Origin of the sequence: Bradyrhizobium sp. 191, from assembly GCF_023100985.1 — a bacterium.
GTDB lineage: Bacteria > Pseudomonadota > Alphaproteobacteria > Rhizobiales > Xanthobacteraceae > Bradyrhizobium > Bradyrhizobium diversitatis.
In genome coordinates this window covers 6301507-6359177 of sequence record NZ_CP064692.1, presented here as the reverse complement: position 1 = coordinate 6359177, position 57671 = coordinate 6301507, and the positions used below count along the sequence as shown (strand labels likewise).

Here is a 57671-nt window from a genome sequence, read left to right as displayed (position 1 = left end):
CACGGCGAAGCCGACATTCGCCAGCGACTCGTTCAGGCCATCGACCAGCGTCCACATGCCGCCGGAGAGGCCGAGCCGATCGCTGATCAGGCCGAGCGCTTCGATGCCGCCGATGAACAGCGCGACCGCGACGGAAGCGCCGGTGATCGTGAGATTGTACCAGAGCTTGCGCAGGGGATCGACGAAAGCCCAGCGATAGGCGCTGACCATCAGCGCCGAATCGGCGGTGTCGACCAGCGCCATACCGGCGGCGAACAGCGCCGGGAAGACCAGGACATCGGCGAGCGAGGCGCCGCGGGCGGCTTCGCTTGCGGAGATGCTGAGCAGGCCGATCTCGGTGGCGGTGTCGAAGCCGAGGCCGAACAGGAACCCGAGCGGATACATGTGCCACGGCTTCGTCACCAGACGGAACAGCGGCCCGAGCAGTCGCGCCAGCACGCCGCGACGGGCGAGAAGCGCATCGAGGCCCGCGGCATCGTGAACGCCCTGCTCTCGCGCCATGCGAAACGTCCGCCACAGGCCGGCGAAGATGGCGAGATTGATGGCCGCGATCACCAGCAGGAACAGCGCCGACACTGACGTACCGATCAGACCGCCGATCTCCTTGAGCAGGCTGTCACCGCCAAGACTCACGACGCCGAGCGCCAGCAACAGGGTCGCGACCACGACCACGGTGGAATGGCCGAGCGCGAAATAGAGACCGACGCTGCGCGGCGCGCCGCCCGCCTGCATCAGCTTGCGCACGACATTGTCGATGGCGGCGATGTGATCGGCATCGACGGCGTGGCGGAGGCCGAAGACCCAAGCCAGCAGCGCCGTTGCCATCACCGTCGGCCGGTCGCCGAACAGCGAGACGGCCCAGGCCCATGCGGCGACGTTGGCGGCGACGAGCCCGCCGAGCAGCACCACCGTTCCGGGCTCGGCCGCCCGCACCAATTTCGTCACGAAGTTCATTCCGTCCCGCCGCACACCCCGTCGCGCCAACGGTATGATATTTTCACAGATTGGTCACACTGGCTAGTCCCGGAGAGGGCTCGTCATGCCGCGTTGTCCCGCCTGCGGGCGCGTCATCGGACCTGAAGTGCTACGCTGCCTCGGAGCCGCCGAGATAGGCATCGCGCACCCGCGGATCATCCTTCAGCGCCCGCGCCGGGCCTGACAGCACGATCCTGCCGGTCTGCAGCACATAGGCTTCATGTGCGATCTCGAGCGCGAGGCTGGCGTTCTGCTCGACCATGAACACCGAGACGCCCGCCTGGTTGATGCTGCGGATCAGTTCCAGCACGCGGTCGACGTAGAGCGGCGACAGGCCCATGGTCGGCTCGTCCATCACGATCATGCGCGGCCGGCTCATCAGCGCGCGCGCCATCGCCACCATCTGCTGCTCGCCGCCGGACAAGGAGCCGGCGCGCTGCGACAGCCGCTGGCCGAGCTTCGGGAACAGCGTCAGCATCCGGTCGAGATCCAGCGCCACCGCCTCACGGTCGTTGCGCACGAAGGCGCCCATCAGGATGTTCTCGCGCACGCTCATGTCCGCGAACAGCCGCCGCGCCTCCGGCACCGAGGCGATGCCGCGGCGGACGATCTGGGGCGTGGTGAGCCCGATCAGCGAAGCGCCGTCGAACGTCACCTCGCCCGAGCGCGGTTTGACCAGACCGAGAATGATCTTCATCGTCGTCGACTTGCCGCTGGCATTGCCGCCGAGCAGGCACACGATGTGGCCGCGCGCGACCGTGATCGACAGGTCGAAATGCACCTGGGCCTGGCCGTAGAAGGTGTTGACGTTGAAGAGGGACAGCAGCGGTTCGGGCGAAGGATTCGTCATGCCGCACTCTCCCGCTCCGTCGTGCCTGATAGCCCGTGACCGAGATAGGCCTCGATCACCTTGGGATCACCACGCACCTCTTCGCCCGGCCCTTCCGCGATCTTCTTGCCCTCGTCCATGACGATGACGCGATCGGACAGGCGCATCACCATCTCCAGCTTGTGCTCGATCAGCAGGATGGTCAGCCCTTCCGCTTTCAGCTCGGCGACGAGGCCCTGCATCTCCGCGGTCTCGGTCGGGTTCATGCCGGCGGTGGGCTCGTCGAGCAGCAAGAGGCGCGGCCTCAAGGCGAGCGCACGCGCGATCTCGACACGGCGGCGGTTGGCGTAGGACAGGCTATAGGCGGGCTGGTCGATCCGCGGCAGCAGCCGCTCGCCAAAGCGGGCGAGAATGGCCTTCACCTCCTCGCGCAGCCGCTCCTCTTCGGCCCTGACGCTGGCGGGTCGCAGCAGTGCAAGGCCCAACTCCAGCAGCGGGCCGATCACCGGCACCGTCGGCTTCACGGCACGCAGTCGCGTATGCGCGCCGATCAGAACGTTGTCCATGACGCTGAGATTGCCGAACACGCGCCCGAGCTGGAAGGTGCGGGCGATGCCTTCGGCCGCGAGCCGTTCCGGCGAGAGACCGGTGATGTCCTGGCCTTCGAAGCGTACGGCGCCATCGTCGGGCCGGTCGAGCCCGGTCACGAGATTGAACAGTGTCGTCTTGCCGGCGCCGTTCGGGCCGATGATGCTGACGAGCTCGCCCTTACCGAGGTCGAGATCGATCGCATCGACCGCGGTGAGGCCACCGAAGCGGCGCGTCAGGCCGCGCAGGGACAACATGGGCGCGTGCTGCTCCGCCATCAGATCGTCCCCAACAGGCCCTGCGGCCTGAACCGCACCAGCAGCAGCAGCACGATGCCATAGATCAGGATGCGGTACTCGGCCGCGATGCGGAAGAGTTCGGGCAGGCCGACCAGTGCGACCGATCCGACGATCGCGCCGACGACGTTGCCGAGACCGCCGAGGATGACGACCGTCAGCGCCAGGATGGATTGCTGCGTGTTGAAGGTCTCGTGGTTGATGTAGGAATAAAGATGCGCGGCGATGCCGCCGCTGACGCCGGCGGCGAAACCGCCGAAGATGAAGGCCAGCGACTTGTAGCGGTTCAGGCTGAGGCCGTAGGCACGTGCGGCGATGTCATCGTCGCGGATGGCGCGAAAGCTGCGGCCGAGATGCGAACCGAGCAGCCGTCCCTGCAGCAGCGCCAGCACAAGCATCACCGCGAAGCTGAACCAGTAGACCGAGAACGGGCTGATCAGGTCATAGCCGAACAGCGACAACGGCGGGATGCCTGAAATGCCGATCGGACCGCGGGTGACGCTCTCCCAATTCAGGATCACCAGCGAGACGATTTCGCCGATGGCGAGTGTCGCAATCGACACATAGTGCCCGCGCAGGCGGAACGACGGCGAGATCAACAGCGTGCCGAGCGCAGCACTCATCAGGCCGCCGCCGATGACGGCAAGGCCGACCGGAACGGCCAGCGTCAGCGACAGCAGCGCGGAGGTGTAGGCGCCGATCGCGAGCAACGCGGCGTGACCGAGCGAGACCTGGCCCATCGTGCCCGCAACCAGAGTCAGGCTGAGCGCGAGCATGCCGAGCAGCCAGGCGTTGATCAGGGTCTGGAGCACGTAGGAGGACACCGGGAAGAACGGCAGCACTGCGAAGGCGGCAGCCGCGACCAACAGGGCCCAGCGCGGGATGCGGACCGGACGGCTCGGCGCGATGAAGGTGCCAGTGAGCGGCTCGGGCGGAGCCTGCCGCGCGCTTGCGAACAGACCGTTCGGGCGCAGCACGAGCACCACGACCAGCAGCAGGAACGCGAACAGATTGCGATAGCTGGTGCCGAACACGGCGACACCGTAGCTCTCCACCAGTCCGAGCAGCAGGCTGCCGATCACCGCGCCCGGCACGTTGCCGGCGCCGCCGACCACTTCCGCGACGACGCCTTTGAGGGTCGCCTGCAGGCTCATCGCGGTGTCGATCTGGTTGTAGTACATGCCGACCAGCATGCCGGAGACGCCGCCGAGCGCGGCCGCGATGCCGAACACTGCCTGATTGACGCGATTGACGTCGACGCCCATCTGCATGGCGGCGTCGCGATCCTGCGCGGTAGCGCGCACCGCCCAGCCGAGCTTGGTGTAGCGCAGGAACACGAACAGCAGCAGCGCGCTGGTGAGCCCGACGCCGGCGATCAGGAGGTCAAGCGGTCCGATGGTGCCGCCACCGAGCTGGAAGCGAACGTCCGGCAGCTGGCTCGGCAGCGCGCGCGGATTGGGCGAGAAGGTCAGCATCACCAATTGATCGAGCACGAAGCTGATGCCGATGGTCGCGAGCAGCGGCGCGATGCGCACCGAGTTCTGAAGCGGACGCAGGCCGAACCGCTCGATGATCAAGCCGACCATTGCGGCGGCCGCCGCCACCACGATGATGGTCAGCGGCAGCGGCGTGTGCAGCCGCACCACCGCGACCCAGCCGATATAGGCGCCGACCAGATAGATCGATCCTTGCGCGAAGTTGATCAGCCGGCTGACGCCGAAGATCAGCGCGAGCCCGACCGCAACGAGGGCGTAGACATTGCCGACGATCAGCCCGTTGATCGTGTAGTCGAGCCAGGAAGACAAGCGATGATCCCCGCGAAAAGAGTAGCGCGGCCGGAGCGCCCGCTCCGGCCATCAGGTCAGGTCGGCTTGCCGTCCCACAGCATGAACTGGCCCTTGCGCACCACGAGCTCGGCGTTCATGGCGCCCTTGACGCGGCGGCTCTCGACGTCGAACGTCGCCTGGCCGTAGATGACGCTGGAGACGTCCTTCACCTTGGCGAAGGCGTCGCGGATGGCCCGGCGGTCGGTGCCGCCGATCTTCACCACGGCAGCGGCCATGTTCATCGCGTCATAGGAATAAGCGTTGAATGCATCGGGCTCCTGTCCGTTGTACTTGGCCTTGAAGCCCGCGATGAACTTCTTCACCTCGGGCCTCGGATCCTCGGGGAAATAGCGCGTGCCGAGATGCACTTGCTCGACCGCTTCACCGCCGAGCTCCAGGAATTTCGGCGAGTACACCGAGCTTGCCGCGCAGATCGTCTGCTTCAGACCGACCTGGCGGGCCTGGCGGGCGATCAGCGCACCATCGGAATAATAGGAGATCAGGATCAGCCCGTCCGGACTGGCATCGCGCACGCGCACCAGCGTCGAGCGGAAATCGCGCTCCTCCGCGATGTAGCCCTCGGTCACCGCGATCTCGGCGCCGTATTCCTTCGCCGCCTTGACGAAGTGGTCTCGGCTGGTGCGGCCCCAGTCGGTGTTGAGGTGCAGCACCGCGAGCTTTTTCAGGCCGAGGCGCCTGACGGCATAGGACGCCAGCAGCGGCTGCTCGTCGGCCTGGCTGACGGACGTGCTCCACATGAAGTCGCCGCCCTTGGTGAAATCGGGGTGTGAGTTGGTGAAGCCGAACTGCACGAGGCCGCCGCGCTGATAAATCGGCGAGGCCGCCATCGAGGCGGGACTGGAGAAATCGCCGAGCTCCATGACGATGCGGGGATCGGAGACGAATTTCTGGGCGATCGCCACCGACTGGCGCGGATCGCTCTGGCTGTCCTCGAACTGGTAGGCGAGCTTTCGCCCGTTGATGCCGCCGGCGGCGTGAATCTCGTCGAGCGCGAGATCAAAGCCCTGCTTCCACTGGGCGCCATATTGCGCGTTGGGCCCGGTCAAGGGGCCGCTGACGCCGAGCAGGATCGGTTCGGCGGATTGCGCAAGGGCGGCGCGCGAAGACGCCGCTCCCGCCATCATGGCGGCGAGTGAGCCCCTGACCAGGGTACGACGATCGATGTTGCTCATGCACGGCTCCATCCATTCAATGTTGAAACAGCAGCAATTCTCGTGCCGGTGAGATTGCCTATTTCGAGGGCTCGCCGAGCGACAGCATCAGCCGGTTCGCCCAGTTGAAGAACGAGGCGCCGTTGATGACGTCGACGATCTCGGCATCGTCGAGGCCCGCACGGCGCAGCTCCTCAATGTTGTCGGGACCGAACGCGATCGGCGTCGCGGCCAATGCCACGGACGCCTTGACCACGGCATTCCAGCGTTCGCCGAGATCGGCCTTGATGCCTTCGTCGAGCAGGCGCTGCACATCGTCGCGGCGCTTGGAGTAGGTGCTGGCAAAGCGCGCATGCACGGAGGCGCAGTAGATGCAGCCGTTGTAACGCGAAGTTGCAGCCGCCGCGAGTTCGCGCTCGGCGCGCGGCAGGCCGTCGGCCACATTGTAAAAGATGTCCTTATCGGTCCTGGTGCGGGCTTCAAGGACTTCGGGATCGCGCACCAGGAGCCGGAAATATTCCGACTTGGCGCGGGCGCGGTCGACCAGACCGGCGAAGTGCCGTTCGGTCAGCTCGGTCTCGGGCAGCGGGTCGATCCACGAGACCCAGCCGAGTTCGTCCTGAGTGAAGACGACCGGCGGATTGACGGTATTCATGGTGCGACCTCCTGCGCGCTTGCCGCTGCGAGCGTGCGCAAGCCGCTGACGACACGCACCTGGAACGACAGAAACGCAACGAGCTGGGAGACCGTGACGATGCCGGTGGTCGACCAGCCGGCCGTCAGCAGCGCCTTCATGTCGGCGGACGACGCGTCGCGCGGGCGGAACACCAAGAGATGCGCATGCTCCAGCGCCGCTGCGAGCCTCGCACGGAGGACGGGCTTGCGCTCCGCGCTGACGCGATAGATCAGCCCGGCCTTGTTCTCGATCGACAGTGGGCCGGCCGGAAAGGCGCCGTACGGTCCCGACGTCCTGCCGCGCTCGATCTCGGCTGTGATCGGTTCGAGCAAGGCCGCTCCATCGGCATTCGCGGCAAGCTTCTCGCGATAGAAGGCGGCGACGGGGGACTCGCCATGAAGCCCGGTCACGAAGGCCGCGACTGCCGCGCGCTCGGAAAGCGAGACCTCGCTCGAATCGACCGGATCGAACAGGGCGAGATAGCTCTTCTGCGCGTTCTCGCGCGCCTGCGGACGCCGCGCGCGGATGGCGTCGAGAGCCGATCCCGGCTCGATCCCGGCGAGCGTGTCGATGATGTCCAGTGTACCCATCAGTCAGCCTCGTGCAGCGCGAACATGTTTCATTCCGGCTAGCCCGCCAGCGCCACTTCGGGTGCCGTCCGGGTCCAGCCCAGCGCCGGCGCGACCTTGTCGGCGACGAGCTCGATCGATCGCAGCACATAAGGATGCGGCGCATCGACCGAGTGCACCTGGAAGACGAGATCGGTCACCCGCTCGAGCGTGGCATCGGTGCGGAGCGAGGCGATCACCTCATCGGCGGCGCCGACATGGGTGTCGAACGCGGTGATCATTTCCTCCAGCGTCTCGCCCGGCCTGGCGTGACCTCCCTTGAGGAACTGCGGCAGCGCGCGCCGCAGTCCGATGTCTGCGAAGCGCATCGCCTCGCGATGGTCGTCGGCGACGAAGACGCTGCGCGAGGCCATGATGCGGGGCTCGCACCCCGGTGGCAGCGCTGCGAGATAGGCATCGATGATCGGGTTCTGGATCTCGGCGAGCGTGGCTTTCGGCGCCTCCTTGGCCCGCGGCTGGGTGCGCGACAGCAACAGGCCGTCGCCGGCCTTGCCGGCGCGGGCACCGCCCGCGACCGAGAATGTCGCCTGCCAGATGCGCTTGTCCAATTGTGGCCGCAGCGGATAGAGCGTGTCGCCTCCGTCGAGCGGCTTGCCGACCAGGGCCGTGCGAACGATTTCGAGATTGCGCGCAAAGATCTCGTTGCGCTGCGCGCTGTCGAGGCCGAAAGCGGCAAAGGCCGAAGGATTGCCACCGGTGCCGACGCCGAGATCGAAGCGGCCGTTGCAGAGCAGATCGAGCACCGCGGCGTTCTCCGCAACCCTGACCGCATTCTCCAGCGGCAGCGTGACGATGCCGGTGCCGAGGCGGACGCGCGAGGTCTGCGCGGCGACGTAGCCGAGGAACGTGAAGGGCGATGGCAGGCCGCCCTCGCGCTCGTGAAAATGATGCTGCGCGATCCATGCGGAATCGAGCCCGGCCTTCTCGGCGTGCACGATCTGTTCGGCCGCGAAGCGATAGCGGTCCACCGCCGGCGCCTCGTCGAGCAACCGCGTGAAGAAGCCCAGGCGTTTCAGGTTTGCGAAGCGTTTCATACGACCCCTGTCGGGCGAGGATTGCCACGCCCCCGATGATGTCGGTTGCCGCAGTTCCAGACAAGCGGGGCATTGCGCAAGGCTGCCCGCCGGATCAGCCTTACATGGACTTTACGCAGGCAGATTGCCTACCAGCTCGGCAGCACGGCGCCCTTGAACTTGGTCAGCACGAACTCCTTGACCTCCGGACTGTGATAGCTGTCCACGAGGATCTTGACCCAGGGCTTGTCCTTGTCGGCGGTGCGGACGGCGATCAGGTTGACGTAGGGGCCCTTCGGATCCTCGCGCAGGATCGGATCCTTGACCGGATCGAGGCCGGCCTGGGTTGCATAATTGGTGTTGATCGCGGCGGCGTCGACGTCGTCGAGCGCGCGTGGCGCCTGCGCCGCGTCCACCTCGATGAACTTCAGCTTCCTGGGATTCTCGGTGATGTCGAGCACCGTCGGCTTGAAGCCGACACCGTCCTTCAGCTTGATCACGCCCTTGTCGCGCAGCAGCAGCAGCACGCGGCCGCCATTGGTCGGATCGTTCGGGATCGAGACCTTGCCGCCCTCGGGCAGGTCGGCGAAGGCTTTATGCTTCTTCGAATAGACGCCGATCGGGAAATTCACGGTCAGGCCGACGGCCTCGATCTTGTAGCCGCGGTCGACCTTCTGGTTGTCCAGGTAAGGCTGGTTCTGGAACGAATTGGCCTGGATGTCGCCGGAATCGAGCGCGGCATTCGGCACCACGTAGTCGGAGAACTCGAGGAGCTGAATATCGAGTCCCCGCTTGGCGGCGATCGGCTTCACGGCCTCGAGGATCTGCGCATGCGGCCCCGGCGTCACGCCGATCTTGATGGCCTCGGCCCCGGCTGCGGAGGACCATGCGGCGAGCACGGCCGAGAGGATCAGAGGCAGGCGAAACGACATCTTGGTCTCCGTAGGTCTGCGACAAACAAATATGGAACCGTATTCGCTTCCCCGCCGCGCGAAATCAATGAAATGGAAAACCATATTGGCAGGCCCCCGCGGACGCACGTTCTCCATTCGACATCAAACGGAAAAGAAATCACGCCGGGCATCTTTCATGTGTGGCGATTTCCCGGCCGCGGCAATGATTCTTTCGCCAGCGCAACACTCCGAAACTTGATGGATCTGCGCCTGCCGGGTTAGGTTTTCGTGCGGCCTTAGAACTTCCCCAAGTTCACCTAGATCGCACCGGATCGCCGCCTGGGTCTCTCAGGCAGGCGATCCGGGTCCGTGCCCCGCCAGCGGGCGCTCTCCGCATCGTCATTTCGTCGCATCCCCGCCTTGCCGGCATTGCCGCCCCGGCCGGCATGAAACATGATGGGTTGCCGGAAACGGTTTGTGCAGGTGGAGGTCGTCCGATGAGCGAGAATGAGATCCGCGGTTTGATCGCCGAGGTGAAGCAAGGCAGGCTGTCGCGACGCTCATTCATCCGGAAGGTCGCCGCGATCGGGATCGCCGCACCGGTCGCGAGCCAGATCCTGGTGTGGCACGACGTGGCGATGGCGGACGCCACGCTGCCGTACAAGCCGACCAAGGCCGGCGGCGGCGGCACGCTCAAGATCCTGCTCTGGCAGGCGCCCACCCTGCTCAATCCGCATTTCGCGATCGGCACCAAGGACCAGATCGCCACGCGCATCTTCTTCGAGCCGCTCGCCGGCTGGGACAAAGACGGCAATCTCATTCCCTGCCTGGCCGCCGAGGTGCCGACCAAAGCGAACGGCGGCCTTGCCGCGGACGGCATGAGCGTGATCTGGAAGCTGAAGCGTGGCGTCAACTGGCACGACGGCAAGCCCTTCACCGCCGACGACGTCGTCTTCACCTGGCAGTACGCCGCGGACCTCGCGACCGCGGCCTACACCACGGGCTCCTACAAGGACATCAAGGTCGAGAAGATCGACGACTACGCCGTCAAGGTGCTCTTCAAGGCGCCGACGCCGTTCTGGGCCGACCCGTTCGTCGGCGGCTCGGTCGGCCAGATCCTGCCAAAGCATCATTTCGGGGACTATGTCGGCGCCAAGTCGCGCGAAGCTCCGGGCAATCTGAAGCCGGTCGGCACCGGTCCGTACAAATTCGTCGAGTTCAAGCCGGGCGACATGATCCGCGCCGAACGCAATCCCGACTATCACGTCAAGAACCAGCCGCATTTCGATACGCTCGAGGTCAAGGGTGGCGGCGACGCGGTGTCTGCGGCGCGCGCGGTGCTGCAAACCGGCGAATACGACTTTGCCTGGAACATGCAGGTGGAGGAGGAGGTCCTCAAGCGCATGGAGGCGGGCGGCAAAGGCAAGCTCGACATCACGCCTTCGGGCAATGTCGAGTTCATCATCCTCAACACGACGGACCCCTGGACCGAGGTCGACGGCGAGCGTTCGAGCGTCAAGACCAAGCACCCGACACTGTCCGATCCCGCGGTTCGTCGGGCGATCAATCTCCTGATCGACCGCGATTCGATTCAGAAATTCATCTACGGGCGCGGCGCCCTCGCAACCGCGAGCTTCGTCAACGCGCCCAAGCAGTTCAAGTCCCCCAGGCTGAAATACGAGTTCGACATCGACAAGGCCAACAAGATCCTCGACGAGGCCGGCTGGACCCGGGGCGCGGACGGCATCCGCGAGAAGGACGGCAAGAAACTCAAATACGTCTTCCAGACCTCGACCAACGCCCCGCGCCAGAAGACCCAGGCCATCATCAAGCAGGCCTGCCAGAAGGCCGGCATCGAGATCGAGATCAAGGCCGTGACCGCATCGGTGTTCTTCTCCTCCGACGTCGGCAACCCCGACACCTACTCGAAATTCTATGCCGACATGGAGATGTACAACACGACGCAGCCGCAGCCCGATCCGGAGCGCTTGCTGAACCAGTGCGTCTCCTGGGAGATCGCCACCAAGGACAATAAATGGCTGGGCCGCAACAACTCGCGCTATTCCGATCCCGAAGCCGACAAGGCCTACAAGGCCGCCCAGAACGAGCTCGATCCGGTTAAGCGCGCCGCGCTGCTGATGAAGGTCGACGAGATCTTCTGCGGGGCCAACGTGTTCCTGCCGCTGCTCTCGCGCCACATCGTCAACGCGAGCGTCAACAGCCTCATGATCGACATCTCCGGGTGGGACACCATCACGTGGAACCTGGCGGCGTGGTATCGGAGCTGAGGGGCGTTCGCCGAATCTCTCGGGTCCCGGACAAGCTGTAACGCAGATCGCGTGTCGAAGACGCGCGTGAATGCGCTTATCGCGGTGCAGCGCCGGGATCCGGAAGGCGACATGGACCGAATCCCTTCCATTGTGTGCTCCAGATCACAGCAGAAGCACGCGCCTTCCCCTACAAAGACCGGGCATGGCCGCAAACAAGGTAACGGCGGTACGCACGAGCTGCGGAGACGATCGACAGCTACGGACTTTCGAAAGCCGCCGGGGCGAGGAACCCGGCGGCTTTTCTCCTTCTTGCGAGAGATACGGGCAATCAAGCTCTCAGGAACGGCAGGGCAAGCGAGGCCCATCAACGCCCCAAAGCGCGATGACGATTCATCGCAATCGCATCGCGCCTTAGTGCCACGTCGTGTCCGCTTCGACGATTACCACCCTGGCTTCGGGAACTTCGGCCGTGTTGCAGGTGCAGGGCATGCCCTCGCCTCAGCGGCAGCCGGCCAGCTTCTCACTCCAGACCCGGAGCGGATGGTTTTCGCAGACCCATCCCAGTCCGTGGCAGGAGGGGCAGGTCTTGTCGGTCACAGCGTATCCGGCGTCCGCAACGTGTTCGACTTGTCCTCGTTGCGCAGCTCCTGCTCGGCGGCCTGCCAGAACTCTTCCTCGCGGCCTTCAGGCCTGCCGGCTTGCTCCCACAAGCGATGCGCACGTTCTCTGATCTCTTGCTCGGTCGGCTCGGACAATTGCACCTCCTGCTTTGGAAGCACGGCCCCACTCTTGGGGGGTTCCCGTGGGGGTCCTGGGGGGCTTGGAGGCGAGGCCGTGCAGGCCAGCCATCGGCGGCGACGCTGGCCCGCAGAGTCAAGCTTCGACCATGTGCAAGAGTTCCTGCGCGCCCGTCCACGCCGGGCGGAATCCATTCTCACCAGCGAAATTGCGGCTGACGCGGGTTATCAAATAGCGGCTTCGCGCTCTCGCGGCGCAATCCGCCCAAGGTTTGCTTGATCGCTCCACCCTCTAAAGCCATGAGGCGCAGGAAAGCCAGGAGCTGACCTCGCACCCGCGGTCTGCTGCGCGAAAATAGCGAAAAGGGAGACCGCACAGCAGCATACAGGTCGTGCCAATCACTCGGCCTTCCCTGCGCGATGGTTGCACGGCCTATGCCGTACTCGCGGGGCCAGAAACTTGCTGGCGGCGCACGGTCCGGCCGCTAGCTGTAGAAGATGCCTCCATCCACGTTGAGGGCCTGGCCGGTCACGAACGCGGAATCATCCGACGCAAAGAACGCTACTGGACCGACGACGTCCTCCGGTTGCCCGAGCCGGTGCAGGTCGGTGACCTTCTCGAAATAGGCAACTCGTTCGGGATCACGGAGATTGTTGAGCCCCATCTCCGTCACGATGATGCCCGGACATACGGCATTCACGGTGATGCCATGGCCTCCGAACTCCATGGACGAGACGCGCGTGAAGCCGACCACGGCCGACTTCGATGCAGCGTAGTGGGACTGTCCCGGACCGCCCGTTCGGGCGGCGAGCGAGGCGATGTTGACGATCCGTCCGTATTTGCGCTCCTTCATATGGGCCACCACGGCCTGGGTCATCTGGAAGACGCCGCGCGTGTTGACGGCGAACGTCTGGTCCCACGTATCGGTCGTCAACTCGTCGATGGTCGCCAGCCTGAGGATTCCCGCATTGTTGACGAGGACATCGATGTGCCCAAGTCCCTGGATGGCTTCAGCCACCGCCCGCCTGCAATCGCCGATATCGCTCACATCGCCCAGCACCGGGATGCATCGGCCGCCAAGCTTCTTGACCTCTGCGACGGTCTCGAGAAGGGCCTTCTCCTGGGCAGCGATGTCGGTCAGCGCGAGATCGTAGCCACGCCTTGCAAGACCGATGGCTATCGCGCGGCCAATTCCGCGGCTTGCTCCCGTCACGATCGCATGTCGGGCCATGTTGCGTTCTCCCTGTTGTTCGTATGAATAGTTTCTGCCGGTGTGAATGGATCAGGCGTGAGCAGGCTTGCGGACCGGGAGGGTGTTCATGGCCTTCACGGTCTCCTCGAACGAGACGAGATTGGCGCCCGAACCCAGCCCCGTCGCGACGATCGCGGCCGTCGCGGTCGCGAGCCTGGCGCAGTCGAGCAGGTCCCAGTCGCGAACCAGACCGGCGATGAAGCCGCCGGTGTAGGAATCGCCGCATCCCGAGGTATCGCGGACCGCGACCTCGAACGCCGGCACCGTGAACTGACGTCCGTCGCGCGTCATCACGAACGAGCCATCGGCACCGAGAGAAATGGCGCAGGCTCCCGCGCCCTTGTCGATGAAGAACCGCGCACACGCGGCGGGATCGTCGGTTCCGACCATGGCATGGGTCTCATCGATGCTCGGCATGAAGAAGTCGACATAGGGCAGCAGCGGCTCGACCAGCGCCAGCGTTTCGCGCCGCGCCTGGATGAGATCGAGCGTCGTCGTGCAACCGGCCGCCTTGGCATCGCGCAGCAATGCGACGGAAGGCGCTCCATCCATCGCGAGCAAGGAACCAACCCCGCCGAGATGCAGAATCTTGCTCCGGCAAGCGGCCTTTTGCGTGTCGGGCGCGATACGCCAGCGGGCGGAGGCGCCCCTTGCGTGCATGACCGGACGCGAGCCGTCGGGCCGGATCGGCAGGATCGTGGCCGAGGTCGGACTGCCGGCCATCCGCTCCATGAGAGAGATGTCGATACCTTCACGCTCCAGCGCGTTCAGCATCCAGTCGGCCTTCTCATCGGAGCCGACGGCGCCGACCGCGAGCGCCTTCAGACCGAGACGCGCGCAAGGGACGACCGTTCCGCCGGCGGTACCCGCGACCGCGAGCCGAATTTCTTCGATCAACAAGCGGCCGCCACCGGGCGGAATCTCGGTCACCGGGACCCCCAGAATATCCAGAATATAAGTACCGCAGACGCTGACGTCGTGAGTGTAGGCCATGAGTTCTCGCAGGACAGTGGTTGGATCGTGATCTAGCTCGACAGCTGAGGGACCTTGGGCGTGCCCTCGCTATCGCGCAGGCCGTATTGCCCCCATCGCTTCAGGATGCTGTCGATTTCCTCGTCCGGCAGCAGCGGAGGAGAGCCAAGTTGAAGACAGCCGTGATACTGCTTGGCGAGCACTTCGACCTCCACCGCGAGCCACATGGCCTTGCGCAGGTTGGGACCGACGGCGATCAGCCCGTGATGCGCGAGCAGGCAGGCGCGGCGATAGCGAAGCGCGTCCAGCGCAGCCTGCGACAGCTCCGCCGTGCCGTATTGGGCATAGGGCGCGCAGGGAATGTCGTTTCCGCCGGCAGCGGCGATCATGTAGTGAATCGCGGGGATCGAGCGATTCATGATCGCGATGATCGTGCAGAAGATCGGATGGGCGTGAACCACGGCGCCAACCTCCGGCTTCGACCTCAGGATGTCGAGGTGAAAACGCCATTCCGTCGAAGGGACGTTGCCGGCCGACGCGGTCCACGAGCCGTCCCACTTCATGGCCACGATGTCCTCGGGCCTCATGCGGTCGTAGGGAAGACCGGACGGCGTGAGCAGGATGCCGTCTTCGGTTCGGACGCTGATGTTTCCGGACGTTCCCTGGTTGATGCCCTGCGCCGCCATCTCGCGACACGCGTCGATGATGGATTGACGAAGTTCGAGCTCCGTATCGCAACCGCTCATGCCCTGCTTCCCATTCGCGTTCATGCACTTGCTCCGAGCTGGACCTGCCGGTCGACCAACAGCCAGGTGGCGCGCGCGGTTGCCAGCACCTCCTGCTCCGCATCAAGCAGGGCGCTTTCGGCAAAGAGCTTGCGGCCTTCCCGCCCCGTCGGCCACGCCACCACCACGCATCGATCTCCGGGACGCGGCCGGCGATCGATCCGAGCGGCCATGCGTCCGAGCAGAACCGTCTCGTCACCGTTCAATCCGAGGTGACGGGCGCCCACGCTGCAATAGCCGGTCGGGCAATCGAGAGCGGCCCAGACGAATTCGGGCGCGACATGACCGTCCTCGCCGGACAGACTGCCATGAGGCATCCAGGAGGCCGCGAACACGACGGGCTTGCCCGGGACTGCCCCCGCCTGCAGCGGACCTGCGAAGATCCGGAGACCGTCGCCATGGCCACGTGCGGGGCCGCAGACGAAGCATCCCGGAAGATTGTGGGTCTGCTCGTCGTAGGGTGTTCTACCGACCGCCTCTTCGGCCGCCGCGTAGCTCACCCTGGGAACGTCCGACACATCGATGCCTGCTGCACGCGCCGTCGCGAGCAGTTCGTCTTTTTCGCGCAACTCGATCGCGCCGTCGGCCTTCGTCAGCACGTCGAGCGGCCGCTCCAGCGGCGGCGGGGCACGCAACGTCACTTCGGCGTCTCCGGCGACGTGCCTTGCGAGACATCCGCAAACGTAGCCTCCGTTGCCGGAATTGGGCGGGCCCCGGAAGCGTCTGTCGATGACCAACAATACCATTTCAGCTTTCGTCCGCGGCGTTCAGCGTCCCATCGCGAAGAACTCGTCGTTCGGACGCATGCTGGTGACGTTGGCGAGGCGGTTCGACATACCGAAGAATGCCGCGATGGCGGCAATGTCCCAGACGTCCTCCTCGGTGAATCCGTGTCCCTTGAGATCGACGATGTCGGAGTCGTCCACCTCATAGGCGCGCGCTGAGACCTTCATCGCGAAATCGAGCATCGCCCTTTGTCGCGCGGTGATATCGGCCTTGCGGTAATTGACGGCGACCTGGTCCGCGATCAGCGGATTCTTCGCTCGCACCCGCAGGATGGCGCCGTGCGCCACGACGCAATACTGGCACTGATTGGCGCTGCTGGTCGCGACGACGATCATCTCGCGCTCGGCCTTGGTGATCGGCCCCGGCTTGTCCATCAGCGCGTCGTGATAGGCGAAGAACGCCCGGAACTCGTCAGGACGATGCGCGAGTGTCAGAAAGACGTTGGGGACGAAGCCGGACTTCTCCTGAACCGCCTCGATCCGCGAGCGGATATCCGTAGGGAGCGTCGCGATATCGGGGACGGGAAAGCGGCTGATGGCGGGCGCAGACATGTTCCAAGCTCCTGTTAGACTGCCGCGAGCGCGATGAGCGATTCCTGATAGGCCTCGAACGCATCGCGCCGATCGGCGGCGTACGGCTCGACTCGCACGAGGCAGGTGTGAGCCGAGCAGCCCTGGCCGAATTGAGAGGTGCCGATATCGAGCGTGAGCACGTTCGGATTGCCCGCGACCTCCAGGCCGCTATTGCCCGTCGGCGTGAACCAGGCACCGGTCGGAAGCACCAGTACGCCCTGACGGACCTTGTCGGTGACCTCCGCCGTCGCGAGGCACTCCCCGCGGCCGTTCCAAATGCGGATCGTCTTGCCGTCGGCGATGCCGAGAGCAGCCGCGTCGTCAGGATGAAGGCGAGCCTGTTCGCGGCCGTTGCGTTTCATCGCCCGGCTCGATGCGCCGGTTTCGAGCTGGCTGTGAAGTCGGCCGGCCGGCTGGTGCGAGATGAGGTGCATCTGGCCGGCGTCGGAGGCATTGCCGAGCCATTCAGCCGGCTCGATCCACGCGGGATGCGGGCGACAGTCGGCATAGTCCAGCCTGGCCAGAGTCTCGCTGCCGAGCACGATCTTTCCGCTTTCGGTCCTGAGCGGATGCGCCTCCGGCTCGTTGCGGAAGTCCGCCAAGAAGGTGTGTTCTGCCTTGACCGGGCAGCGGGCATAGCCGGCTTCCCAGAACGCATCGAAATCCGGCATCGCGAAGCCGAAGCGCTGCGAGGCGTCGCTGCGGCAGGCTTCGTAGAGATGCCGGACCCAGCCCATTTCGTCCCGGCCCTCGTTGAACCGATCGGCCACCCCGAGCTTGCCTGCGATCGCGTTGAAGATCTCGAAGTCGGAGCGGGATTCGCCCAGCGGCTCGATCGCCTTCTTCATCGCCAGGATGAAGTCGGAGCGCCTGTTGCCGGCAAGATCGTTGCGCTCGATCGACGTGGTTGCCGGCAGCACGATGTCGGCCCGCTGGGCTGTCGCCGTGAACATCGGGTCCTGCACGACGATCGTTTCGGGCCTCGTCCAGGCTTCCGACAGGCGATTGAGGTCCTGGTGATGATGGTAGGGATTGCCGCCCGCCCAATAGACCAGCCTCGTATCCGGATAGGTGCGGATCTCGCCTTCGTAGCTGAACGGCCTGCCGGGATTGAGCAGCATGTCGCTGATCCGCGCCACCGGAATGAAGCTGTCGATCGGCCTGGTCAGTTGCGAAATGGCAGGAGAGCGGCCCATATTGAGCGGTGCCCCTACGCCCCCCAGTGAGGCGTAGCCGTAACCAACGCCGCCGCCCGGCAATCCGATCTGGCCGACAACCGATGCAAGTCCGAGCGCCGCCCAGAACGGCTGTTCGCCGTGATGGGCCCGCTGCAGGCTCCAGCTCACCGTCAGCATGCTCCGCGTGTCGACAAGGCGCCTCGCCAGCGTCGCGATCCGGTCCGCATCGAGGCCGCAGATGTTCGCGGCCCACACGGCGTCCTTGCGCACGCCATCCGTCTGGCCTTCGAGATAACCAAGCAGGCGATCCGCGCCGCTGGTGCAGCGCGCGAGGAAATCCGCATCGTGCCGGCCCGCCTTCACGATCTCGCCGGCAAGCCCGAGCATCAGCGCAGCGTCCGTGTTCGGTCGAACCGGCCACCATTCGGCGTCGACCCAGTCGGGCAGATCGTCCTTCAGTGGCGATACGTGAATGACCTTGACGCGGCGCTCGACGATCTTCCTGAGATAAGTCTCGAGGCGATGGCTGCCAATTCCTCCGGCCTCGTTTTGCGCGGTTCGCGGCGACAGAGCGCCGAACACCACCAGCGTCTCGGTGTGCTGCGCGATGGTGTCGAGCGTATTGGCGCGGCCGCCGCAGGCGTCGTCGCTGCCCAGCGTGTGCCGCAAGATCACAGGACCTGCCGCGATGGAATAGGTGTCGACGTGCCTGGTGAAGCCGCCAACCAGGTTGAGCATGCGCTTCAGAAGTGATGAGGCATGGTGCAGGCGGCCCGAGTTTGTCCAGCCATACGAGCCCGCGAATATCGACGCGTTGCCGAACGTGCCGGCGACGCGGCGCACTTCGTCGGCGACCAGCGTCGTCGCCTCGTCCCAGCTGACCGGCACGAATTTCTCACGGCCGCGGCCCCGGCGATCGCTTTTCTCGCGCTTGTCGAGCCAGCCCGAGCGGACCATCGGTCGCAGCACGCGCCGCTCGGGGTTGGCCCATTCGGCAATGGAATGGATGATCGGGGAAGGCGCCGGATCGTGCTCGAATGGCTCGACGCCGACGATGCGATCGTCCTCGACGAGGATCGTGTACGCACCCCAATGGCTGCAATGCGGGACCCGCTTGATCCTGCTCATGCGTCGACCGCCACAAGATCGCGCCGCATCTGCGCGGCGAATTCGGGATAGGTCTCGGCGAGCTCGTCGAAGACACGGCCGCGAAGCAGGTCGAGCGTCGATCGATCGGGCAGCGGGGTCTGCCGCGGCTCGGCATCATGGCCAAACCGGAAACCGGTCGCCTGCTTGATTTCCGCAAGATCGTGCCCGGGATGGACGCTCTCCAGATCGAACCCCGGCCGCGTCTTGTCGAATCGGAAGAGTCCCTTGCCGGTCAAGAGAGCAATGGGGCCGCCGCTCCGGAAGACTCCCTCAGGACTGACGCCCGGCGCACTGATGAAGTCCACGTGCTCGACGAAGACTCGGGGCGTATGCTCCTCGCGGAAGAGGATGACCCGCGGCACGACGAAGTAGAGATAGGCCGACCCGAACGAGCCGGGCCAGCGCACGCTCGAGCGCGGATAATCACCGGTCCCGACGAGGTTCACATTGCCGAAGCCGTCGATCTGGCCCCCGCCGAGGAAGAACGCGTCGATCCGGCCCTGACCGGCACAATCGAACAGCTCCGCCGAGCCGTTGGTGAAGAAATTGTGCTCGACAGAACCGAGAATGGAGATGCGTGGGCCGACGGTGCCGCCCGCTTCCTTCATGGCACGCAGCAGCATCGCGCCGGCGGCAGGAATCGGAGAGGAGGCGCCTACGGCGACGTGCCTGACCCCGTCGAGCAACCGCGCGATCGTGCAAATCAGCACTTCGCGAGGGAGAACTTCAGCCATCACGCGGGCTCCATCTGCGCCTGCGTCATATAGGCAGAGAAGCCGTCGGCCGTTCGCGCGGCCTTCGCATAGCGTGCGATCTCTGCGCTATCGGCCGGATATTCGCCCCACAGACCGTAGGGCCACGCGCCCCTTGGCGCGCACGCGACCGCCGTGACGTAGAGTGCCGGCAGCACACCGGCCGCGCTCATCTCGTCGGCGAGCAGATTCTCCTCGACGATTCGCTCCACCGTGACGAGAACCGTCTGCGAGGCGTAAGCCATGGCGGCAAGCTCTCGGCGCCGCCCGATCCAGACATTGCCGAAGCGATCGGCCATGGGCACATGGAAGATCGTGACGTCGGGCTTGATGGCGGGAATCATCACGATCGGATCGCCGCCGTCCGCCAGCGGATTGTCTACGACGCGCCAATCGTCGCGATGGCGGAGCAGATCCGTTCCAATCAGCCCTCGGAGCGGCATGAAGGGACTGCCCTTCTGCGCCGCGATCAGGCCCGCATGGATCGCAGGACACGTCGCGTCCTTCAGTCGAACCGCGCCTTCCTTGACGGCGGCGTTGAAGCGGGGCGCTCCACCCGCTTCGCCGAGCGAGACGGCGCTTGTCTCAACGGTCCGGACCAGACCCGCGCCGACAAGCTGGTCGACCTGCAATCCACCGGTTGGCACGCAGACGAGATCGAGATTGCCCGCGCCATGCTCGATGATGGGCCGCGTCATGGCCATGGAGACGCCGGCGTAGTCGACCGGCAGCGCCACGCGCATGCCCGGCTCGATGTGCTTCGCCATTGCGCGAGGCTCGCTCAACACCATCATCCTCCCTGCCGTATGTTCTATATTGTAGAACGCTATTCCAAGTTTATGTTAGGCGGATCGGGACGATCCTGTCAATCTGGCTTCACTGATGGAGCCTTTGTTTGCAGGGGATCCCGCCTCCGCATGGATCGCAGCGGCGCGCCATTGCGCCGCGATCGGGTGTCTCGACTTGACAAGACGGCGCGCTGCGCCAACAATAATTGGAATAGTGTTCTACAATATAGAACGATTTGGGAGGAGAGAATGGCTGAGCCCGCGGCTCTGCGCGCAATGCGCTCCGGCGATGCGAACGTTGGGACGTCGCCGACCGGCCGCCTCCGGGAACGCGACGCCATCGGATCGAGCATCGCGGTCCGCGACGCGGTGAAAAGATACGGCAGCTTCCACGCGGTCGACCAGATCAGCATCGACATCGAGCCGGGCGAATTCATCACGCTTCTTGGCCCTTCCGGCAGCGGAAAGACGACGCTGCTCAATCTCGTGGCCGGATTCCAGAGCCTCGACAGCGGCGAAATCCTCGTCGACGGCAAGCCTGTCCACAACGTTCCGACGCACAAGCGCGGTTTCGGCATGGTGTTCCAGAGCTACGCGCTGTTTCCGAACATGACGGTCAGCCAGAACGTCGCGTTTCCACTTCGCATGGCCGGCGTCGACCGGGCGACCGCGGAGCGGCGCGTCGCCGAAACGCTGGAGATTATGCGGCTGACGGAGCATGCAATGAAGTCTCCTTCGCAAATGTCGGGCGGGCAGCAGCAGCGCGTCGCGATCGCCCGCGCGATCGTCAGGAGGCCCAAGGTCGTGCTGATGGACGAACCCCTCAGCGCCCTGGACCGGCGGTTGCGCGAGCAGATCCAGATCGAGATCCGCGACCTTCACCGGACCATCGGCAGCACAATCCTGTTCGTGACCCATGACCAGGGCGAAGCCCTGACGATGAGCGACCGCATCGCGGTACTCAACGCCGGCAAGATCGTTCAGATCGGCCGCCCGCTGGACATCTATCGGCATCCGATCGATCGCTTCGTCGCTTCGTTCGTCGGCGAGAGCAATCTGATCGAGGCTGAGATTCTGCAGAAGCGCGGATCGACGCTGACGATGAAAAGCCGCACAGGATACGTGTTCAACGCCGAAAGCCGGGACACGATCGACGTCGGGCGAGCAACGGTGCTCGTGCGTCCGGAACGCATCGCCGTGTCGAACGAACCGACTGCGAATTCCGCGCCCGTCAGCGTCACGTCTGCGATCTTCCTTGGCGAGATCCTGCGGATCGAGGCCCAGATGGAGGGCGGAGAGCCGCTCCTGATCAGGTGTACCGACATGGCCGACCGGCCCCTGCCGACCGTCGGGGATCGTCTCCACGTGAGCTGGGGCGCCGCGGACTGCTGGGTGCTTGCATGACCTCGGCATCGATCGGCGTCCAGGCGGACCGTCCTGCGGATCTCGATCTCGTCAGGAGGTTGAGGGATCCTGCGCTGCTGCTCGTGCCCGCGCTTGCGTTTCTGGCCTTCATCTACCTGCTGCCGCTGATCGATCTCATCCGCATCAGCGTGAGCGGGCCGTCGTGGTCGTCCTACTTTGAGCGGGTGTTCGCGATACCGCTCTATTGGGATTCGCTCGTCCGCACGATGCAGATCTCGGTCACCGTCGCGGGCCTGTGCCTGCTGTTCGGATATCCGACTGCGCTGCTCATTCACCGCAGCCGCGGCCTTGCACAGGCCCTGATCGCGACCGCGATCGTGCTGCCCTATTTCATCGCCATCCTGATCCGGACCTACGCCTGGATGGTCCTGCTCGGCCGCAACGGGCCGGTCAACAAGATGCTGGTTTCGATCGGCATATTGAGCGAGCCCGTGCAGCTGCTCTTCAATCGCGGCACGGTGCTTCTCGGCATGACCGCGGTGCTTCTGCCGTTGATGGTGCTGACGATCTATTCCAGCGTGGCGCGGCTTGATCAAAGCCTGACGCGCGCGGCGCTGGCCAGCGGTGCCGGGCCCATTGCGGCGTTCTGGCGCGTGATGCTGCCACTGACCTTGCCCGGCATGGGCGCCGGCTTCCTGCTCGTCTTCGTCGCCGCGATCGGCTTCTTCATTACGCCGACCCTGCTCGGCGGACCCGGGGACCAGATGTTTGCCATGCATATCACCCAGCAGGCAGACTCGGTCACATCGGAGGGATTCCTGCAGGCGTTGGGCGTGGTGCTGCTGACGATCACCTTGGCAGTGGTCGCGGTGGCCGGACGCTTCCTCGGATTCGAGTTCATCTGGGGCGGCCGCAAGTTGACGGAGGCTACACCAGGGAAGACAGACCTCCGCGCCGCCGATGGCAGCCGCCGCAGTCTCGGCGCCTCAGCTGCCGACTTGATCGGCTGGCCGCTGCTGAGGCTGTTCGGGCGGCTGCCGGCAAGCTGCGGGACCTGGACCGTTCGCATCATGGGCGGCCTGGTCATTGCCATACTGATCCTGCCGATCATCGTGGTGATGATCATTTCGTTCAGCAGCGCAAGCTATCTGACGTTCCCGCCGCCGGGCTTCTCGCTGCGCTGGTATGAGCAGTTCTTCTCCGATTCGAACTGGATGCGAGCGTTCTGGACCTCCCTGGTCGTCGCGGCGATGTCTGCCGGAATCGCGATCGTGCTGGGCGCGTCGGCCGCCCTCGGCATCGTCAGGAGCAGCATTCGCGGCAAATCCGCCATTATGCTGCTTCTCGTAAGCCCGATCATCGTCCCTCCGGTCGTGCTCGGCCTGTCGCTCTACAGCCTGTTCCTGCGTTTCGATCTCGTCGGCTCCGTCTTCGGCCTTGCCGCGGCGCATGCGATTGGCGGCCTTCCCATCGTCGTCGTGATCCTGTCCGCTTCGCTTCAAGGCGTCGATGCCAGGCTCGAACAGGCGGCTGCCGTCCATGGCGCATCATCCCTGACGGTGTTCCGCCTGGTGACGCTGCCTGCCATCATGCCGGGCCTGGCTGCCGCGACATTCTTTGCCTTCCTGCACTCGTTCGACGAGCTGGTGCTGACGCTGTTCCTGTCGAGCGCGGAGCTGAAGACGCTCCCGCTCATGCTGTGGGGCGACATCAACTATCGGCTCAATCCGGTGCTGGCCGTGGTCTCGACGCTGGAGGTGCTTCTGGTGGTCGCAGGGCTCGTCCTCGCACGACCCGTTCTCGCCACGTCACGGAAGGCGACGTGACGCAAAATCAATTTCAACTGGAGGAAAGAGAAATGCTGGGAATGAAACGCTTGCGACTATCGGCTTCCGTATTGGCCTCGGCCCTGTTCGTCGCGATGGGGACGGGCCTGGCTCAAGCGCAGAGCAACGTCGTGATCATGCAGGATCCGGGCGGCGGCTATGGCGATGCATTGCGCAAGGTCATGTACGACCCCTTCGAGAAGGAGACCGGGATCAAGGTGGTCACCGTCCAGGAGGCCCGTAGCGGCCCGCGCATCAAGGCTCAGGCCGAAGCCGGCAAAGCGCAATGGGATCTGACGTTCATCTTCGACCAGGAGACGAAGCTGCTCGGCGACTGCTGCCTGGCCGATATCGACTATTCCAAGCTGTCGGACGGGGCGAAGCAGACGCTGGCGGCGATGCCGGACAAGCTGAAGCGCAAGAAGGGCGTGGCCTTGCAGGTGATCGGCGTCGGCCTCGTCTACAACAAGGACAAGTACAAGGGTGAGAATGTACCGACCACCTGGGCCGACTTCTGGGACGTGAAGAAATTTCCCGGCCGGCGCTGCATGCCCGCCTGGCCGCGTTTCGTGTTCGAAGCGGCGCTGATGGCCGACGGCGTCGAGAAGAGCAAGCTCTACCCGATCGACATGGAGCGGGCGCTGAAGAAGGTCAGGGAGATCAAGCCGCACATCGCCAAATGGTGGACGACATCCGCACAGCCGCCGCAGCTCCTGCTCGATGGCGAGGCCGACATGTGCATGGCCTACACCGGTTCGATGAGCAAGCTCGCCCTGGAGGGCGCTCCGATCGAACTGACCTTCAATCAGGGCTTCGTCTACTACGACTTCTTCTCGATCCCCAAGGGAGCGCCGAACTACGACAACGCGCTGAAACTGCTGTCCTGGCGGCTCGAGCCCAAGCGCGCGGCGCAACTCACCTCGACCTTCCCGGTCGCCCTTCCCTCCCCGATCGTGTTCGAGGCCGCGACCGACAAGAAGCTCGCGCGCTACTGGGCCAACAACCCGGACAACGTCTCGAAAGCGATCGAATGGAGCCCGGATTATTGGGGCGCGACTTCGCCGGCCGGAAATTCCACCAATGAAGAGTACGGACAGGAGAAGCTCAACGCCTTGCTGGCCCAGTAGGCAGGCTGATCAGCCCCGATCCGAAAGGATCGGGGCTGATTCCACACCCGGGCTATTGCCGTTCGCGCGGCCATGCTAGATCGAGTGAAAGATCATTCTATTTTGGCTGGTGGATGGATAAGGCTTTTACCAAGGGACTGCGTCTCCTGGAAGCACTTGCTCTGAGCGAGCAGCCCCGCGGGGTCACGGACCTCGCGAGCGAGCTGAAGCTCACCAAGAGCAACGTGCATCGGCTGCTGATGACTTTGCAGTCCCAAGGCTATGTGCGCCAGATCCCCCCGCATAGCACCTACGAGCTCACGACCAAGATCTGGGCGCTCGGCAGCCATGTCATCCACCGGATGGATCTCATCAACGTCGCGCGACCGGCAATGACCAAGCTTGCCGAGATCACCGGCGAAACCATTCATCTGTCAGTTCTCGAAGACACCGATGTCGTCTACGTCGACAAGATCGAAAGCGCTCACCATATCCGCGCCCATACGAGCGTGGGCATGCGCGCACCCGCTTTCACCATGGCGACGGGGAAGGCGATGCTCGCGCATATGCCTGATGACTACCTGGAACGATTCCGGCCGCATCTGAGGCGCTACACCGAAGCGACGCGAACGACGATCGAGGAACTGCGGGAGGACATCGAGCTGGCACGCGCGCAAGGCTACTCCTCCGTGCTGCATGGCGAATGGCGCGAGGGCATCGCGGCCTGCGCTTGCGCGATCCTCGGCCGCTCCGGCGAACTGGTGGGAGCGATCGGCATGTCCGGCCCCGACACCCGCGTCAAGCGCAAGCAGATCAAGGAGTATTCGGTTCACGTCATGGAGGCGGCCCGGACCATCGGCGCCGCCCTCGGCTATTCCAGCAGGCCGGCGGCGTACCCTGCAGTGAGAGGCGATTCTACACCGCCACATCAATTGCGACGTGCCCGTTGATCTTGTTTCCTTTTGGAGGGCATCCTAGCTCGTACCCTTGCGCGCCGAAAAGCGTCAGGTGACAGGAAAGTCCGCAAGTCCCTCCGTCTCGCCAATTGCTCCGCATCACGATAGCGCCGGAAGTGTCGCTGACGCCTCCGATATCAGTCGCCTCGAGACCTCGCGCCTGCCGACGCGGGAGATCTGCGACAGGACAACCGCAATCTCCTCGGCAACAATGGGCCATCGCACGACGTCAGAAATGCCGGCCCCCAATAGCGCATCGGCACCGATCTCGAATGCCGTCCTCGTCGCAAGGACGATCGGAACCAACGGAAGCTCACGATGCAGCACGGTGGCCAGTTCAAGGGATTGCCCGAGCGAGCCGACCGGACCCACGACCACGAAATCGAACCGGTCGCGAGCTGCTTTGGACGCGGAACGTGCGGCCTCAGCCGTGGCGAAGCCCACGGCTTCGAAGCCGAGCGCAGCAATCATTTCCTCGTCACCGCGAAGGCGGTGAATGTCGCCGGCTACGAGCATCACGACCTTGCCCGGTCCTGTCGTATGCTCAGGCAGACGCTGCTCCGGGAAGGCCGCCGCCGTGGCCCGCGGCAACCAGACGTCGAAATGGCTGCCCTCGCCCGGACAACTGCGCACATTGATCCCCCCGCCGTGGTCGAGAACGATCTCCTTCACCGTTGCGAGTCCCAATCCGTTTCCGCTGGACCTCGTCGTGAAGAACGGCTCGAATATCCGGTCCAATGTCGGTCCGTCCATGCCCGCCCCCGTGTCCGAAACCGAAATTCGCACGTACTGGCCAGGCTCGATCTTGTCGTGGCTGAGGCAGATCGGGTCGAGCACCTCATGCAGCTCGATCTCGATCTCAATTCGTCCTGACTCCGGCATCGCGTTCGCCGCGTTGTTGCACAGGTTCATGATGACCTGTTGCAGCTGCACGCTCTCGCCAATGACGATCAATCCGGCCGGATGCTGTCTGACCACCATTTCAATCCGGGGCGGCAGCGCAACGCGCAATAGCGAGACCGTTTCGGCGACGAGCGCACCTATGCTGACGGAGTCGCGACGAATGTCGGAGCGACGGCCGAACATGAGGATTTGACTGACGAGATCGCGGGCCCGGTCTGCGCTTCGCCGTATCCCGGCGAGATGGCGCACCAGTGCCGGGCTGGAGCGGGCGTGCTCCTCCATCACTTCGGCATATCCGAGGATTCCTCCCAGGATGTTATTGAAATTGTGAGCGATGCCGCTGGTGAAAGTGCCGATCCTCTCCATGCGGCGCGCCTGCTGCAAGCGCTTTTGCAGGCGATTTCGCTCCTCGTCGACACTTTGCCGCTCGACGGCATGGATGAAAGTGTCCAAGGCCATACGCAGGAGAACGAGTTCGCCAGCGTGAGAAACGCGACACTTGCAGCCGACGGCATCGAAGCCGAACGCGACCATGCGGCCTTGACGATCGCTATTGATCGCACATGCCCATCCCCCGAGACCCATGCCCTCCAGGAAGAGCTTGTTATCGCCCACGGGCATACGGCGCACGTCGGGCACGTGGACGACTCCTTCCCCGTCGACCATCCGGCAGGCCAGATCAACCGCGGCTTCAGGCCAGCCGGGCGGGAACTCCCTGCCCGGCTGATGCCAGACATACGACCGTGTGGTCGCGCCGGACACGACGACATAGACGCGATCAGATCCTGCAAAAGTTCCGAACGACGCGATGGCTCGCTGGATTTCCGCTTCGACGCCTTGCGGTGTCGCATTGATGAAATTCATCGATATGTCCGCAATAATGTGTTCCAGCGCCGCGCGTCGATGCAGCGCGTTGGCACGTGATCTCAATCGGAGACCGAGATAGATCAGGAATGCTATCAGCGCGATCGAGGAGCCGTAGAGCATTGCGCGATAGAAGCGGGCCGAATTTCGCGAGGTGACCTGCAGGTCCAGGATAGTCGCGCGCAAGGCCGCCTGATCCTGCTCGTGTCGCAGCGACAACATCTTCTTCAGGATGCTGTCGACCGAAGGCAGCAGCCGATGCAGCAAACGGCCATGGGCGAGGAAGGGCTCGACCAGGACCACCTGCCCGGATTCGGCCGCCTGCCCGTCCAGTTCGTCCAGGCGATCCTCGGCTTCCTTGACCGCAGTCGACGACGTGTCCAGCGTCAAGTGGAGGATGGCCGTCCCCGCCGACCTGATGGCGAGGTCCAGATCGCGGCGGTCCGAATTCGCCGCGAAACGCGCGAAGAAGGACAGCGAGTTGTGCATGACCGCATTCTGGCTCTTGAAATACTCGACCAGTTGCTCCTGGCGGTCCACCGAGGCGGCGAGCCGGTTGACCATGTCGGCGGTCCGACCGTCGACCTCGACGGTTGCGCGCAAGCGGGCGATGGCCTTGTGCAGCCCATCGATCTCGCTGACCAATGGATCATAATTGAGTAACAGGCCCGCGCGGGCGGTGAAGAGGTCACGGTACAGCGCGTCCTCGATCATGCCGAAACGATCGATCTCGATCAGTGCACGATCATAATGCTCCGCCTCCGGATTCACCGCGCGCCATGAGAACCAGGTCAGCAGAACCGACAGCCCGATCACGACCGCCGCCCATCGCGCGGCCCTCATGGCGCCGCTCCGGTCAAGGGTTTGCCACGGTAGTTGCCCGTCAAGGTTCCGAGGAAGGCAACCAGCGAGGCTACCTGATCATCGTTCAACGTCCGATCGAGCTGCGCAGCCGCCATCCGGCGCACAGCGTCTTCGAGAGTGGCGGCGCTTCCGTCGTGGAAATAGGGTGCGGTAACGGCGACATTGCGCAGGCTCGGCACACGAACCCGGAAAGGCCCGCGTGCAACCAGGGGACGGAAGATGCCCTGACGGGCGATCAGATTGCCCCCGACGTTGACGCCTTGATGGCACGCGCTGCAACCGAAAGCCTTGAAGGTCTTGTAGCCCTCGAGTTCGGCGGGAGAGAGCGCGGATGCATCGCCTGCGAGCCACCGATCGAAGCGGCTGTCCGGCGTGAGCAGGGATCGCTCGAATGTCGAGATGGCATCGAGCAGGCTGTCGCGATCGACGTCGCGGCCGTAGGCAGCACGAAACTGCTTGTTCAGGGCCGCATCGGCCTTCAACTTCAGCACGACGTCGGCAACAGTGCTGCGCATGCTGGTGGGGCTTCTGATCGACTCCTCCGTCTGATCGGAAAAACTGCGAAAACGGCCTTCCCACGTCAGACGAAAGCTCAGAGCTGCATTGAACACGGTGAGCGTGTCGAGCTGCCCTGAGGCCGGATTCCGGCTCCTGCCTCCACCCGCTCCATTGGTGCGGAGGTCGTGGCAGGATGAGCAGGCAAACCTCCCATCGGCGGACAGCCGCGTATCGCCAAACAGGCGCTCGCCCAGAGCGAGTTTTCGGGGATCCGCCGGCGGCGGCGGCGGGATCGGCGTGATCGGCTCGCCATCGGCTTCGATCGGGGCCGTCGAAGAAGATACCGTCGACGGCCCGAGGCCGGCAAACGTTCCTGCAAGTAACACTGTTGCGCAGACGGCTGCCACAATCGATTTCATCTCAGATCGATTTCACCTTTGACTGCGTTTTCGATATCGAGACGACAAAGCCCCATGTCTCGCAGGAGACGATCATCGAGCTGACGCAGTTCGGCCACGGAGCGCCGCACGGCCCTGCGTTCGGCGATCGATCTGCCCAGCGCCAGCGCCGCCGCGCCGATCGATGCGTACCAGGCTGGGGACGATTGCGCCGGCTGACTGACGAGGGGAACGTTGGACATGAACGGCTGCGCATCCGGTAGCGGCAGTGGCCGATGCGATTCCACGTCCTCGACCGGAAGGCTCACCTGACGCGCGATCAAGCGCAGGTTTCCCCGACCCGTGTGCGCCCGATCGCTCTTCGCCCGATCGGAAACGGGCTCGAGCTCGACTTCCGCTTCGCGTTCTTCCGGCACAGCATAGTATGGATACATCGCACAAGCGTAGGCGGCACAACCAGCAAGAAACTCGGCAGTCAGAACGGAGCCAACGGTCACCGTGAAATCGACGAGCGCCTTGGCCGGGACCATCGCCGATCGTGCGAGGACATTCGTGAAGCGCCTCGTCGCCTTCGGCTGAAGCGCACCTTCTTCGATTCGCGCGGGCCAGGATGAGGGCCTTATTCCAGGCAGAGATCGTTTGTGGCGAGCAGGTTCGTCGGATCGTTCCGGTATCGCGCTTCGTGGACTATCGCATGTTGCCTTCTTGACCATCAGCATGATCGTCTCCATGTCGTTTGCATGGGAGACTCTGCTGCCGTCACGTTTCCATGACATTCCAACGCGGGCCAAAACGACTACATCCGTAATACGAATCCGGCACATTCGAAGCGGCGCGCCGCCGCCGAATGGGTGACTCCTCACCGCTCCGACCGTCAAAGCCGCTCCACCGATAGCGTGAAGACATAGCCAATGCCGCGTTCGGTCCGGATGACGGACGGCACACTCGGATCTGTTTCCAGCTTGCGGCGCAGCCGGAGTACCTGCACGTCGATGCTCCGGTCGTATACATCCTCGTGCAGACGCGTCGCCTGCAGGAGATGCTCACGGGACAGCGGTTTCTGCGGCGCATCGAGGAAGGCCATCAGCATCGCATATTCGCCTTTCGTAAGGCCGACTGGTTCGCCGTGCGAATTTGTCAGCCGACGCAGGCGCCGATCGACCTCCCAGCTGCCAAAGCGCCAGCGGCCTTTATCGGCATCACGCTGCTGGGCCAGGGACGGGACGGCCTCTCGTCGTCTGAGAACGGCTTTGATGCGGGCGACGAGTTCCCTCAGGCCGAAGGGCTTCGTCAAATAGTCGTCCGCGCCCAACTCAAGGCCGATCACGCGATCGATCTCGTCGCGCCGATGCCCCGTCGTGATGATGACCGGCACGTCCGATTGAGCGCGTATCTCGCGTAGCAGATCCAGACCGTCCTCTTGACCAAGGCGAAGATCGAGCACCACGAGGTCCGGTGAATTGCGGAGAAGAAGAGCCGGGACCTCCTCTCGTCGCGAGGCAGAGAGGGTCCGAATGTCATGGTCTTCGAGATAGTTGGTCACCAGATGCCGCATAGTCATGTCGTCCTCGACGACAAGACAGAGTGGCACCCGGCGCTTTGAGGTGTCGCTTGGGGGCAATGGAAGATCCGACCGCATCAATTCCGAGGATGGGTGGCAAGCGCGGTCGGTCTTGCAGTCTTTTGGGTGTTCCATATCGCGGCTCCCCCGAAGATATAGGAAGGCCCCCCGAACCGCAGCACACGTTTTTGAGAGTTGCTGTCAGAAAGCATCTGGTGTCCGGCCTCTGGCAAGCAGCGAAGCGCCCCAACTCGCGATGATTACAATGGTAACAAAGCGGCTCGCACATGAGCATTGGGATCACAACCGATCACGCCGATATCAAGGCGGCATTGAGCACGGCTCAACGAACGTAACCTTCTTTCGATTGTTAGCAGAACGATATCACTCGCGAAGGAGGAGACCCGTGCCTGACAAAACGAACAGCCGTCGTGATTTTCTGACAATCGCCGGAGCCGCCGCAGCTGGGACCATCCTGGCGCCGTCGCCGGCAACTGCCGCGCAGCAGCCCCCTCACGGAGACAGAACCATGACCAATCGCGCAAAACAGATCTTCACATCGGGGCACCGCTTGGGGCTCGGCGGTGTGCCACTGGGCAACGAGTTCGAGGTCGTCACCGACGAAGACGCCATGAAAACGCTGGAAGCGTCCTGGAAAGCCGGCATCCGCTACTTCGACGTTTCACCGTGGTACGGGTTGGGCGCTGCCGAGCGGCGCTTCGGCATGTTCTTGCACAATCAGCCTCGCGACAGTTATCTGATCTCCACCAAAGTTGGAAAGTTGCTCAAGGCATCTCCAAAGAACGATGCCAGATCGAATTTTCCTTACGGAAATTCGCCGAACAACGTCGTTTTCGACTATTCGGCTGACGGCGTGAAGCGTTCGATCGAAGACAGTCTCCAGCGGCTCGGTATCGATCGCATCGACGTCGTGTTCGTGCACGATATATCCTCGGACAACAAACTGCTGCCACGCCCGTGGCGGGAGGAGTTCGCGATCGCGATGAAGGGTGCCTTCCCCACGCTGTCCAGGATGCGGGAGGAGGGCATCATCAAGGCGTGGGGGATCGGGGTAAACACGCCGGAACCGATCCTGCGCGTCATGCAGGAGGCGGACCCTGACGTGTGCCTGCTCGCCTCGCAGTACTCCCTGATCGATCACGCCAATGCGCTGAACAATCTCTTCCCAGTCGCACGGCAAAAGAACGTGAGCTTCGTCGTGGGATCATCCCTCAATGCCGGCTTCATCACTGGTAGTTCGCGATACAATTACGGCCAGAACAGCTGGAAGATCCCGGCGGAGCACATCGTCAAGCGAGACAAGCTGCGCGCCATCGCCAACCAGTTCGGCGTTGATCTTCGCACGGCCGCGCTGCAGTTCTCGTCAGCACCGGATGTCGCCGTATCGCTCGTCGTCGGCGCCCACACGGAAGCTCAGGCCCTGGCCAATGCCAGCTCGATGATGGCAACCGTTCCTCCGGGCTTTTGGGAAGAGCTGAAGCGCCAGCGGTTGATCGACGACAACGCGCCGCTGCCCCAGTTCCCCGCCTAGCGCCCGCCAACTCGCCGCTCTGCAACAGCGCCCCCGATGCCCTCTGCTGTTGCTGGGCGCCCTCGGAACCGAGCCGCTGCCGCTGCCGAGGCGTCGCTGGTGCCTCCGAGGGGCCCCACTGACGATCTACTACCCGGGCCGGCGCCAGACGCCGCCGGGGCTCCGGCAGTTGATCGACACGATCAGGGACATGGAGCGCCTGCCCAAGCTGGCCTGATCGTCCCCATCCGCGTCGCGAAAACAATCATCGCGCGGCGAGCTCCATTCCATCGCTTCCGCCGCGGCCTTCGCCGCCGATCGAACCCGGCGTTTGACCGAACCGGCAGCGGAACCTGCGATGAAAGTTGGTATAGTCGCTGTAGCCGGAGGCGTAGGCGATATCACTGATGGACTGGCTGGTTCTCAAGGCCGACCTGCGCTTCAAGAGGGCAAGGGCATGATCGAGACGCACTGCGTTGATGAACTGAGTGCACGTCGAATTTCTCTGCGTGAAGAGTTTCTGGAGGTAACGCAAGGAAATTCCGGCCTGGTCCGCGACATCGCCGGGGCCGAACGCCGGATCGGCAAAGCCGCCCCTGACGATTGCACAAATTCGCGCGAACAGCTTGTCGGTATGGCGGAGAACGTCCTCACCTTCAGATGGCGCAAAAAGTGCGCCGATCAAATCGTAGATGGCCAGACGCATATAGGCATCCGCCGAAGTTGATGGACAGGCCCCGTTTTCGACGTCCTCATGAAGCAGCTGGCGGAGCAAACGCGCGGCAGGCGCGCCCCTGCCCTCGCAAGGGCATTGCGGCTCCGAGCCGAGATGAGACGTCACCGATCGACGCGACAGTTGCAGCGAAGCCCAATGGCCGCCCGCCTCGGCCAGATATGTGGTGGGCAGCGCCGCATCGACGAGCGCAACGCCACCGACGTCAAGCTCCGTCGTCCGATCGTTCTGCACGACCATCGATCGGCCGGTCATCTGAAACAGGACGTAGTAGTGGTCGACTGCGTCGGCACGGACGTCGCGATGCGTGCGCTCGAGTCTTCGGGCATTGAAACTCACGTCCACGGCCTTGAAACCGCAGATATTTCGCGCGCGCGCCCGGCCCGAAAAGGCCTCCGGATCGATTCCGCCGGGACTGTAGCGCCCGCAAATCGTACGGACCGCATCTCGCCACGCATCGTAATCCAGACTTGGCGCGCCGAAAAAGTCGTTACTCACACTGCCCGAACGCATGGCCATCCTCCTGGGACGGCCAAAGTCTAGTCAGCAGAGCACCCGGACCAAAGTGGACATCGCATCACGATCGTTCACGACACAGGCACTCCGCGCATCAAGCCGGTCGTCTCCGCCCAAGCAGAAAGGGCGCGGCAGTCCAGTGACGTGAGTCTGGCGCCGTCCCTATTCTGGTCACTCGCCAAGGTCGCCGTGCCAGCTTCGACGGCGACATATCGGTCATCCTCGGGGAGTCACGTCATGTCATCGAGCATCCTGGAACGCCTGGAAGCGGCCGTTGTCGAGGACGCCGCCAATGGGCTGTTTCGTTGCGACCGCGAGATCTTCACCTCCGCCGAATTCTTCGAGCTGGAGATGAAGCACATATTCGAGGGGAACTGGGTTTATCTCGCGCACGAAAGCCAGATCGCCAACAACAACGACTATTTCACCACGTGGATGGGGCGCCAGCCCGTCTTCGTCGCACGCAGCAAGGACGGCGCGATCAACGCATTCATCAATGCGTGCAGCCATCGCGGCGCAATGCTCTGCCGCTACAAGCGTGGCCGCAAGATCACATTTACCTGTCCGTTTCACGGCTGGACCTTCAGCAATTCGGGCAAGCTACTGAAGGTCAAGGATGCGGACGATGCCGGATATCCGGAGCAGTTCAACAAGGCGGCCTCGCATGATCTGAAGGCGATTGCCAGGCTCGACAATTATCGCGGCTTCCTCTTCGGCAGCCTCAACCCCGCGGTGAAGCCGCTGACGGAATATCTCGGCGAGGCCAGAAAGATCATCGACCTGATGGTCGATCAGTCTCCCGATGGCCTCAAGGTCCTGCGCGGTTCATCGACCTACGTCTACGACGGAAACTGGAAGATGCAGGCCGAGAATGGTGCCGACGGTTATCATGTGTCCTCGGTCCATTGGAACTACGTGGCGACGACGAGCCGTCGCAACGCGGCGACGGACAGCATCAAGGCAGTCGACGTCGGCAAGTTCAGCAAGCAGGAGGGCGGCTACTACTCATTTGCAAACGGCCATCTGGTGCTCTGGTCCAGATGGGCCGACCCTACATCACGTCCGCTTTACGCGCATCTCGACGATCTCACGGCGAGACATGGACGGGCCAAAGCGCAATGGATGGTCGAAAACCTGCGCAATCTCTGCGTCTATCCAAACCTTTACCTGATGGACCAGATGAGCTCCCAGATACGCGTGGCCCGGCCGCTGGCAGCGGACAAAACCGAGGTGACGATCTACTGCATCGCGCCGAAGAACGAGCCGCCGGCAGAGCGGGCACGACGCATTCGTCAGTATGAGGACTTCTTCAACGCCAGCGGCATGGCAACGCCTGACGACCTCGAGGAATTCCGGGCATGCCAGCAGGCCTACATGGCAAGAACCATGCGTTGGAACGACCTGTCGCGCGGCTCGTCGCAATGGATCGAGGGAGCGGACGAAGAAGCCAAGGCCATTGACCTTCATCCACTGAGGAGCGGCACCAAGACCGATAGCGAAGGTCTTTTCCTCGTCCAGCACAGCTACTGGCTGGACACGCTGCGACAAGCGGTACTGCACGGAGACGGAACTTGAGCACGCCACGGCGGCACCAGCCGTCTTCGTGACTATCAAGGCAACAGGAGCACGACATGTCAAAGAACATCGAAGGAAAGATCGTCGCAATCACCGGCGCTTCGAGCGGGATCGGCGCGGAGACGGCCAAGCTGCTGGCGTCCAAGGGGGCGATCGTGGCGATAGGCGCCCGCCGCCGCCAACGGCTCGACGCGATCGTCGCAGAGATCGATAGAGCGGGCGGGAGAGGCAAGGCCTATACCGTCGACGTGGTGAAACGGGTCGACGTCGCCAACTTCATCGAGGGCACAGTGAAGGATTTCGGCCGCATCGACGTTCTCGTGAACAATGCCGGCGTCATGCCCATCGCTGCGCTGTCCGAGTGCCGCATCGACGAGTGGGACCGCATGATCGACGTCAACATACGTGGCGTCCTCCACGGCATTGCGGCGGCCCTGCCCGTCTTCCAGAGGCAGAAGTCAGGACAATTCGTCAACCTGAGTTCCGTGCTGGGCTTCAAGGTCTTCGCGCCGGGCGGGACCGTCTACTCGGCAACGAAATTTGCGATCCGGGCGATCTCCGATGGCCTGCGCGTCGAAGCTGGGGATGGGATCCGGGTCGCATCGATCGAGCCCGGCATCGTCGATAGCGAGCTCAAGCACAACACCACCGGCGCCGCAAAGGACATGGTGATGGGCTTCTATCAACAAGCAATTCCGGCGGAGTCCGTGGCAAGGGCGATCGCATATGCGATCGAGCAGCCGGCCGACGTGGATATCAGCGAGATCGTGGTCCGCTCCACCGGTCAGCCGCTGTAGATGGCGGACAATCGGCGCACGGCTGCCCGCTACGTCAGGAGCAAGGGTGGCCGCATCGGCGGCCAAGAGAGCTTCAACCTCGTCGCCGGTCGCTCGTTGGCGGCCGGCGACACCCCACACAACTGTGCGCAGCGCTGCTGGAAAGCCGCCAGGCTTGCGACAGCGCTCGGCGCGACTTCATGGCGATGAAGCATGACCACCATCACCCGACCCGATCTCGAAGCATTTCTCTATGCCGAGGCCCGCGCCCTCGACGATCGCGACTGGGACACCTGGCTGACCTTCTATGCTCCGGATGTGCGGTTCTGGATGCCAGCCTGGGATGACGACGACTGCCTGGTCGAGAATCCTCAGACCGACGTTTCCCTGATCTACTACCCCGGCCGCAGCGGCCTCGAGGATCGGGTTTTCCGCATCAAGACCGAACGGTCGAGCGCCAGCACCCCGGAGCCGCGCACGCTCCACAATATCTCCAATATCGAGATCACCGCTCAAGTCGACGGAATCGTGGATCTCCGGTTCAACTGGCTGACGTTGAGCTATCGGTACAAGACGATTGACAACTATTTCGGCGTGTCGTTCTACACGATCGACGCGACGGGCGATCGTCCGCTGATCAAGGCGAAGAAGGTCGTGCTGAAGAACGACTACATTCATCACGTGATCGACATCTATCACATCTGACGTCGCCGGGCAGGTCGACGGCGCATGCTTCGACGTGAAGGGAGATGCCGTCCGGCTTAGCCCTGGCGGCACCCGAGTTCAGGATTTCCTCCGCAGATCCCCGATCGTGCCAAAGCTTGGTTCGGCTTGGCCATCCGACAGCCATCTCGTCAACGCGGCAGCCGAAAGCGCGCGGCCCAGGCGGGCTGACTGACCGCACCACAGCGGGGTGAAATCCGTGCGCCCTTGACGTTCGGATGCAGCACGCAACGGCGCCAGCGGAGCCGCCGGAACGGGGAACTCGGGCATGTCGATCCCGATCGGGCCAAGCTCTCGAACGACCCGCGTGTCGCATACGCGCGCCGGCCGTCCGGTGAAGATGTTGGTGATCACCGTTTGCTCGGGCGGCGTCGAGCGTGCCGCCTCTCGATACAGAGGGGAGACGTTCGCTTCCTCGCAAAACAGAAAGGCGGTACCGACCTGGACGCCCGAAGCCCCGAGGGCGAATGCTGCAGCAACTCCCCTGGGATCGGCGATGCCCCCGGCTGCTATGACAGGTACCCGTACTGCATCGACGATTTGCGGAACGAGGGCCATGAGACCGACCTGCCGGGTGGGATCCCGGTGCAGAAACGTGCCTCGATGCCCACCGGCTTCAAATCCCTGGGCAATGATCGCATCACAACCGGAATCCTCGAGCCACAACGCCTCTTCGACGATGGTTGCCGACGACACGATCTTCGCACCCGTCCTGCGCACTCGTTCGAGCAGGTGCTTCGGCGGAAGACCGAAGTGAAAGCTGACAACCTCCGGCGAGATCTCCTCCAGCAGATCGCAATGTACGCTCCCGAAGACCGGAATGGGAGAGCCGGAGCCGGAGGCGGACTGCTCGGAGGTCAGCCCGAGTTCGCGATAGTACCGCGTCAGACGCTGCAACCAGGCCTCCTCACGCCGCCGGTCCCGTGTGGGCGCCTCATGACAAAGAAAATTCATGTTGAGCGGCTTCGGCGTGCGCCGCCGTATTTCACCGACGATGCTACGGGTTTGTTCCGCACTGAGACCGGACGCGGGAAGCGAGCCGAGACCACCTGCTTCGGCAACTCCGATGACCATGTCGGTTGTCACTATGCCGAGCATCGGAGCCTGGATGATCGGCAGATCAATTCCGAACAAGTCGAGTATGGGTCGAGGATAAACGCTCAACACTCTCTCCCGTATCCTGACACCCGGAGATCCCTCCGGTGGTCACCAACGTCCGGCGTTGGCGCCGCCATCGACGTGCAATATCTCCCCGGTCACGAAGGATGCATTGTCGAGGTAGAGGACCGCGTCGACGATATCCTGAATTTCCCCAATGCGCCCGATCGGGTGCATCGTCGCGAGAAACCCATGGCTCTCGGGGGCATGCATCGGCGTGCGAACCACGCCGGGAGCTACCGCATTCACACGGATGCCCTTATCCGCGTATTCGATCGCAAGCGACCGTGTCGCCGCGTTGACGCCACCCTTGGTGATTGCCGTCAAAGCCGCGGGCAATCCTTTCACCGGCTGCTCGGCCAGGAGACTGGACGTAATGTTGATGATGTGGCCGCTCGCCTGACGAAGCATCTGGGCAATGGCCAGCTGCGAGATGTGAAAGAAACCTCCGAGATTGACCTGGACGAGGTTCGCAAACTCGCCTTCCGTGTACTCGGTGAAGGGCTTCGACAGGAAGGCACCGGCATTGTTGATCAGGGTATCGAGGCGGCCGAAGCGCTCTCTTGCCGCCTGGATCACGAGCCTGGCGGTTTCGGGCCGTGAGACGTCGCCGGCCACCTCGACAAGATCTGGCCGGCCGCTGCTGGTGATGTTTCGCGAGCAGGCGACGACGCGGTAGCCGTTGTCGAGGAATTTCTCGACTATTCCGGCGCCGATGCCCCGGGATGCCCCGGTCACCACAGCCACTTTCTCCGAATTGCTCATCGTTCCTCTCGCATCGAGACAATCGCACTCGGGCCAGCGTGACAAGATCGGCGATATCCGTCTTGGCAGTTTCGGACGGCTGCGTCAGGTTTACGTGACAGACATAAATCGCTCATGTCTCGGCGCGCTTCCGTGGTGCCTGCGGGACGCTGCGACCGAACAAAGCCCACGCTCCGCCGGTTAGAATGCCTCAACCGGGGGAGTGAACAGATAGCCGATAGCGCGTTGGGTCTTGATGATCTCCGGCGCACGCGGATCAATCTCGAGCTTGCGTCTGAGACGCCAGACCCGCACATCGATGCTCCGATCGAACACATCCTCGTGGATTCGGGTCGCATGGAGCAATTGCTCGCGCGAGAGCGTCTGCTGCGGTGCTTCGAGGAAAGCGACGAGCAGGACGTATTCGGCTTTCGTCAGCACCAGGGGACTGCCGTCGGGCCTAACCAGCCGCCGGGCGCGGCGTTCGAGCGTCCAGCCGCAGAACCTGAACCCGCCGCGCTGCGAGCCGTTCGTCCGAGCCGTCCGACCGCAGTTCTGTCGCCGAAGCACGGCGCGAGCGCGCGCGAGCAACTCCCTCAGGCCGAGGAGCTTGGCGATATAGTCGTCGGCCCCGAGCTCGAGGGTAATTACGCAACTGATCTCGTCGCAGCGGTCGCCGATCGCGATAATGGGAACGTCGAAGCGGGATCGAAGCTCCCTCAAAAGGTTCAAATCGCTGTCCTGGCCCAGTTGCAAGTCGAGAATGAGCAAGTCTGGATGATTGCAGGCGAAGTATCGACTGATCTCATGCCGGCGCCAGATTGAGTGAACGGCAAATTGATGATCTTCGAAAAGATTAACGACCGACGAGCGCGTTTCCGGGTCGTCCTCGACAAGGAGGATATTGTGCGCGGCGCTGGCGGTTGCACCCGCACTGTCGCGAATCCGAGGTAAGCTGGAGTGGACGGAGGGCTTCTCCGCCACATTCTCAACCGGTCCGGGGTCTCTCAGGGGAGCCAACATGTTTCACCTTCGCTCGAAACAACCAATGCGTTTCAGCTAGGTGAACGTTCAAGACCGATCTTGGCCGTTTCGGAAGTCCGCATCAACTAATTGCGATCGACCGTTCTGGCCGTTCGCTGGATGATGAGGTTGGCTTCGTCCATTCCGTCGGCGCCGATGCGTAGCTCGCGCGTGAAGAATTGCGTCGGTGCCTCGCCCACGAGATCATGGAACTCGCCGATGAGATGGGCCTGATCGGAAAGACCACAGGCATGGGCGACCTGCGCCCAGGAGCGGTCGAGGCGCCGCTCGGCGAGAATTCTCTGAAACCGCGCAAGGCGCGCAAACCGCTTCGGGCTGAGGCCGAAGGCTCTCTTGAAGCCGCGTGACAGGTTGCGCTCGCTGGTGCCGAGCAGCGCGGCCAGCGTGCTGACGGGCATGGCCGGATTTTTTCTGAGATAGGCAGCCGCGCGGTTGGCGAGACTGTCTATTTGGGGACTCAGCTGCCGAAGCAGGAAGGCCTGGACACCGGCGATCCGCTCGTGGCTCGTCCTCGCCCCGGCGAGCAGGTCGTCACACATCTCGACTTCCCAATTGCCGAACAGATCCCCGAGATAGAGACTGGCGTTCGCGAACTCCCTGAACGGAGCCTTGACGATGCGGCTGGCTGCGTCCGGCCTGAGGCAGACGATGACGGCTCCGAACGCTCCCGTGGGGAACAGAGTGAGAGCATGCGACTGAACATGGGTAGCGCATTTTGACGGAAGGACCGTCTTGCTCTGTGCAATTCTGGCCGGCTTCCGGTACTGGCCGATCAGCTGCAAGGATGTGCCGGGCGGGCACTTGATCGTAACCGACTTGGCGAAATCGCCATCGGGAATGTCACAGTCCCAGATTGCTTCGATGATGTCGGATAGTGGGAACGATCGAAAACACCTCAGAACACCAGGCTGCTCCTGCACCGAAATGGTCGCACCGCCGCCGATCGGATATTCCACAACGTTCATTCAGTATGACACACTGTTGTCGCAGAAGGCGAGGGCTGAGGAACTGGTGAGACTATCGACGCTTCACGTAGTTACGGCGGCGACCGCGATCAACTCACGTCTCTGTCAGGCAGGGAGAGATACGAGGCCGCTCCCGGACAGAGGCAGGGCAGTCGGATCGCGGCCGGGACGGTGGAGCCGCCAAAGACGCGATCGAGGTGGTCTCACCGCAACAGTTCGGCAACGGCAGCACGCGTCGCCGCGTTCTCGTGCGGCAGACCGATCGTGATACGGACCCAGCGCTCAAGCGGCGGAAAGGCGCGGCCAATGTCGATACCTTTGCTCCGCAGGGCCGCAGCTATCTCGGTCTGAGGACGGTCGGCCTCGAAGAAGATGAAGTTTGCCTGCGAGTCGGAGTGGCGAAGCTTCAGACTGGCGAGCAACTGGTACCATTTGTCTCGCTCGGCGGCGACCTTTGTGCGCGTCGTCGCCACATAATCGATATCTCGTATGCTTGCTGCCGCCGCCACGAGGGCGAGCCGATCAAGTGCGTCGACCCGGCCGAACCCGGCCCGCTTAAGCGACGTTGCGAGCGCCGGAGGCGCCGCCGCATAGCCAAGCCCGAGACCGGCCAATCCGAACATCTTGTCGAAGGTCCGGAACACGACCACGTTCTCGCCCGCCCGAACGAGATCCATGACCGTTCGCTTCTCGAAATCAGGATCGAACTCCAGATAGGCCTCGTCGACAATGACGGCCGTTTGCTTCGACATCGCGCGAACGTGAGCGCGAAAAGCAGCCGGATCGCTGACAGTGCCCGACGGATTATGAGGATTGACGAGGTAGATCGCCCGCGTCCGTTCGCTGACTTTGGCAGCAATGGCGTCAAGATCGTTCTCAAGCCTCGAATTGAGAGGAACGCCGACCACGACCCCGCCACTTGGACGCGCCGCATCCACCAAAGCCGCATAACCCGGCTCGGAATAGATGAACTCGGCTCCGAGCGGCGCGCCCTGGGCGAGATGTGATCCGAGAGGCTTGAGGATATCGCCGATCACGATCTGGTCGTCCGGCACGCGTTCGCGCAAGGCCAGCAACTCCGTGAGTGCAGCTCCGAGATCCCCTCCATAGCGGCACAGTTCGCCAAGTTGATCGCGGACCGCCGCGAGCGCGCGGGGCGATGGGCCGAACGGGTTCTCGTTCAGTGAAAGCCGGATGAGATCCGATTGTGCAACGCTGGCAGCTGCGGGTTTTGCGAGCCCGCTCAGTGCAAGGCAGCTGGTGATCAGACAGTCGCGACGGTTCAAGGATGCGGCTCCCATTTTCAGTTCGCCAAGCCGCCACCCGGCAGGTGACGTTTGAGGCCAGGGAGCCTGAGGCACCGCGATGTCCGCATCATTGCGGATCGGCAAAATCATGCTACGGCTGCAACATTCGCAGCCTCTTTCGCAACATCGTCGCCTGTCGACTGGGGCGGCTGGCATTATGCCGTACGTGGCGGAGCGTTCCGAACGGCACCGCTGCGAGCCTGCCGCTGCGAGCCGCAGCTTCCCGCCGTTGAGCTGGTAGCCGCCGCGCACTGGGACGCGCAGCCAAGCTGGGCTGCATCCCGAATTGGCCTTGCTGCGTTGCCGCCGTAACCAATTGGAGGCGCGCCGAAGCTTGGCCGTAACAGGCAGCCTAGCACCCTCCCTCTGCTCGTCGACCAGCCACGGTCGAGGTTCGACAATCAGAGGCCAACCATGAAGATTCTCATCGCTTCGACGCCTGCGGCGGGCCACATCAGTCCGATGCTCGCGATCACGCGGATACTTCTCGACGACGACCACGAGATCGCCTTCCTGACCGGGACCGCATTTCGCGAGCGCATCGAAGCCAGCGGCGCGCAATTCCTTCCTCTTCCGGCCGACGCCGATTTCGACGGGCGGGATCTGCCCTCGCCGATTCCCGAACTGAAGGATGTCCCACCGGGATCCCAGTGGCTTCGCATCGTCTGCGAACGCCTCTTCGTCGATGCCATCCCTGCCCAGGACCAAGGCCTTCGCGAGGCGCTGAAGCACTTTCAAGCCGACGTCATCGTCGGCGATGACCTGCTGTTCGGCGTCCTGCCGATGCTGCTCGGACCGCGCGAGACGAGGCCACCGATCGTGCTATGCGGCACATCGTTCTTGCACTGGAAGCGCGATGACGGCGCACCGGATTTCGTTGGCCTGCCGCCTGCGACGACGAAGGAGCAGCGCGAGCAATACGCCGTCCTGGCGGGAGAGCACGACGCCAACGTCGACCAGCCCGTCCTGCGCAAACTGAACGAGGTGCTGAAGACCTGCGGCGTGGGACCGGTGTCGGTGCCGCTCTTCCATTCCGTCGTCGGCCTGGCCGATGCCTACTTGCAGCTGTCAGTGCCGAGCTTCGAATTCCCGCGCGAGCTTCCACCCACGGTGCATTTCGTCGGAACGCCGCCTATCATCCGAAATCAGGCCCCGTTGCCGCCTTGGGCGCACGAGCTGGATGGTTCACGCAAGGTCGTCCTGGTCACGCAGGGTACCGTGGCCAACCTCGATTTCGGGCTCCTGCTCGCGCCAACATTTGCGGCTCTCGCCAACGAGCCCGACCTGCTGGTTGTCGCCACCGCCGGCGGCCGACCGATTGAAACGATCCCCGGACCCATACCCTCCAATGCGCGGCTTGCCAGCTACCTGCCGTTCGAATGGCTGCTCCCCCGCGTGGATGCACTCGTCACCAACGGAGGCTATGGCACCGTCAACCAGGCACTAAGCTTCGGAATCCCTCTGGTTACGGCGGGCCTGATCGAGGACAAGGCCGACGTCAACGCACGCGTAGCGTGGTCGGGCGTCGGGATCAACCTGGCGACCAACGCACCGACATCTGAAGCACTGCGAGAGGCAACGCGAACAGCGCTTGATCGTCCTTCCTACCGCATGCGCGCAACCCAAATGGCCGACGAATTCGCCAGCATCGACACACGTTTGGAGGTTCTCCGCATCATCCACCGTCTGGAAAGACAACGACGCGCGCAGCCGCGCGCCGCCACCATGAAGCCCGCCCGCTCCCGCCGAGCAGCAAGGTGACATAGCCCTGGGTTGGGAAACGATCCCCTCCCTTGTCCGGGCTATCGCATAGGAGAGAAACCCGATCGAATGGCTCTTGGTGAGCCATTCCCTCAGGGCGCCCGCTTCCGGCGGGCGCCTGGTCTTGTTCTGCGCCAAGGTAAATCCTTCGGCTCGGAATGGACACGAGTACCACGCGAACGGGCGCTGTCACCCCCCACGCAGTCAAGCGTGAGGCATCAAGTTCGACAGCGTCAACTCTTGGCGCAGTTGACGCATTGCCCATTGAGGCGCTCGAGCGCCGTGTCCGTCCTGGATGGCTTGGGCTTCAACAGCCGCGGCAGATGATCAGTCTGCGATCGACCTCCTCATCGATCCGTCGCAGCTCCAGTTCAAGCGGCGACAGACGCATCCCCTCCGGAATGTCGCCTGGCCGCGGCTGCCGGTGACCTATGGGAGCCTGGCGGAACGCGCCGGCATGCTCCGAGGCTTGATTCTGGCCAAGCGAGCCGGCTGCGATCCCGTGAACCGCACTGGTCGTGCTTGCATCGGCCGCAAGGGCGGGCATCCAGTTGAACAGCAACGAAGCGGCGACTGCCGTCCACCGCCCAAATCGTTTGTACATCGGCATTCCCCTATCTCGATCACGTCGATCGTCCCGGTTGCGAACGACCGCCTGTCATGGATAGGACGTGCGCGCTACATCAGGACTTCGCGTGCGCGACATCGCGCTACCGCTGAAACCGCCTGATCGTTCGGACCGGCCATAGTCGCTCCTGCGCGGGCGCGACACGAAGTACGCGGCTCGCCGATGGTGTGGAGAAGTCTCTCCCCTCGAGCGTGGGCTCATTGCCGGGGAGATTGATGCCGAGCCGCACCATGCGCGAGCCGCAATGACGCAATTGGATTACGATTGTAACGCGGGCTGCCGGGCCTGAAATGGGACGGTAATTCTGCGCTCGTAGTCGGAAGAGCGCCGTTCGGCGCGCCGCAGAGATACGGCGGCGACTTTGGTCGGAAGCGGCAATTGATGACCGAGACATCACGCCGCTCTGATCGTGCGGGTTTAGGAAGGGCGAGACCGCTACGCGATGGCAAGTGCCTCTTATTCCATGAGGATGGCCGTGAATGTCACGGCCAGGATCTCGCTGGCGGCTTTCCGGGAGAATTGCGCTCGTTTGGATTCGACCCTGGTATCCTCAGGGATCAGGATGCGATAGCGGATTTTTGAGTGAAGTATGCATGCAGTTGGCCACGTCGTAGTTGTCGATGACGATCCCACCTTGCGACAGATGGTGATCAAATATCTGGAGGAGCACAATGTCCCGACCAAGGCGGCGTGCAACAGGTCCGAACTCAAACATCATTTCGAGGCCGGCCGGCCCAGCCTGATCATTCTCGACCTTCGCCTTGGTCAGGATGACGGTCTGGATGTGCTGCGGGAGATCCGTTCTCATTCCGATGTGCCTGTCATCATCACGACGGGCCACCGCCCAGACGAAATCGATCGCATCGTCGGGCTCGAGCTCGGCGCCGATGACTACATCGTCAAGCCGTTCTCGCTGCGCGAACTGCTGGCACGCGTTCGGGCGGTGTTGCGACGGCAGGAGATAGGCCGAGCCGCGCGCGCCCGCGATCCCGAGCGCGGAGGCTATCGCTTCAATGGGTGGAAGCTGGAACGGCGTGGCCGAAAGCTCATCGATCCCAGTCAAGCGCAGGTCCCGCTCAGCAAGGGAGAATATGCCTTGTTGCTAGCGTTCCTCGAGGCGCCGCAGCGTCCCCTGACCCGCGAGCATCTGCTTCAGGCGACCCGCATTCATGAAGACATTTTCGACCGCAGCATCGACGTTCAGGTGCTGCGGCTGCGGCGCAAGCTGGAGGTCGATCCAAGTGCGCCGCGCGTCATTCAGACCGAACGCGGCGTCGGCTATATCTTCGCGGTTCCCGTAGATCCGTTCTGAAGCGCGATGCGCATCTGTGCCGGGAACGGGGTTTCCCGACCGTATGCGCGGCCCTTTCAGCCGACGCCAATTCACGCATCGGCTCGGCTTCCTACCGCCTGCGGACGAGATCGCATGAAATCGTAGTTTAGGGGCAAAATCGAACGATTGGTAGCGGGGGAGGGACTCGAACCCCCGACCCCAGGATTATGATTCCCGTGCTCTAACCAGCTGAGCTACCCCGCCACAGGGATCGCGGCGGCGACTTGAGGCCGATCTCGCGAACGCGCGGCATATAAGGAAGGGGGCGGCGGGAAGTCAAGCAAACTGGGCCCCCTTTTTCCGGCCTCGCCGAGGCTACGTCGGGACAAGCCGCCTTGCGAATACGGCCCCCTTTTTCAATGCGTTCGTCATGGCCTGGCTTGTCCCGGCCATCCACCCTTCATTCGCAGCCCCGGGAACGTGGATGCCCGGGACAAGCCCGGGCACGACGAGATTCTGGGGGGACGAAAGGCCTATTTCGGCCTCACGTTCGGATCCCCGCCGGGGCTGCCGGGTGGCGGGATCACCGGGGTGTTGCTGCCGGTGTCGGGGGCCGGCGCGTGCATCTCGGGGTCGATGCCGGAAGGCGGGCAGAGCACGCCGTCGGATTTGGCCAGCTTGTCGCCGAGCGGTTCCCGGGACTGGCCGGTGGTGGTGCCGTCGGCCTGACGATTCGGACGGTCCTGCGGCGTGCAATTGACCGCGTGCTGCGGGGACGGCGGCGCGGTCTGTTGTGGCGGCGTCGCCGGGGCGGGCGGGGCCTGCGCGATCGCGCTGCCTGAAGCGGCGATCAGGAGGCCGGCCAGAATGATGTGTGATGTCGTGCGCATGGAAAGGAAACGCCCGCGCGGCGTCCCCTGTTCCCATGTCACGCATCACGATTTGCGGTAACGGATCAGCGAGAAATGGCCCATCGGCGGCATGGGTCGGCGCTCGGTGAGGGTGATGCCGCCGTGCCTGGCGGCCCAGCCCTCGAGGCGGGCCCACGGGAATTCCGGGCGCCAGCCGAGGCGGCGGGCGATGGGGGCGAAGGCGAGCTCGAACAGCTTTCGGGGGCCGCTCTCGGCGCCGATGTGGTTGACGAGGATCAGCTCGCCGCCGGGCTTGAGCACGCGGACGAACTCGTCGAGCGTGCCTTCAGGATCGGGCACGGCAGTGATGACGTATTGCGCGACCACCGCGTCGAAGAATTTGTCGGGGAAGGCAAGGTTCTTCGCATCCATCACGGAGAGCACTTCGACGTTGCTCAAGCGAAGCGCGCGCACGCGCGCCTGCGCCTTGCGCAACATCGGCTCGGAAATGTCGACGCCGCAGATCTTCGTGGTGCGCGAATAGTCGGAGAGCGAAAGCCCGGTGCCGACGCCGACGTCGAGAATGCGGCCGCCGATGCGGTCGGCCTCCGCGATGGTCGACTGCCTTCCGGCGTCGAACACCTTGCCGAACACGAGATCATAGACCGGCGCCCAGCGGCCATAGGCCTTCTCGACCCCGGCCCGCGAGATGTCTGCTGCCATGCCCCTGCCCTTGCGCGAAGATTCTCTAAGGTGTGTTGGTTGGTGAGAACGGATCCTGCCCCGCGCGCGGTCTGGAGCGCTCTCGCGCTCTTGTCCGACGAAGCCTTGGCGAAGGCGGATGCGGAAGAGGTCGGCGCGCTCGCAAGAGCGTGGCGGGTGAGGGTTCTTTCCGCTCGCGATATATCGCTGGTGGAGCGAGCCCTCTCCCGTAGCCGATGCTTCGCATCGGCGTCCAACTTCAGAACGGCCGCCAAGGGCGGCCTGTGCCTCTCCCGCAGGCGGGAGAGGGGGCACACCGCTGTTGCGGCTAGAGTCGGGCCCAATCTCATCGCTCTCAGCCGCGGACCGCTTCCGCCAGCGGGCGCGAGATGGCCGCGCCAACCTTCGCCGCGGCGCTCTGGATGAAGCCGCCGCCCAGCACGCGGGCCTGGCCGCTGGCTGCGTCGTAGAACACGCAGGCCTGGCCGGGCGAGACTCCCTCCTCGCCGGCGACGAGCTCGACCTCGTATTGGCCATTGCCGCCGCGCAGCCACGCCGGCTGGGGGCTGCGGGTCGAGCGCACGCGCACGAACATCTCGAGGCCGCCGCCGATCGCGCTGTCGATGTCGCCATCGCCGATCCAGTTGACGTCGCGCAAGCTGATGCGGTGCATCTTCAGCGCATCGCGCGGACCGACGACGACGCGGCGGTGCGCTGCATCCAGCCGCACCACGAACAGCGGCGAACCGGATGCGATGCCGAGGCCGCGGCGCTGGCCGACAGTGAAATTGGCGATGCCGTTGTGCCGGCCAAGCACGCGCCCCGAGAGATCGACGATGTCGCCGGGGTCCATCGCGTTCGGACGCAGGCGCGTGATGATGTCGGTGTAGCGGCCCGTCGGCACGAAGCAGATGTCCTGGCTGTCGTGCTTGTCGGCGACCGCGAGCCCAAAGCGGCGCGCCAGCTCGCGGGTCTGCGGCTTGGTCATGTCGCCGAGCGGAAAGCGCAGGAAGTCGAGCTGCTCGCGCGTGGTCGCGAACAGGAAATAGCTCTGGTCGCGGTCGGCATCGGCGGCGCAGACCAGCGCCCGCGAGCCATCGGGCAGGCGGCGGGAGGCAACATAATGACCTGTCGCGAGCGCCTGCGCGCCGAGCTCACGCGCGGTCTTCAGGAGATCGCGGAACTTGACCGAGCGGTTGCACTCGACGCACGGCACCGGCGTCTCGCCGAGCGCGTAAGAGTCGGCAAAGTTGTCGATGACGGACTCGCGAAAGCGGTCCTCGTAGTCGAGCACGTAATGGGGAATGCCGAGCTTGGCCGCGACGTCGCGGGCATCGTGAATGTCCTGGCCCGCGCAGCAGGCGCCCTTGCGGTGGGTCGCCGCGCCATGGTCGTAGAGCTGCAGCGTGATGCCGACGACGTCGTAGCCTTCCGCCTTGAGCAGCGCAGCCGTGGTCGAGGAATCGACGCCGCCCGACATGGCGACGACGACCCTGGTGTCCTCGGGACGGCCTTCGAGATCCAGACTGTTCAGCATGGGCCTTAAAGCGTTGTGACGGCGGCGTAGCGCGATCCGCGATTGCTGTGCCTTCTCGCGGGACATCGGCGATCCCCCGGAACTTTAGTTCCCGAAGGTCACGACTGCCCAAGTCGAAAGCGGCTGTGAGTGACCTCTTTAATATAGGCGGCATTCCGGTGAAGCAATCACGCGGGCGGCCAGCTTAGGGCAATTCTTGCCGGGGCGGCAGAAATGGCGGGGGGCGCGGCGCGCTGCCGGGCGGCGGCATAAACAATCAACACTTTGATTTTGTTGTATAAATCTACATGAAGGGACGCTGGCCCGCTCCTTGCTACCCCTTGTCCGAAGTTGCTCCCAAGGGGTCGCCTGTGGTTGGTCGTACGTCAGATGTCGTGGCAAGCGTGCAAGTCCAGAGCGCACAGCAAAAGCCTGCCCGGTCGCAAGCCTCGAAAGACACGCCCGCCAGCGACGCTTTCGGCTCGCTGGTCGACAGCAATACCCAGGCAATCAGCAACAAGGCGCAGGCGCAGGATACGGCGCCGCGCCGGAGCGATTCCAAGTCATCTTCCACCGCATCCGACCGGAGTCCGCGCGACACCTCTTCCACGGACCAGCCTTCGCAGAGCAGGGCAAGCGACGATACCGACACGTCTGCGCCGGCGAAGAACGACAAGAGCGACGCGGCCAGCGATCCCGCCAAGAACGCGGGCAAGATCAAGGACAAGTCCGAGACATCGGACGCCAAATCGGCGGACGAATCCGACGAGACCAAGGGCGACAAGACCGACGGCACCGACGCCCTCACCGCCACTGTCGACGCGCCCGCCGCGCCGACCGATGCGACGCAGCCCGCCCTGCCCGATCCGAACGCGATTGTCGTTGCCGCGCCCGTCGTGCCGGCCGATCCGAATGCGGCTGCGAGCCAGGCCGGCGATGCCGCCGCCTCGCCGCTGACGATCGCCGCAGCAGGTCTTGCCGCCAGTGCCTCCACTGCGGCGCAGATCGCCGGCAACAAGACCGATACCGCCGGCGACAAGAGCGCCAAGGCCGCGGGCGCCGAGATCGATGCCGAGACCACGACGACGCTCGGCGAAGCCGCGACCGGCGCGAGCGAGGCGACCGCGACCGATGCAAAGGCCAATGGCGGACTGATCGCCGCCGTCAGCCAGGGCACGCCGAAGACCTCGTTCAAGGACGCCGCAACCGCGCAGGCCCAGACCGACGTCTCGAATATCGGCCAGGACACCGGCAAGACGAACGCAGCGCAGGCTCCGACCACCGCGACGGTCGCGCATCCGCAAGCCGCAAAGCCGCAGGCAGATGGCGGAGCGACCGAGGCCAAGGCAGCTCTCGCCGACCGCGCCGCCGACCCGGCGCAAGGCGCGCCAGCCACGCACGCGCATGCGGGCACGCAAGCCACCATCGCCCCGACGGATACCGGCGCGCAGGCCGCTTCCGCCGTGCAGGCGCCGCTGACCAATACGACCTCGGCCGCCACAGCATCGACCGCGACGCTCACCGCGACCGCGGCAAGCCATGCGACCGTGCCGATCAGCGGCGTGCCGATCGAGATCGCGGCTGCCATTCGCGCCGGCAAGTCCCGGTTCGACATCAGCCTCGACCCGGCCGAGCTCGGCCGCATCGACGTCCGCATCAATGTCGACCGCAACGGCCAGGTCACCTCGCATCTCACGGTGGAGAAGCCGGAGACGCTCTCGATGCTCAAGCAGGACGCACCGCAATTGCAGCGCGCGCTCGACGATGCAGGGTTCAAGACCGGCAGCAACGGGCTCTCCTTCAGCCTGCGCGACCAGAATTCATCGGGCCAGCAGTCCGGACAGAACAACGACAATGGTGGCAATGCCCGCCGGCTGATCATCAGCGAGGACGAAACCGTTGCTGCCGCGCCGGTCGGGCGCGGCTACGGCCGCATGCTCGGATCGAGCAGCGGCGTCGACATCAGAGTGTGAGGAGTATTCGATTATGACCACCACGAATGCCGCCACCGCCCCTTCCGTCGTCTCCGGGACGACCGACATCCCGAAATCCTCCTCGTCGAACTCGATGAGCTCGACCACGGGGTCGACGCTCGCAGGCAACTTTCAGACGTTCCTGACGCTGCTGACGACGCAGCTCCAGAACCAGAACCCGCTGGATCCGCTCGACACCAACCAGTTCACCCAGCAGCTGGTGCAGTTCGCCGGCGTCGAGCAGCAGCTCAAGACCAACGATTCGCTGGCCCAGCTCGTCACCCTCCAGCAGACCACGCAGGCGACCCAGGCGCTGGGCTTCGTCGGCAAGACCGCGCTGGTCGACGGCTCGACGACGAGCATGACGAACTCGGCGGCGATCTGGCATCTCAACGTGCCGACGGACTCCACCGTCGAGATCTCCATCGCCAACTCCAGCGGCCAGACCGTGTTCACCGGCAAATACAGCTCCTCCGCCGGCACCGACATTCCCTTCACCTGGAACGGCATGGGCAATGACGGCACGCAATGGCCCGACGGCAAGTACACGATCTCGGCCACGGGCAAGGACGTCGCGAACAACAATGTCGGCATCGCCGCGCAGGTGCAGGGCGTGGTGTCGTCGGTCGACCTCACCCAGTCGCCGCCGCTGCTCACCATCGACGGTGCCAGCTACACGCTGAGCCAAGTCAAGAGCATCATCGCGACAAGCGCCTATTGAGGGAAAACGCTGCAACGACAAATTCAGTGTCATCCTCGCCTAGTGCGCAATTGCGCACGGGGGGCCGGGGATCCATAACCCCAGGAAGTCGTTTTCGCGTGAGGCAGTAACCCCGAGTCTTCGTAAGAACTACTCCCTGGGGTTATGGGTCCGGGCTCGCGCGGAGCCTGTCATCGGGCTGCGCTTCGCGCGGACCCGTTGGCGCGACCCGGGACAGACGGTTGGGGCCTGCGCGACACCGCGCTCGGGTCCGGTTCGTTAGTAAAGTATTTACCTTCTGCCCCGCTTGGCCCGCCGGAATCGTATCACCCGCCGGCCGAGACGGCCGTGTTCCCGCAAGTTTCAACGAGAATTGTATTGAAGCCTTAGGCTTAGCGGATTTTTAAGCCGCGGGGCGTAGGGTTACGGGCGTGAGTTCAGTGGTTGAGAGTTTGTGAGTACGCCATGACAGAACCCCATCGCCCGAGGGTAAAATACGTCATCGGGCCGGACGGCAGTCCGTTGACGATCGCGGATCTGCCTGCTCCGGGCACCAAACGCTGGGTCATCCGCCGCAAGGCCGAAGTCGTCGCCGCTGTCCGTGGTGGACTTCTCTCGCTCGAGGAGGCCTGCAGCCGTTATACCCTGACGGTCGACGAATTCCTCTCCTGGCAGTTTTCCATCGACCAGCACGGTCTGGCGGGTCTTCGCACCACCCGCATCCAGCAATATCGCCAGTAGGCGATCCGGAAATCTGCGGCTTTTGAAGAAAATCGGCCTCGCTCTGCGAGGCCGATTTTTTTGATGATGCAGTTTTGTCTGACCTCTTAACTCTCGTTAACCATATCGAAACCATCACCTAGGCAATAATTGCCCACTCGGCCTTTCCGGTGAAAGCGGCCGAATCTGTTGGGGCGGTTGCTTGCAAGGGCTTGCGGACTTTCTGAAGAGCATCGGTGCCGCCAGGTTCGGGGCGATGATCGCGGTCACTGCCGCGCTTATCGGCTTCTTCGCCTTCGTCATCATGCGCGTCACCACGCCGCAGATGACGACGCTGTTCACGGACCTCAGCGTCGAGGATTCCTCGAGCATCATCAAGGACCTGGAACGCCAGGGCATCCAGTTCGAGATCCGCAATGAGGGCTCCATCATCATGGTGCCCAAGGACAAGGTCACGCGGCTGCGGATGAAGCTCGCCGAGGGCGGCCTGCCCAAGGGTGGCGGCGTCGGCTACGAGGTGTTCGACAAGTCGGACGCACTCGGCACCACCTCCTTCGTCCAGAACATCAATCATCTCCGCGCGCTGGAGGGCGAGCTCGCCCGCACCATCCGCGCCATCGACCGCATCCAGGCCGCGCGCGTCCATCTGGTGCTGCCCGAGCGCCCGCTGTTTGCGCGCGAGGCGCCGGAGCCATCGGCCTCGATCGTGGTCCGCGTCCGCGGCTCGCTGGAAGCCCAGCAGATCCGCGCCATCCGCCATCTCGTCGCCTCCGCTGTCAACGGGCTGAAGCCGCAGCGGGTCTCGATCGTCGACGAGGCCGGCCAGCTGCTCGCCGACGGCGCGGCGACCGATCCGGAGCAGACGGTCGGAGACGAGCGCCGCATCGCCTTCGAAAAGCGCTTGCGCAAGCAGGTCGAGGACATCGTGTCCTCCGTGGTCGGCTCGGGCCGCGCCCGCGTGCAGCTCTCCGCTGATTTCGACTTCAACAAGATCACCCAAACCTCGGACAAGTTCGACCCCGAAGGCCGCGTGCTGCGCTCGAGCCAGACCCGCGAAGAGCAGAGCATGACCGCCGACAACAACGGCCAGGTCACCGTCAACAACGAGTTGCCCGGCAACCAGCAGAACAACGCCGCCGCCGTCGCCAAGGACCAGAGCAAGAAGTCCGAAGAGACCAACAATTACGAGATCTCCCGCACCACCAAGACCGAAGTGACCGAAGCCGGCCGAGTCAACCGCATCTCGGTCGCGGTGCTGGTCGACGGCATCTACAGCAAGAACGACAAGGGCGAGCTGGCCTACCAGGACCGCACCAAGGAGCAGCTCGACAGCATCGCCACCCTGGTTCGCTCGGCGATCGGCTTCGACCAGAAGCGCGGCGACCAGGTCGAGGTCGTGAATCTGCGCTTTGCCGACGCGCCCTCAACCGCGCCGATCGGCGAGTCCTCGGGCTTCCTCGGCATGCTCCAGTTCACCAAGGACGACGTCATGTACTTCGTCGAGCTCGGCGTGATGATGCTGCTCGGCCTGGTCGTGCTGTTCCTGGTGATCCGCCCGCTGGTCAAGCGCATCCTCGCCTCCGACGAGGTCGCCGCCGCCATCTCCGGCGTGCTGACGGGCCCCGCCGCGTCGGAAGAGGCCGCGCCGGCCTCCGGCCAGCCGCTGCTGCCGAGCGGCGCCGCCAGCGCCATCGACGTCGCCACCATCCAGGGCCAGGTCCACGCCCAGTCCGTTCATCGCGTCGGCGAACTCGCCGAGCGCAACCCCAACGAAACCGTCGCCATCATCCGCCAATGGCTCACCGAACCCGCGAAATAACCCAAGCCACGCAACTCTGCCAAGTGAATCAAGAAGTGATCTGACATGGCCGCCTCTCTGCAAAACGCCAATTCGAACGACATCACCAGCGTGATCTCCACGCTGGGCCAGCGCGCCGGCAGCCGCGGGGGCAGCAAGACCGAGGCGCTGGCCGGGCCGAAGCGTGCCGCGATCCTGATGCTGGCGCTGGGCGAGCAATATGGCGGCAAGATCTGGAGCCTGCTCGACGACGACGAGGTCCGCCAGCTCTCGCTGGAGATGTCGACGCTTGGCACCGTCGAGGTCGAAACCGTCGAGGACATGCTGCTGGAATTCGTCTCGCGCATGTCGGCTTCCGGCGCGTTGATGGGCAATTTCGACGCCACCGAGCGCCTGCTCCAGCAATACCTGCCGCCGGAGCGCGTCAACGGCATCATGGATGAGATCCGCGGCCCCGCGGGACGCAACATGTGGGAGAAGCTCTCCAACGTGCAGGAAGAGGTCCTCGCCAACTACCTCAAGAACGAATATCCGCAGACCATCGCCGTGGTGCTGTCGAAGCTGAAGTCCGAGCACGCCGCCCGCGTGCTCGGCATCCTGCCCGAGGAGCTCGCGCTCGACGTCGTCAACCGCATGCTGAAGATGGAGGCGGTGCAGAAGGAGGTGATCGAGAGCGTGGAGAAGACGCTGCGCACCGAATTCATGTCCAACCTGTCGCAGACCCGCCGTCGCGACGCCCACGAGGTGATGGCGGAAATCTTCAACAATTTCGACCGCCAGACCGAAACCCGCTTCATCACCTCGCTGGAAGAGGACAACCGCGAATCGGCCGAGCGCATCAAGGCGCTGATGTTCACCTTCGACGACCTCGTGAAGCTCGATTCCGGCTCCGCCCAGACCCTGATGCGCAACGTCGACAAGGACAAGCTCGGCGTCGCGCTGAAGAGCGCCAACGAGGACGTCCGCAACTTCTTCTTCGGCAACATGTCCTCGCGCGCGGCCAAGATGCTCCAGGACGACATGGCGGCGATGGGCCCGGTGCGCCTGCGCGACGTCGACGAGGCGCAGGCGCTTCTGGTCAATCTCGCCAAGGACCTCGCCGCCAAGGGCGAGATCATGCTGACCAAGAACCGCGCCGACGACGAGCTGGTGTACTGATGGCCGCTCCGGCAAAATTCCTGTTCGATACCGACTTCGCGGCGCCCGAGCGGACGACCCGCGAGAAGGCCGCGACGGCAGCCGAGATCGCCCATAAGATCGCGGAAGCCGAGGCGCGCGCCTACCAGCAGGGCTTTGCCGCCGGCCAGCACGAGGCCAAGGCCGAGAGCGACCGGCGCGTCGCACTCGCCATGGAGGAGATCAACATCGCAATTCGGGGCGTCGCCTCCGGCATCGGCAACATCGAGACCAGGATGGAGACCGAGGCGGTCGAGGTCGCGGTCGCGGTGGCGCGCAAGCTGTGCGCCGATCTAGTCGCCGCCGAGCCGCTCGGCGAGGTCATAGCGCTGGTCAAGGACTGCTTCTCGCATCTGGTCGCGACGCCGCATCTCGTCGTCCGCATCAACGATGCGCTTTACGACGCCGCGCGCGAGAAGATCGAGCGGCTCGCCAAGCAGAGCGGCTTCGAGGGCCGGCTGGTGATCCTGGCCGAGCCGGAAATCGCCACCGGCGACTGCCGGATCGAATGGGCCGATGGCGGCGTCGTGCTGGAGCGCGGCGCCATCACGGCCAAGATCGACGAAATGGTCGGACGCTATATCGCGTCCCGCAGGGGGAATTAAGCCATGAGCGAAACAGACGGACAGGTCCCGCTGCCCGATCTCAACGGCCCGATGCCGCCGACCGGCACCGACGTCGGCTACAACGAGGACGAATATGCGGCGCGTGCCGCCGCCGACCTCGAAGCGGTGTTCGACGTGCCGGTGCAGGTCTCGGCCGTGCTCGGCCGCTCCAAGATGGATGTCGGCGAGCTCCTGAAGCTCGGACCAGGCACGGTGCTCGAACTCGACCGGCGCGTCGGCGAAGCCATCGACATCTACGTCAACAACAAGCTGGTCGCCCGCGGCGAGGTCGTCCTGGTCGAGGACAAGCTCGGCGTCACCATGACGGAAATCATCAAGGCCGAACGCGGCTAGCACAAGGACATGACGCGCGGCAGCGCGAACAGACGGACAGGAGACTGACATGCGGCTTCTCATCGTTGGCACATTGAAGGGCCAGCTCACCACCGCCACCAAGATCGCGATGGAGAACGGCGCCACCGTGACCCATGCCGAGGATCACGAGCAGGCGATGCGCGTGCTGCGCGGCGGCAAGGGCGCCGACCTCCTGCTGGTCGACGTCGCCCTCGACATCCGCGACCTCGTGCTGCGGCTGGAGGCCGAGCACATCCACGCCCCGATCGTCGCCTGCGGCATCACCAACGACGCCCGCGCCGCGGTTGCCGCGATCCATGCGGGCGCCAAGGAATACATCCCGCTGCCGCCGGATCCGGAGCTGATCGCCGCGGTGCTCGCCGCCGTTGCCAACGATTCCCGCGAGCTGGTCTATCGCGACGAGGCGATGGCGAAGGTGATCAAGCTCGCCCAGCAGATCGCCGGCTCCGACGCATCGGTGATGATCACGGGGGAATCCGGCACGGGCAAGGAGGTGCTGGCCCGCTACGTCCATACCCGCTCGGCGCGCGCCAAGCGCCCGTTCATCTCGATCAACTGCGCCGCAATCCCCGAACACCTCCTGGAGTCCGAGCTGTTCGGCCACGAGAAGGGCGCCTTCACCGGCGCCGTCGCGCGCCGCATCGGCAAGTTCGAGGAGGCGACCGGCGGCACGCTGCTGCTCGACGAAATCTCGGAGATGGACGTCCGCCTGCAATCGAAACTGCTGCGCGCCATCCAGGAGCGCGTGATCGATCGCGTCGGCGGCACCAAGCCGGTGCCGGTGGACATCCGCATCATCGCCACCTCGAACCGGAACCTCGCCGAAGCCGTGCGCGAGGGCACGTTCCGCGAGGACCTCCTGTTCCGCCTCAACGTCGTCAATCTGAAGATCCCGCCGCTGCGCGAGCGCCCTGCCGACATCCTGGAGCTCGCCCAGCATTTCGTGAAGAAGTATGCGGAGGCCAACGGCGTGCCGCTGCGCCCGATCTCGGCGGAAGCCCGCCGCGTGCTCTCCGGCAACCGCTGGCAGGGCAACGTCCGCGAGCTCGAAAACACCATGCACCGCGCGGTGCTGATGGCGCACGGCGACGAGATCGGACCCGACGCCATCATCACCCCGGACGGCGACCGCCTCGATCTCGCCAAGACCGCGCCGGCCGTGGCGCATGCCACCATGGCCGCCGAGCAGGTGACGCGCGCACTGGTGGGGCGCACCGTGGCCGATGTCGAGCGCGACCTCATCCTGGAGACGCTGAAGCACTGCCTCGGCAACCGGACCCATGCCGCCAACATCCTCGGCATCTCGATCCGCACGCTGCGCAACAAGCTCAACGAATATGCCGACGGCGGCATCCCGATCCCGCCCGCGGGAACGCCGGGCGAATATCCGCGGATGCCGATGATGGGGGCGTAAGGGCCTCTTGCAAGTATCGACGATGCAAGTGCCTGGGCCTGTCCCGGGCATTTTCGTTTGGCGCGCACCGATACTCACCCCGTCATCCGGAGGTGCGAAGCGCGCGATGCGAACGCATCGCGTGCGGAGCCTCGAAGGATGAACGGCCACAGCCGGGCCGTCGCCCTTCGAGGGCCGCTGAAGAAGCGGCCACCTCAGGGTGACGGCGAGAGAACTTCGGCTGCTTCGAATGCAAAGGGGAGCCGCATTCGGCGACTAGGTTAAGCCCGCACAACGCCCTATAACCACGCCCGAAAACCACACGAGGGACCACATGTCTGAAGCTCAAATCACGGATTGGCTGACGTCGCAGCGGCAGGCGATGATCGATCTGCTCCGCGACGTCGTGAACATCGATTCCGGATCCTACGACAAGGAGGGCGTCGATGCGGTCGGTGCGCGGTTCGAGCGGCACTTTGCCGAGCACGGCATTCCGTTCCGGCGCGAGGCCAACGCCACTTTCGGCGATGCGATTCATGCCGAGGTGGCAAAGCCCGGCAGCAACGAGAAGCCCGTGCTGTTGATGGGGCATCGCGACACCGTGTTCGGCAAGGGCGAGGCCCGGAGGCGTCCGTTCACGATCAGAGA

At 64.1% G+C, this 57671-nt stretch carries 52 protein-coding genes and 1 tRNA gene (2 of these 53 only partly in view); 20 read left to right on the top strand and 33 right to left on the bottom strand.

Annotated elements, in window-relative coordinates; translation table 11 throughout:
- The 9 genes from IVB23_RS29770 to IVB23_RS29730 all read right to left on the bottom strand — a co-directional run.
- Positions 1-954, bottom strand: the 5' portion of a protein-coding gene (locus IVB23_RS29770) for a HoxN/HupN/NixA family nickel/cobalt transporter (protein ID WP_247800994.1). It extends 135 nt beyond the left edge of the window; the window shows 954 of its 1089 coding nt (coding positions 1-954); the start codon lies at positions 952-954; the stop codon falls past the left edge of the window.
- A gap of 130 nt (positions 955-1084) precedes the next feature.
- Positions 1085-1825, bottom strand: a complete 741-nt coding sequence (locus IVB23_RS29765; protein ID WP_061877157.1) for an ABC transporter ATP-binding protein — start codon at positions 1823-1825, stop codon at positions 1085-1087.
- Entirely contained in the window at positions 1822-2670 is an 849-nt protein-coding gene (locus IVB23_RS29760; RefSeq protein ID WP_061877158.1) for an ABC transporter ATP-binding protein, read from the bottom strand. Before IVB23_RS29760 ends, IVB23_RS29765 begins: the two co-directional genes overlap by 4 nt.
- On the bottom strand, positions 2670-4493 hold the full coding sequence (locus IVB23_RS29755) for an ABC transporter permease (RefSeq protein ID WP_247800993.1): 1824 nt from the start codon (positions 4491-4493) through the stop codon (positions 2670-2672). Before IVB23_RS29755 ends, IVB23_RS29760 begins: the two co-directional genes overlap by 1 nt.
- 56 nt (positions 4494-4549) lie before the next feature.
- Positions 4550-5707, bottom strand: coding sequence for an ABC transporter substrate-binding protein (locus IVB23_RS29750; RefSeq protein WP_247800992.1), 1158 nt, complete (start codon positions 5705-5707; stop codon positions 4550-4552).
- Between the two features lie 58 nt (positions 5708-5765).
- A complete protein-coding gene (locus IVB23_RS29745) occupies positions 5766-6341 on the bottom strand; it encodes an alkylhydroperoxidase domain protein (RefSeq protein WP_197968859.1) in 576 nt (191 codons plus the stop codon).
- Positions 6338-6952 (bottom strand): CMD domain protein, encoded by a 615-nt coding sequence (locus tag IVB23_RS29740; protein ID WP_247800991.1) that lies wholly within the window; start codon positions 6950-6952, stop codon positions 6338-6340. The genes IVB23_RS29745 and IVB23_RS29740 overlap by 4 nt, the downstream gene beginning before the upstream one ends.
- Positions 6953-6990: 38 nt before the next feature.
- Positions 6991-8025 (bottom strand): putative FMN-dependent luciferase-like monooxygenase, encoded by a 1035-nt coding sequence (locus IVB23_RS29735; RefSeq protein ID WP_247800990.1) that lies wholly within the window; start codon positions 8023-8025, stop codon positions 6991-6993.
- Positions 8026-8153: 128 nt separating this feature from the next.
- Positions 8154-8936, bottom strand: coding sequence for a MetQ/NlpA family ABC transporter substrate-binding protein (locus IVB23_RS29730; RefSeq protein ID WP_247800989.1), 783 nt, complete (start codon positions 8934-8936; stop codon positions 8154-8156).
- A gap of 458 nt (positions 8937-9394) precedes the next feature.
- Here IVB23_RS29730 and IVB23_RS29725 point away from each other — a divergent pair, with 458 nt between their 5' ends.
- Positions 9395-11185 carry a peptide ABC transporter substrate-binding protein gene (locus IVB23_RS29725; RefSeq protein WP_247800988.1) on the top strand — a complete coding sequence of 597 codons (1791 nt, stop codon included), beginning with the start codon at positions 9395-9397 and terminating at the stop codon, positions 11183-11185.
- Between the two features lie 575 nt (positions 11186-11760).
- Here the strand turns inward: IVB23_RS29725 and IVB23_RS29720 are convergent.
- From IVB23_RS29720 to IVB23_RS29680, 9 genes are all read right to left on the bottom strand, one after another.
- Positions 11761-11922: a DUF2934 domain-containing protein gene (locus IVB23_RS29720; protein WP_082821920.1), complete on the bottom strand. Its 162-nt coding sequence runs from the start codon at positions 11920-11922 to the stop codon at positions 11761-11763.
- A 467-nt stretch (positions 11923-12389) separates the two neighbouring features.
- Positions 12390-13136, bottom strand: coding sequence for an SDR family NAD(P)-dependent oxidoreductase (locus IVB23_RS29715; RefSeq protein WP_247800987.1), 747 nt, complete (start codon positions 13134-13136; stop codon positions 12390-12392).
- A 51-nt stretch (positions 13137-13187) separates the two neighbouring features.
- Complete coding sequence (locus IVB23_RS29710; RefSeq protein WP_247800986.1) at positions 13188-14150, bottom strand: sugar kinase; 963 nt, start codon at positions 14148-14150, stop codon at positions 13188-13190.
- Between the two features lie 32 nt (positions 14151-14182).
- A complete protein-coding gene (locus tag IVB23_RS29705; RefSeq protein ID WP_197968924.1) occupies positions 14183-14875 on the bottom strand; it encodes an L-fuculose-phosphate aldolase in 693 nt (230 codons plus the stop codon).
- Between the two features lie 20 nt (positions 14876-14895).
- On the bottom strand, positions 14896-15555 hold the full coding sequence (locus IVB23_RS29700) for a hypothetical protein (protein ID WP_311977342.1): 660 nt from the start codon (positions 15553-15555) through the stop codon (positions 14896-14898).
- 126 nt (positions 15556-15681) lie between these two features.
- Entirely contained in the window at positions 15682-16251 is a 570-nt protein-coding gene (locus tag IVB23_RS29695; RefSeq protein ID WP_247800984.1) for a peroxidase-related enzyme, read from the bottom strand.
- Positions 16252-16265: 14 nt separating this feature from the next.
- The gene (locus IVB23_RS29690; RefSeq protein WP_247800983.1) at positions 16266-18578 is read right to left on the bottom strand and encodes a molybdopterin-dependent oxidoreductase; all 2313 of its coding nucleotides are present in this window, start codon (positions 18576-18578) and stop codon (positions 16266-16268) included.
- Entirely contained in the window at positions 18575-19333 is a 759-nt protein-coding gene (locus tag IVB23_RS29685) for a CoA transferase (RefSeq protein ID WP_061025473.1), read from the bottom strand. The genes IVB23_RS29690 and IVB23_RS29685 overlap by 4 nt, the downstream gene beginning before the upstream one ends.
- Positions 19333-20142, bottom strand: a complete 810-nt coding sequence (locus tag IVB23_RS29680) for a CoA transferase (RefSeq protein ID WP_247804989.1) — start codon at positions 20140-20142, stop codon at positions 19333-19335. Before IVB23_RS29680 ends, IVB23_RS29685 begins: the two co-directional genes overlap by 1 nt.
- A 246-nt stretch (positions 20143-20388) precedes the next feature.
- On the opposite strand from IVB23_RS29680, the gene IVB23_RS29675 reads away from it, so the two are divergent.
- The 4 genes from IVB23_RS29675 (at position 20389) to IVB23_RS29660 (ending at position 25386) form a co-directional block, all read left to right on the top strand.
- Entirely contained in the window at positions 20389-21543 is a 1155-nt protein-coding gene (locus tag IVB23_RS29675; RefSeq protein WP_247800982.1) for an ABC transporter ATP-binding protein, read from the top strand.
- Complete coding sequence (locus IVB23_RS29670) at positions 21540-23330, top strand: ABC transporter permease subunit (protein ID WP_247800981.1); 1791 nt, start codon at positions 21540-21542, stop codon at positions 23328-23330. Before IVB23_RS29675 ends, IVB23_RS29670 begins: the two co-directional genes overlap by 4 nt.
- 32 nt (positions 23331-23362) lie before the next feature.
- Positions 23363-24457 (top strand): extracellular solute-binding protein, encoded by a 1095-nt coding sequence (locus IVB23_RS29665; protein WP_247800980.1) that lies wholly within the window; start codon positions 23363-23365, stop codon positions 24455-24457.
- 113 nt (positions 24458-24570) lie between these two features.
- Positions 24571-25386: an IclR family transcriptional regulator gene (locus IVB23_RS29660; protein ID WP_247800979.1), complete on the top strand. Its 816-nt coding sequence runs from the start codon at positions 24571-24573 to the stop codon at positions 25384-25386.
- Positions 25387-25491: 105 nt separating this feature from the next.
- On the opposite strand, the gene IVB23_RS29655 is transcribed toward IVB23_RS29660, so the two are convergent.
- The 4 genes from IVB23_RS29655 to IVB23_RS29640 form a co-directional block, all read right to left on the bottom strand.
- Positions 25492-28002, bottom strand: a complete 2511-nt coding sequence (locus IVB23_RS29655; RefSeq protein WP_247800978.1) for a two-component system VirA-like sensor kinase — start codon at positions 28000-28002, stop codon at positions 25492-25494.
- Positions 27999-28928 (bottom strand): cytochrome c peroxidase, encoded by a 930-nt coding sequence (locus tag IVB23_RS29650; protein ID WP_247800977.1) that lies wholly within the window; start codon positions 28926-28928, stop codon positions 27999-28001. The genes IVB23_RS29655 and IVB23_RS29650 overlap by 4 nt, the downstream gene beginning before the upstream one ends.
- Before the next feature lie 8 nt (positions 28929-28936).
- Positions 28937-29638 carry a DUF1127 domain-containing protein gene (locus tag IVB23_RS29645; protein ID WP_247800976.1) on the bottom strand — a complete coding sequence of 234 codons (702 nt, stop codon included), beginning with the start codon at positions 29636-29638 and terminating at the stop codon, positions 28937-28939.
- A 155-nt stretch (positions 29639-29793) separates the two neighbouring features.
- Positions 29794-30558, bottom strand: coding sequence for a response regulator (locus IVB23_RS29640; RefSeq protein ID WP_247804988.1), 765 nt, complete (start codon positions 30556-30558; stop codon positions 29794-29796).
- Positions 30559-30745: 187 nt separating this feature from the next.
- On the opposite strand from IVB23_RS29640, the gene IVB23_RS29635 reads away from it, so the two are divergent.
- The gene (locus IVB23_RS29635) at positions 30746-32032 is read left to right on the top strand and encodes an aldo/keto reductase (RefSeq protein ID WP_247800975.1); all 1287 of its coding nucleotides are present in this window, start codon (positions 30746-30748) and stop codon (positions 32030-32032) included.
- Positions 32033-32276: 244 nt separating this feature from the next.
- On the opposite strand, the gene IVB23_RS29630 is transcribed toward IVB23_RS29635, so the two are convergent.
- Entirely contained in the window at positions 32277-33257 is a 981-nt protein-coding gene (locus IVB23_RS29630; RefSeq protein ID WP_247800974.1) for a helix-turn-helix domain-containing protein, read from the bottom strand.
- 240 nt (positions 33258-33497) lie between these two features.
- Here IVB23_RS29630 and IVB23_RS29625 point away from each other — a divergent pair, with 240 nt between their 5' ends.
- From IVB23_RS29625 to benB, 3 genes are all read left to right on the top strand, one after another.
- Positions 33498-34835, top strand: coding sequence for a Rieske 2Fe-2S domain-containing protein (locus IVB23_RS29625; RefSeq protein ID WP_247800973.1), 1338 nt, complete (start codon positions 33498-33500; stop codon positions 34833-34835).
- 56 nt (positions 34836-34891) lie between these two features.
- Entirely contained in the window at positions 34892-35632 is a 741-nt protein-coding gene (locus tag IVB23_RS29620; protein WP_247800972.1) for an SDR family oxidoreductase, read from the top strand.
- A gap of 192 nt (positions 35633-35824) precedes the next feature.
- The gene (benB, locus tag IVB23_RS29615; protein ID WP_247800971.1) at positions 35825-36316 is read left to right on the top strand and encodes a benzoate 1,2-dioxygenase small subunit; all 492 of its coding nucleotides are present in this window, start codon (positions 35825-35827) and stop codon (positions 36314-36316) included.
- A 78-nt stretch (positions 36317-36394) separates the two neighbouring features.
- On the opposite strand, the gene IVB23_RS29610 is transcribed toward benB, so the two are convergent.
- The 5 genes from IVB23_RS29610 to IVB23_RS29590 form a co-directional block, all read right to left on the bottom strand.
- Positions 36395-37498: a nitronate monooxygenase gene (locus tag IVB23_RS29610; protein WP_247800970.1), complete on the bottom strand. Its 1104-nt coding sequence runs from the start codon at positions 37496-37498 to the stop codon at positions 36395-36397.
- Positions 37499-37540: 42 nt separating this feature from the next.
- Positions 37541-38257 (bottom strand): SDR family oxidoreductase, encoded by a 717-nt coding sequence (locus IVB23_RS29605; RefSeq protein ID WP_197968845.1) that lies wholly within the window; start codon positions 38255-38257, stop codon positions 37541-37543.
- Positions 38258-38437: 180 nt separating this feature from the next.
- On the bottom strand, positions 38438-39259 hold the full coding sequence (locus tag IVB23_RS29600) for a winged helix-turn-helix domain-containing protein (RefSeq protein WP_247800969.1): 822 nt from the start codon (positions 39257-39259) through the stop codon (positions 38438-38440).
- A gap of 86 nt (positions 39260-39345) precedes the next feature.
- Entirely contained in the window at positions 39346-40245 is a 900-nt protein-coding gene (locus IVB23_RS29595) for an AraC family transcriptional regulator (RefSeq protein WP_061877188.1), read from the bottom strand.
- A gap of 203 nt (positions 40246-40448) precedes the next feature.
- Positions 40449-41642, bottom strand: coding sequence for a histidinol-phosphate transaminase (locus IVB23_RS29590; RefSeq protein WP_246515853.1), 1194 nt, complete (start codon positions 41640-41642; stop codon positions 40449-40451).
- Between the two features lie 324 nt (positions 41643-41966).
- On the opposite strand from IVB23_RS29590, the gene IVB23_RS29585 reads away from it, so the two are divergent.
- Positions 41967-43313, top strand: a complete 1347-nt coding sequence (locus tag IVB23_RS29585; RefSeq protein WP_061877189.1) for a nucleotide disphospho-sugar-binding domain-containing protein — start codon at positions 41967-41969, stop codon at positions 43311-43313.
- A 307-nt stretch (positions 43314-43620) separates the two neighbouring features.
- Here the strand turns inward: IVB23_RS29585 and IVB23_RS29580 are convergent, their stop codons facing one another.
- On the bottom strand, positions 43621-43917 hold the full coding sequence (locus IVB23_RS29580) for a hypothetical protein (protein WP_131869479.1): 297 nt from the start codon (positions 43915-43917) through the stop codon (positions 43621-43623).
- A gap of 613 nt (positions 43918-44530) precedes the next feature.
- Here IVB23_RS29580 and IVB23_RS29575 point away from each other — a divergent pair.
- Entirely contained in the window at positions 44531-45253 is a 723-nt protein-coding gene (locus tag IVB23_RS29575) for a response regulator (RefSeq protein ID WP_197968841.1), read from the top strand.
- A 148-nt stretch (positions 45254-45401) separates the two neighbouring features.
- Here IVB23_RS29575 and IVB23_RS29570 read toward each other — a convergent pair.
- The 4 genes from IVB23_RS29570 to mnmA all read right to left on the bottom strand — a co-directional run bounded on the left by IVB23_RS29570 (position 45402) and on the right by mnmA (position 48304).
- Positions 45402-45478 (bottom strand) — tRNA-Met (locus tag IVB23_RS29570).
- Between the two features lie 269 nt (positions 45479-45747).
- Positions 45748-46104: a hypothetical protein gene (locus IVB23_RS29565; protein WP_061881318.1), complete on the bottom strand. Its 357-nt coding sequence runs from the start codon at positions 46102-46104 to the stop codon at positions 45748-45750.
- A gap of 45 nt (positions 46105-46149) precedes the next feature.
- Positions 46150-46788 carry a class I SAM-dependent methyltransferase gene (locus IVB23_RS29560; protein ID WP_061881319.1) on the bottom strand — a complete coding sequence of 213 codons (639 nt, stop codon included), beginning with the start codon at positions 46786-46788 and terminating at the stop codon, positions 46150-46152.
- Between the two features lie 334 nt (positions 46789-47122).
- Positions 47123-48304, bottom strand: a complete 1182-nt coding sequence (gene mnmA / locus IVB23_RS29555) for a tRNA 2-thiouridine(34) synthase MnmA (protein ID WP_247800968.1) — start codon at positions 48302-48304, stop codon at positions 47123-47125.
- 350 nt (positions 48305-48654) lie between these two features.
- Here mnmA and IVB23_RS29550 point away from each other — a divergent pair, with 350 nt between their 5' ends.
- The 9 genes from IVB23_RS29550 to IVB23_RS29510 form a co-directional block, all read left to right on the top strand.
- A complete protein-coding gene (locus tag IVB23_RS29550; protein WP_247800967.1) occupies positions 48655-50256 on the top strand; it encodes a flagellar hook-length control protein FliK in 1602 nt (533 codons plus the stop codon).
- Positions 50257-50269: 13 nt separating this feature from the next.
- Entirely contained in the window at positions 50270-50977 is a 708-nt protein-coding gene (locus IVB23_RS29545; RefSeq protein ID WP_061881322.1) for a flagellar hook capping FlgD N-terminal domain-containing protein, read from the top strand.
- Between the two features lie 444 nt (positions 50978-51421).
- The gene (locus tag IVB23_RS29540; protein ID WP_002714638.1) at positions 51422-51697 is read left to right on the top strand and encodes a DUF1153 domain-containing protein; all 276 of its coding nucleotides are present in this window, start codon (positions 51422-51424) and stop codon (positions 51695-51697) included.
- A 181-nt stretch (positions 51698-51878) separates the two neighbouring features.
- Positions 51879-53495 carry a flagellar basal-body MS-ring/collar protein FliF gene (gene fliF, locus IVB23_RS29535; protein ID WP_061881323.1) on the top strand — a complete coding sequence of 539 codons (1617 nt, stop codon included), beginning with the start codon at positions 51879-51881 and terminating at the stop codon, positions 53493-53495.
- 45 nt (positions 53496-53540) lie between these two features.
- Entirely contained in the window at positions 53541-54632 is a 1092-nt protein-coding gene (fliG, locus tag IVB23_RS29530; RefSeq protein WP_028180684.1) for a flagellar motor switch protein FliG, read from the top strand.
- Positions 54632-55255, top strand: coding sequence for a FliH/SctL family protein (locus tag IVB23_RS29525; protein ID WP_061881324.1), 624 nt, complete (start codon positions 54632-54634; stop codon positions 55253-55255). Before fliG ends, IVB23_RS29525 begins: the two co-directional genes overlap by 1 nt.
- A gap of 3 nt (positions 55256-55258) precedes the next feature.
- Positions 55259-55609 (top strand): flagellar motor switch protein FliN, encoded by a 351-nt coding sequence (gene fliN / locus IVB23_RS29520; RefSeq protein WP_028180682.1) that lies wholly within the window; start codon positions 55259-55261, stop codon positions 55607-55609.
- 49 nt (positions 55610-55658) lie between these two features.
- On the top strand, positions 55659-57044 hold the full coding sequence (locus tag IVB23_RS29515; RefSeq protein ID WP_247800966.1) for a sigma-54 dependent transcriptional regulator: 1386 nt from the start codon (positions 55659-55661) through the stop codon (positions 57042-57044).
- Between the two features lie 313 nt (positions 57045-57357).
- Positions 57358-57671, top strand: the start of a protein-coding gene (locus IVB23_RS29510; protein WP_247800965.1) for a M20 family metallopeptidase. 835 nt of this gene lie beyond the right edge of the window; 314 of the gene's 1149 nt are visible here — the first part of the coding sequence; the start codon lies at positions 57358-57360; its stop codon lies off the right edge, out of view.

Bases quoted from the DNA above. Each gene is read 5' to 3' on its own strand.
- IVB23_RS29545 (WP_061881322.1), top strand. From the start codon at position 50,270: ATGACCACCACGAATGCCGCCACCGCCCCTTCCGTCGTCTCCGGGACG.
- IVB23_RS29630 (WP_247800974.1), bottom strand. From the start codon at position 33,257: ATGCGTTCGGGCAGTGTGAGTAACGACTTTTTCGGCGCGCCAAGTCTG.
- IVB23_RS29710 (WP_247800986.1), bottom strand. From the start codon at position 14,150: ATGGCCTACACTCACGACGTCAGCGTCTGCGGTACTTATATTCTGGAT.
- IVB23_RS29625 (WP_247800973.1), top strand. From the start codon at position 33,498: ATGTCATCGAGCATCCTGGAACGCCTGGAAGCGGCCGTTGTCGAGGAC.
- IVB23_RS29640 (WP_247804988.1), bottom strand. From the start codon at position 30,558: ATGCGGTCGGATCTTCCATTGCCCCCAAGCGACACCTCAAAGCGCCGG.
- IVB23_RS29705 (WP_197968924.1), bottom strand. From the start codon at position 14,875: ATGAGCGGTTGCGATACGGAGCTCGAACTTCGTCAATCCATCATCGAC.
- IVB23_RS29685 (WP_061025473.1), bottom strand. From the start codon at position 19,333: ATGGCTGAAGTTCTCCCTCGCGAAGTGCTGATTTGCACGATCGCGCGG.
- IVB23_RS29580 (WP_131869479.1), bottom strand. From the start codon at position 43,917: ATGTACAAACGATTTGGGCGGTGGACGGCAGTCGCCGCTTCGTTGCTG.
- IVB23_RS29515 (WP_247800966.1), top strand. From the start codon at position 55,659: ATGCGGCTTCTCATCGTTGGCACATTGAAGGGCCAGCTCACCACCGCC.
- IVB23_RS29645 (WP_247800976.1), bottom strand. From the start codon at position 29,638: ATGCTGATGGTCAAGAAGGCAACATGCGATAGTCCACGAAGCGCGATA.
- benB (WP_247800971.1), top strand. From the start codon at position 35,825: ATGACCACCATCACCCGACCCGATCTCGAAGCATTTCTCTATGCCGAG.
- IVB23_RS29670 (WP_247800981.1), top strand. From the start codon at position 21,540: ATGACCTCGGCATCGATCGGCGTCCAGGCGGACCGTCCTGCGGATCTC.
- fliG (WP_028180684.1), top strand. From the start codon at position 53,541: ATGGCCGCCTCTCTGCAAAACGCCAATTCGAACGACATCACCAGCGTG.
- fliN (WP_028180682.1), top strand. From the start codon at position 55,259: ATGAGCGAAACAGACGGACAGGTCCCGCTGCCCGATCTCAACGGCCCG.
- IVB23_RS29750 (WP_247800992.1), bottom strand. From the start codon at position 5,707: ATGAGCAACATCGATCGTCGTACCCTGGTCAGGGGCTCACTCGCCGCC.
- IVB23_RS29525 (WP_061881324.1), top strand. From the start codon at position 54,632: ATGGCCGCTCCGGCAAAATTCCTGTTCGATACCGACTTCGCGGCGCCC.
- IVB23_RS29715 (WP_247800987.1), bottom strand. From the start codon at position 13,136: ATGGCCCGACATGCGATCGTGACGGGAGCAAGCCGCGGAATTGGCCGC.
- IVB23_RS29725 (WP_247800988.1), top strand. From the start codon at position 9,395: ATGAGCGAGAATGAGATCCGCGGTTTGATCGCCGAGGTGAAGCAAGGC.
- IVB23_RS29600 (WP_247800969.1), bottom strand. From the start codon at position 39,259: ATGTTGGCTCCCCTGAGAGACCCCGGACCGGTTGAGAATGTGGCGGAG.
- IVB23_RS29635 (WP_247800975.1), top strand. From the start codon at position 30,746: ATGGTAACAAAGCGGCTCGCACATGAGCATTGGGATCACAACCGATCA.
- mnmA (WP_247800968.1), bottom strand. From the start codon at position 48,304: ATGCTGAACAGTCTGGATCTCGAAGGCCGTCCCGAGGACACCAGGGTC.
- IVB23_RS29760 (WP_061877158.1), bottom strand. From the start codon at position 2,670: ATGGCGGAGCAGCACGCGCCCATGTTGTCCCTGCGCGGCCTGACGCGC.
- IVB23_RS29540 (WP_002714638.1), top strand. From the start codon at position 51,422: ATGACAGAACCCCATCGCCCGAGGGTAAAATACGTCATCGGGCCGGAC.
- IVB23_RS29595 (WP_061877188.1), bottom strand. From the start codon at position 40,245: ATGAACGTTGTGGAATATCCGATCGGCGGCGGTGCGACCATTTCGGTG.
- IVB23_RS29765 (WP_061877157.1), bottom strand. From the start codon at position 1,825: ATGACGAATCCTTCGCCCGAACCGCTGCTGTCCCTCTTCAACGTCAAC.
- IVB23_RS29695 (WP_247800984.1), bottom strand. From the start codon at position 16,251: ATGTCTGCGCCCGCCATCAGCCGCTTTCCCGTCCCCGATATCGCGACG.
- IVB23_RS29665 (WP_247800980.1), top strand. From the start codon at position 23,363: ATGCTGGGAATGAAACGCTTGCGACTATCGGCTTCCGTATTGGCCTCG.
- IVB23_RS29655 (WP_247800978.1), bottom strand. From the start codon at position 28,002: ATGAGGGCCGCGCGATGGGCGGCGGTCGTGATCGGGCTGTCGGTTCTG.
- IVB23_RS29735 (WP_247800990.1), bottom strand. From the start codon at position 8,025: ATGAAACGCTTCGCAAACCTGAAACGCCTGGGCTTCTTCACGCGGTTG.
- IVB23_RS29575 (WP_197968841.1), top strand. From the start codon at position 44,531: ATGCATGCAGTTGGCCACGTCGTAGTTGTCGATGACGATCCCACCTTG.
- IVB23_RS29660 (WP_247800979.1), top strand. From the start codon at position 24,571: ATGGATAAGGCTTTTACCAAGGGACTGCGTCTCCTGGAAGCACTTGCT.
- IVB23_RS29680 (WP_247804989.1), bottom strand. From the start codon at position 20,142: ATGGTGTTGAGCGAGCCTCGCGCAATGGCGAAGCACATCGAGCCGGGC.
- IVB23_RS29605 (WP_197968845.1), bottom strand. From the start codon at position 38,257: ATGAGCAATTCGGAGAAAGTGGCTGTGGTGACCGGGGCATCCCGGGGC.
- IVB23_RS29690 (WP_247800983.1), bottom strand. From the start codon at position 18,578: ATGAGCAGGATCAAGCGGGTCCCGCATTGCAGCCATTGGGGTGCGTAC.
- IVB23_RS29730 (WP_247800989.1), bottom strand. From the start codon at position 8,936: ATGTCGTTTCGCCTGCCTCTGATCCTCTCGGCCGTGCTCGCCGCATGG.
- IVB23_RS29740 (WP_247800991.1), bottom strand. From the start codon at position 6,952: ATGGGTACACTGGACATCATCGACACGCTCGCCGGGATCGAGCCGGGA.
- IVB23_RS29565 (WP_061881318.1), bottom strand. From the start codon at position 46,104: ATGCGCACGACATCACACATCATTCTGGCCGGCCTCCTGATCGCCGCT.
- IVB23_RS29590 (WP_246515853.1), bottom strand. From the start codon at position 41,642: ATGATTTTGCCGATCCGCAATGATGCGGACATCGCGGTGCCTCAGGCT.
- IVB23_RS29745 (WP_197968859.1), bottom strand. From the start codon at position 6,341: ATGAATACCGTCAATCCGCCGGTCGTCTTCACTCAGGACGAACTCGGC.
- IVB23_RS29560 (WP_061881319.1), bottom strand. From the start codon at position 46,788: ATGGCAGCAGACATCTCGCGGGCCGGGGTCGAGAAGGCCTATGGCCGC.
- IVB23_RS29620 (WP_247800972.1), top strand. From the start codon at position 34,892: ATGTCAAAGAACATCGAAGGAAAGATCGTCGCAATCACCGGCGCTTCG.
- IVB23_RS29585 (WP_061877189.1), top strand. From the start codon at position 41,967: ATGAAGATTCTCATCGCTTCGACGCCTGCGGCGGGCCACATCAGTCCG.
- IVB23_RS29675 (WP_247800982.1), top strand. From the start codon at position 20,389: ATGGCTGAGCCCGCGGCTCTGCGCGCAATGCGCTCCGGCGATGCGAAC.